Annotated in this window: 46 protein-coding genes and 1 tRNA gene (1 of these 47 running past the window's edge); 28 read left to right on the forward strand and 19 right to left on the reverse strand. The window is 73.0% G+C overall.

Going from position 1 to position 43,993, the window contains the following annotated elements:
- Both Q6348_RS03685 and Q6348_RS03690 read left to right on the forward strand, forming a co-directional pair.
- Positions 1-801: the 3' portion of a DnaJ C-terminal domain-containing protein gene (locus tag Q6348_RS03685; RefSeq protein ID WP_304599970.1), read on the forward strand. The gene continues 201 nt to the left of window position 1, outside the view; the window shows 801 of its 1,002 coding nt (coding positions 202-1,002); the start codon falls outside the window, past its left edge; the stop codon is at positions 799-801.
- 33 nt (positions 802-834) lie between these two features.
- Positions 835-1,239: a heat shock protein transcriptional repressor HspR gene (locus Q6348_RS03690; protein ID WP_304599971.1), complete on the forward strand. Its 405-nt coding sequence runs from the start codon at positions 835-837 to the stop codon at positions 1,237-1,239.
- A gap of 121 nt (positions 1,240-1,360) precedes the next feature.
- On the opposite strand, the gene Q6348_RS03695 is transcribed toward Q6348_RS03690, so the two are convergent.
- Positions 1,361-2,125 (reverse strand): hypothetical protein, encoded by a 765-nt coding sequence (locus Q6348_RS03695; RefSeq protein WP_304599972.1) that lies wholly within the window; start codon positions 2,123-2,125, stop codon positions 1,361-1,363.
- A 284-nt stretch (positions 2,126-2,409) separates the two neighbouring features.
- Between Q6348_RS03695 and Q6348_RS03700 the strand changes: the two genes are divergently transcribed.
- From Q6348_RS03700 to Q6348_RS03735, 8 genes are all read left to right on the forward strand, one after another.
- Positions 2,410-6,594, forward strand: a complete 4,185-nt coding sequence (locus Q6348_RS03700; RefSeq protein ID WP_304599973.1) for a sigma-70 family RNA polymerase sigma factor — start codon at positions 2,410-2,412, stop codon at positions 6,592-6,594.
- A gap of 81 nt (positions 6,595-6,675) precedes the next feature.
- Entirely contained in the window at positions 6,676-7,209 is a 534-nt protein-coding gene (gene idi, locus Q6348_RS03705; RefSeq protein WP_304599974.1) for an isopentenyl-diphosphate Delta-isomerase, read from the forward strand.
- Entirely contained in the window at positions 7,206-8,315 is a 1,110-nt protein-coding gene (locus tag Q6348_RS03710) for a polyprenyl synthetase family protein (protein ID WP_304599975.1), read from the forward strand. The genes idi and Q6348_RS03710 overlap by 4 nt, the downstream gene beginning before the upstream one ends.
- Positions 8,312-9,208, forward strand: coding sequence for a phytoene/squalene synthase family protein (locus Q6348_RS03715; protein ID WP_304599976.1), 897 nt, complete (start codon positions 8,312-8,314; stop codon positions 9,206-9,208). The genes Q6348_RS03710 and Q6348_RS03715 overlap by 4 nt, the downstream gene beginning before the upstream one ends.
- Positions 9,205-10,836 (forward strand): phytoene desaturase family protein, encoded by a 1,632-nt coding sequence (gene crtI / locus Q6348_RS03720; protein WP_304599977.1) that lies wholly within the window; start codon positions 9,205-9,207, stop codon positions 10,834-10,836. The genes Q6348_RS03715 and crtI overlap by 4 nt, the downstream gene beginning before the upstream one ends.
- On the forward strand, positions 10,833-11,168 hold the full coding sequence (locus Q6348_RS03725) for a lycopene cyclase domain-containing protein (RefSeq protein ID WP_304599978.1): 336 nt from the start codon (positions 10,833-10,835) through the stop codon (positions 11,166-11,168). The genes crtI and Q6348_RS03725 overlap by 4 nt, the downstream gene beginning before the upstream one ends.
- Positions 11,165-11,470 (forward strand): lycopene cyclase domain-containing protein, encoded by a 306-nt coding sequence (locus Q6348_RS03730; RefSeq protein ID WP_304599979.1) that lies wholly within the window; start codon positions 11,165-11,167, stop codon positions 11,468-11,470. Before Q6348_RS03725 ends, Q6348_RS03730 begins: the two co-directional genes overlap by 4 nt.
- Positions 11,471-11,508: 38 nt before the next feature.
- Positions 11,509-12,345, forward strand: coding sequence for a prenyltransferase (locus Q6348_RS03735; RefSeq protein ID WP_304601905.1), 837 nt, complete (start codon positions 11,509-11,511; stop codon positions 12,343-12,345).
- Between the two features lie 498 nt (positions 12,346-12,843).
- Here Q6348_RS03735 and upp read toward each other — a convergent pair whose 3' ends face one another.
- Complete coding sequence (upp, locus tag Q6348_RS03740; RefSeq protein WP_304599980.1) at positions 12,844-13,479, reverse strand: uracil phosphoribosyltransferase; 636 nt, start codon at positions 13,477-13,479, stop codon at positions 12,844-12,846.
- Between the two features lie 100 nt (positions 13,480-13,579).
- Here upp and tadA point away from each other — a divergent pair, with 100 nt between their 5' ends.
- Positions 13,580-14,011: a tRNA adenosine(34) deaminase TadA gene (gene tadA / locus Q6348_RS03745; protein ID WP_304601906.1), complete on the forward strand. Its 432-nt coding sequence runs from the start codon at positions 13,580-13,582 to the stop codon at positions 14,009-14,011.
- Positions 14,012-14,080: 69 nt separating this feature from the next.
- Entirely contained in the window at positions 14,081-14,458 is a 378-nt protein-coding gene (locus Q6348_RS03750; RefSeq protein WP_304599981.1) for a carboxymuconolactone decarboxylase family protein, read from the forward strand.
- 3 nt (positions 14,459-14,461) lie between these two features.
- On the opposite strand, the gene Q6348_RS03755 is transcribed toward Q6348_RS03750, so the two are convergent.
- A complete protein-coding gene (locus Q6348_RS03755) occupies positions 14,462-15,334 on the reverse strand; it encodes a Sir2 family NAD-dependent protein deacetylase (RefSeq protein WP_304601907.1) in 873 nt (290 codons plus the stop codon).
- A gap of 137 nt (positions 15,335-15,471) precedes the next feature.
- Here Q6348_RS03755 and Q6348_RS03760 point away from each other — a divergent pair.
- Positions 15,472-15,559, forward strand: a tRNA-Ser gene (locus Q6348_RS03760).
- 123 nt (positions 15,560-15,682) lie between these two features.
- Here Q6348_RS03760 and Q6348_RS03765 read toward each other — a convergent pair.
- From Q6348_RS03765 to Q6348_RS03775, 3 genes are all read right to left on the reverse strand, one after another.
- Positions 15,683-15,799 carry a methionine/alanine import family NSS transporter small subunit gene (locus Q6348_RS03765; protein ID WP_304599982.1) on the reverse strand — a complete coding sequence of 39 codons (117 nt, stop codon included), beginning with the start codon at positions 15,797-15,799 and terminating at the stop codon, positions 15,683-15,685.
- The gene (locus Q6348_RS03770) at positions 15,796-17,379 is read right to left on the reverse strand and encodes a sodium-dependent transporter (RefSeq protein ID WP_304599983.1); all 1,584 of its coding nucleotides are present in this window, start codon (positions 17,377-17,379) and stop codon (positions 15,796-15,798) included. Before Q6348_RS03770 ends, Q6348_RS03765 begins: the two co-directional genes overlap by 4 nt.
- 136 nt (positions 17,380-17,515) lie before the next feature.
- Positions 17,516-18,538, reverse strand: a complete 1,023-nt coding sequence (locus Q6348_RS03775) for an LLM class flavin-dependent oxidoreductase (protein ID WP_304599984.1) — start codon at positions 18,536-18,538, stop codon at positions 17,516-17,518.
- A 225-nt stretch (positions 18,539-18,763) separates the two neighbouring features.
- Between Q6348_RS03775 and Q6348_RS03780 the strand changes: the two genes are divergently transcribed.
- Positions 18,764-19,357: a DUF1684 domain-containing protein gene (locus tag Q6348_RS03780; RefSeq protein ID WP_304599985.1), complete on the forward strand. Its 594-nt coding sequence runs from the start codon at positions 18,764-18,766 to the stop codon at positions 19,355-19,357.
- Positions 19,358-19,421: 64 nt separating this feature from the next.
- Positions 19,422-20,291, forward strand: a complete 870-nt coding sequence (pflA, locus tag Q6348_RS03785) for a pyruvate formate-lyase-activating protein (RefSeq protein WP_304599986.1) — start codon at positions 19,422-19,424, stop codon at positions 20,289-20,291.
- 120 nt (positions 20,292-20,411) lie between these two features.
- Here pflA and Q6348_RS03790 read toward each other — a convergent pair whose 3' ends face one another.
- From Q6348_RS03790 to Q6348_RS03810, 5 genes are all read right to left on the reverse strand, one after another.
- Positions 20,412-21,068, reverse strand: a complete 657-nt coding sequence (locus tag Q6348_RS03790) for a class II aldolase/adducin family protein (protein WP_304599987.1) — start codon at positions 21,066-21,068, stop codon at positions 20,412-20,414.
- Entirely contained in the window at positions 21,068-21,952 is an 885-nt protein-coding gene (lsrF, locus tag Q6348_RS03795) for a 3-hydroxy-5-phosphonooxypentane-2,4-dione thiolase (RefSeq protein ID WP_304599988.1), read from the reverse strand. Before lsrF ends, Q6348_RS03790 begins: the two co-directional genes overlap by 1 nt.
- An 84-nt stretch (positions 21,953-22,036) precedes the next feature.
- Positions 22,037-22,399 (reverse strand): cupin domain-containing protein, encoded by a 363-nt coding sequence (locus Q6348_RS03800; RefSeq protein ID WP_304599989.1) that lies wholly within the window; start codon positions 22,397-22,399, stop codon positions 22,037-22,039.
- A 55-nt stretch (positions 22,400-22,454) separates the two neighbouring features.
- Positions 22,455-24,410: a bifunctional aldolase/short-chain dehydrogenase gene (locus Q6348_RS03805; RefSeq protein ID WP_304599990.1), complete on the reverse strand. Its 1,956-nt coding sequence runs from the start codon at positions 24,408-24,410 to the stop codon at positions 22,455-22,457.
- Positions 24,411-24,503: 93 nt separating this feature from the next.
- Positions 24,504-25,220 carry a GntR family transcriptional regulator gene (locus Q6348_RS03810; RefSeq protein WP_304599991.1) on the reverse strand — a complete coding sequence of 239 codons (717 nt, stop codon included), beginning with the start codon at positions 25,218-25,220 and terminating at the stop codon, positions 24,504-24,506.
- 165 nt (positions 25,221-25,385) lie between these two features.
- On the opposite strand from Q6348_RS03810, the gene mtnA reads away from it, so the two are divergent.
- The 6 genes from mtnA (at position 25,386) to Q6348_RS03840 (ending at position 31,922) form a co-directional block, all read left to right on the forward strand.
- Positions 25,386-26,423, forward strand: coding sequence for an S-methyl-5-thioribose-1-phosphate isomerase (gene mtnA, locus Q6348_RS03815; protein WP_304599992.1), 1,038 nt, complete (start codon positions 25,386-25,388; stop codon positions 26,421-26,423).
- A 46-nt stretch (positions 26,424-26,469) separates the two neighbouring features.
- On the forward strand, positions 26,470-27,582 hold the full coding sequence (locus Q6348_RS03820) for a substrate-binding domain-containing protein (RefSeq protein WP_304599993.1): 1,113 nt from the start codon (positions 26,470-26,472) through the stop codon (positions 27,580-27,582).
- A gap of 78 nt (positions 27,583-27,660) precedes the next feature.
- Positions 27,661-29,214 carry a sugar ABC transporter ATP-binding protein gene (locus Q6348_RS03825; RefSeq protein WP_304599994.1) on the forward strand — a complete coding sequence of 518 codons (1,554 nt, stop codon included), beginning with the start codon at positions 27,661-27,663 and terminating at the stop codon, positions 29,212-29,214.
- Complete coding sequence (locus Q6348_RS03830; protein WP_304599995.1) at positions 29,215-30,243, forward strand: ABC transporter permease; 1,029 nt, start codon at positions 29,215-29,217, stop codon at positions 30,241-30,243.
- A 29-nt stretch (positions 30,244-30,272) separates the two neighbouring features.
- On the forward strand, positions 30,273-31,502 hold the full coding sequence (gene mtnK, locus Q6348_RS03835; RefSeq protein ID WP_304599996.1) for an S-methyl-5-thioribose kinase: 1,230 nt from the start codon (positions 30,273-30,275) through the stop codon (positions 31,500-31,502).
- Positions 31,503-31,505: 3 nt separating this feature from the next.
- Entirely contained in the window at positions 31,506-31,922 is a 417-nt protein-coding gene (locus tag Q6348_RS03840) for an RbsD/FucU family protein (RefSeq protein WP_304599997.1), read from the forward strand.
- 49 nt (positions 31,923-31,971) lie between these two features.
- Here the strand turns inward: Q6348_RS03840 and Q6348_RS03845 are convergent, their stop codons facing one another.
- On the reverse strand, positions 31,972-32,505 hold the full coding sequence (locus Q6348_RS03845) for a DUF4190 domain-containing protein (RefSeq protein ID WP_304599998.1): 534 nt from the start codon (positions 32,503-32,505) through the stop codon (positions 31,972-31,974).
- 213 nt (positions 32,506-32,718) lie between these two features.
- Between Q6348_RS03845 and Q6348_RS03850 the strand changes: the two genes are divergently transcribed.
- Positions 32,719-34,056, forward strand: coding sequence for a uracil-xanthine permease family protein (locus tag Q6348_RS03850; RefSeq protein WP_304599999.1), 1,338 nt, complete (start codon positions 32,719-32,721; stop codon positions 34,054-34,056).
- A gap of 88 nt (positions 34,057-34,144) precedes the next feature.
- Here the strand turns inward: Q6348_RS03850 and Q6348_RS03855 are convergent, their stop codons facing one another.
- The 5 genes from Q6348_RS03855 to Q6348_RS03870 form a co-directional block, all read right to left on the reverse strand.
- Complete coding sequence (locus Q6348_RS03855) at positions 34,145-34,846, reverse strand: LytR C-terminal domain-containing protein (protein WP_304600000.1); 702 nt, start codon at positions 34,844-34,846, stop codon at positions 34,145-34,147.
- The gene (locus Q6348_RS03860; protein ID WP_304600001.1) at positions 34,846-35,145 is read right to left on the reverse strand and encodes a type II toxin-antitoxin system VapB family antitoxin; all 300 of its coding nucleotides are present in this window, start codon (positions 35,143-35,145) and stop codon (positions 34,846-34,848) included. Before Q6348_RS03860 ends, Q6348_RS03855 begins: the two co-directional genes overlap by 1 nt.
- 121 nt (positions 35,146-35,266) lie before the next feature.
- Complete coding sequence (locus Q6348_RS15735; protein ID WP_491535298.1) at positions 35,267-35,383, reverse strand: DUF8730 family Cys-rich protein; 117 nt, start codon at positions 35,381-35,383, stop codon at positions 35,267-35,269.
- 11 nt (positions 35,384-35,394) lie between these two features.
- Positions 35,395-35,769, reverse strand: a complete 375-nt coding sequence (locus Q6348_RS03865; RefSeq protein WP_304600002.1) for a thioredoxin family protein — start codon at positions 35,767-35,769, stop codon at positions 35,395-35,397.
- Between the two features lie 172 nt (positions 35,770-35,941).
- The gene (locus Q6348_RS03870; protein WP_304600003.1) at positions 35,942-37,018 is read right to left on the reverse strand and encodes an ADP-ribosylglycohydrolase family protein; all 1,077 of its coding nucleotides are present in this window, start codon (positions 37,016-37,018) and stop codon (positions 35,942-35,944) included.
- 179 nt (positions 37,019-37,197) lie between these two features.
- Here Q6348_RS03870 and Q6348_RS03875 point away from each other — a divergent pair, with 179 nt between their 5' ends.
- A complete protein-coding gene (locus tag Q6348_RS03875; protein WP_304600004.1) occupies positions 37,198-38,433 on the forward strand; it encodes a methyl-accepting chemotaxis protein in 1,236 nt (411 codons plus the stop codon).
- Between the two features lie 18 nt (positions 38,434-38,451).
- Here the strand turns inward: Q6348_RS03875 and Q6348_RS03880 are convergent, their stop codons facing one another.
- Together Q6348_RS03880 and Q6348_RS03885 are read right to left on the reverse strand one after the other, a co-directional pair.
- Positions 38,452-39,657 (reverse strand): M20 metallopeptidase family protein, encoded by a 1,206-nt coding sequence (locus Q6348_RS03880; protein ID WP_304600005.1) that lies wholly within the window; start codon positions 39,655-39,657, stop codon positions 38,452-38,454.
- Positions 39,658-39,736: 79 nt separating this feature from the next.
- Positions 39,737-40,357, reverse strand: coding sequence for a hypothetical protein (locus Q6348_RS03885; RefSeq protein ID WP_304600006.1), 621 nt, complete (start codon positions 40,355-40,357; stop codon positions 39,737-39,739).
- Positions 40,358-40,490: 133 nt separating this feature from the next.
- Here Q6348_RS03885 and Q6348_RS03890 point away from each other — a divergent pair, with 133 nt between their 5' ends.
- From Q6348_RS03890 to Q6348_RS03910, 5 genes are all read left to right on the forward strand, one after another.
- Positions 40,491-41,171, forward strand: coding sequence for a response regulator transcription factor (locus Q6348_RS03890; protein WP_304600007.1), 681 nt, complete (start codon positions 40,491-40,493; stop codon positions 41,169-41,171).
- Positions 41,168-42,451: a HAMP domain-containing sensor histidine kinase gene (locus Q6348_RS03895; protein ID WP_304600008.1), complete on the forward strand. Its 1,284-nt coding sequence runs from the start codon at positions 41,168-41,170 to the stop codon at positions 42,449-42,451. The genes Q6348_RS03890 and Q6348_RS03895 overlap by 4 nt, the downstream gene beginning before the upstream one ends.
- A gap of 85 nt (positions 42,452-42,536) precedes the next feature.
- Positions 42,537-42,965 (forward strand): hypothetical protein, encoded by a 429-nt coding sequence (locus Q6348_RS03900; RefSeq protein ID WP_304600009.1) that lies wholly within the window; start codon positions 42,537-42,539, stop codon positions 42,963-42,965.
- Positions 42,958-43,410, forward strand: coding sequence for a hypothetical protein (locus tag Q6348_RS03905; RefSeq protein WP_304600010.1), 453 nt, complete (start codon positions 42,958-42,960; stop codon positions 43,408-43,410). The genes Q6348_RS03900 and Q6348_RS03905 overlap by 8 nt, the downstream gene beginning before the upstream one ends.
- Positions 43,411-43,454: 44 nt before the next feature.
- Positions 43,455-43,993 (forward strand): FAD:protein FMN transferase (locus tag Q6348_RS03910; RefSeq protein ID WP_304600011.1); only part of this gene is annotated, 539 nt, incomplete at its 3' end.

A 43,993-nucleotide genomic window follows, 5' to 3' on the forward strand; every position in this document is an offset into this window, starting at 1 on the left:
CGCAAGCAGTACGACGCCGTGCGAGCGATGGCCGGCGGCGGCGCGCGGTTCGCCGCGGGCGGTCCCGGCGGCGCGGGTACCGGCGGGTTCGAGGACCTGTTCGGCGGGCTGTTCGGCGGTGGAAGCCCTGGCGGCGGCAGCGGCCGGGTGCGCTACTCCACGTCGGGCGGCGGTGAGGGCGCGAGCTTCGAGGACATCCTCGGCGGGATGTTCGGCGGCGGCGCGGGTGCCGGCGGCTTCCGGCGCCGCACGCAGCGCGGCCAGGACCTCCAGGCGACCACCACGCTGCCCTTCCGGCAGGCGGTGGCCGGGTCGACCGTCACGCTGACGGTCGACGGGCGCAGCGTCACCGCTCGCATCCCCCCGGGTGTGCGCGACGGCCAGAAGATCCGGCTGCGCGGCAAGGGTCGACCCGGTGAGGGCGGCGGCCCGGCGGGTGACCTGGTCATCGCCGTGAGCGTCGAGGCGCACCCGGTGTTCAGCATCGACGGGCGCGACCTGCGGATGACGCTTCCGGTGACGTTCCCGGAGGCGGCGCTGGGCGCCCAGGTCGAGGTGCCGACGCTGGACGGCGGCACGGTGCGGGTCAAGGTCCCGGCGGGCACACCGTCCGGGCGGACGCTGCGCGTGCGCGGCAAGGGCGTGCCCGCGCCGGCCGGTGACGGCGACCTGCTGGTCACGGTCCAGGTGGTGGTCCCGCAGCGCCTGTCCGACGACGCGCGATCCGCGGTCGAGCAGTTCTCGGCGGCGACGGGTGACGTCGACGTGCGCGCCGAGCTGCGCGAGCGGGCGGTGCGATGATCGCCGGGGTGAGGTAGCCGCGAGGAGGGGTCGATGTCGTACGACGCGCCGGTGCTGGTGATCTCGGTGGCCGCCGAGCTCGCCGGTATGCACCCGCAGACGCTGCGCCAGTACGACCGGCTGGGCCTGGTGTCGCCGACCCGTACCCGCGGGCGCGGGCGGCGGTACTCCCTGCGCGACGTGCAGACCCTGCGCGAGGTGCAGCGGCTGTCCCAGGACGAGGGCATCAACCTCGCAGGCATCAAGCGGATCCTCGCGCTGGAGTCCGAGGTGGAACGGCTGCAGGCTGAGGTCGACGCGCTCCGTCACGCCGCGGACCCCGGTCGCCGGGTGTTCGCGGCCGGACCCGAGGGCGAGGTCATCGCCGTGCCGCGGGGACATCGGCCCGCGCGGCTGACGAGCTCCGGCGCGCTGGTCGTCTGGCGCCCGCACCGCTGAGGCGCTCGCGGCAGAGGCCCGGCCCGCGCGTGCTGCGGGTCGGGCCCCTCTCGCGCGGCGCGGTCAGGGCTCCCCCTCCAGGGCTCCCGACCGGGCGCAGTCCGGGGGATGCGGACGTGTGCTAGCGGCGCAGGTGGTTGAGCAGGTCCACCGCCCGCTCGTGGGTCTCGGGCAACGGCTCGATCCAGATGCGCGCGGGCTGGCGGACCAGCTCGGTGATCTGCAGCGCCTCCGCGTGGGAGTTCACCTGGTCACGCATGCGCCGCACCGTCTCACCCAGGCCCCAGTCGCGCGCGACGAGCACCGCGAAGGCGCCGCCGCCGAGTGCGGCCATCGGGTGCCCGGGAGCCAGCGCGGCGGTCAGCGCGCGGCCCATGGCCGCGGACCGGGCCATCCGCCGCCAGGGCGGCAGGTCACCGGTGGCGACGTCCACGAGCACCAGCGCGTGGGTGGCGAAGGCGTGGTGCGCGTGGCGGCGGGCCTCGCCGTACGTCTCGCCGATCCGCACCGCCAGGTAGTCCAGCGTGGGCAGCCCCGACTCGGGGTCCAGCACCGCGGACTGTGCCGGCAGGGCGTCCATCGCGCTCGCCCAGCCCTCGCACAGGGCGCGGACGGCGGCCAGGTCAGGCTCGCGGTGGAGCAGGCGGTACGCCACGCCGAGGTCGTCGAGTGCCTCGGCGATTCCCACGCCGGTGCTGCCCCGCACGGTGCCGAGCCGGGCTGCGGCCGCCGTGGGGCTGGATCCCGTGGTCAGGGCCTCGGCCAGGGCGTCGACCGCCGGGTGGTACCAGTCGCCGGGACGCAGCCACACCGACTCGGCCGTGGTGGTTCGCCACAGCTCGCGCAGCTCGGGGGCGGTGGGCCCGCTGATGTCGGTGGTCGTCACGGTGCATGAGAGGGCCCTGCCCCGGGCTCATGACGCGGTTCGGGCGTGCCGATAGAGCAATCACCCGATCGGACCAGCAGCAGAAGGGGGTGTGTCAGCCGCCTCGTGCGTCCGGCTTCACCCGGACGGACCCGTTGCCCCGATTCTCACCCTGGTGACCCGCCCCCGTGGTGTCGGTGTGCGTGAGACTCTTGGCGACGGATCGCCTGACTTGGCCGGTTCCGTCCGGCGCGTCGGACTTGGGCGGTGGCAGGAGGTATGGCGGGATCTCGGAGGGGGGTGGCATGAGCGTCGGCAGCGTCTGGGACCTGTCCAGCGACGCGGAGCTGATCACTGCTGTGCGCAGTGGCGAGTCGGCCGCCTTCGGTGTGCTGTACGAGCGCCATGTCTCTGCTGCCCGCGCTGTGGCCCGCCAGTACTCGAACTCGGACGCCGACGCCGACGACGCGGTCCAGGACGCCTTCAGCAGGGTGTTCTCCGCGGTGCGTGGTGGCGGCGGCCCGGACGTCGCGTTCCGGGCCTACCTGTTCACCGTGCTGCGCCGCGTGGCACTCGACCGGATCGAGAGCGTCCGGCGGACCGAACCGACGGACGACGACGCGGCCTTCGAGGGCATCGCCGTGGCGTCCTCGGAGGAGCCGGCCCTCGAGGGGTTCGAGCGCGGCGTGGTGTCCCAGGCGTACTCCTCGCTGCCGGAGCGCTGGCAGGCCGTGCTCTGGTACACGGAGGTCGAGGGCCTGTCCGCCCAGGAGATCGCCCCTGTCCTCGGGCTGACGGCCAACGGGGTGGCTGCACTGGCGTACCGCGCGCGCGAAGGCCTGCGGCAGGCCTACCTGCAGCAGCACCTCGCAGCCCCGCAGTCCGAGGCGTGCACGTTGGTGAACTCCAAGCTGGGTGCCTACGTGCGGGGCGGGCTCGCCAAGCGGGAGACCTTGCTGGTCGAGTCGCACCTCGAGGAGTGCCACACCTGCCGCGCACTCGTGCTCGAGCTCGGCGACGTGAACCACGGCATGCGCGTGGTCATCGGGCCGCTGGTCCTGGGCGCGGTGGCCGTGGGCTCGATCACGGGCGTCGGCTTCGGCGGTGCGGTGGCGGTGGCGAAGGGTGGCGCGGGCGCCGCCGGCGGGTCGGGTTCTGGAGCGAGCACCGGCGCCGGCACCGGGACGGGGGTGAGCTCCGGGGGGGGCTCCGGAGGTGTCACGAGCGGTGCCGCGAGCGGCTCGGGTGTCGGCGTCGGTGCGACGGCCGGCGCGGGCGTCGGTGCGGCGAGCGGCGTGGGTGTCGGAGCGGCGAGTGCGGCGGTCGGCGGCGTGTCTGCCCTCGCCGCGGCCATGGCGGAGGCCGCACCGGCAGCGGCGGCCGGGATCGCGCGTCCCGGTGGTTCCGCGGGCGCCGGGACCGCCGGGCCGGCCGCGGGCTCCGGTGTCGCGGCGGCTTCCGGGGCGGCGGGTGGCGGCGCCACAGGCGGGCTGGCGGCCCTGGTCGGAGCGTTCGTCGCGTCGCCGGTCGCGCTCGCGGTCGTGGCCGGCGTCGTGGTCGTGAGCGTCTCGGTCGGCGTCGCCGGTGCGCTGGGCGTGTTCAGCGGTCCGGGGGCGCCCCCGGTGGTCGCGGGTCCGTCCCAGGAGCCCGCGCCTGCCGGTCAGGTCGGTGCCGGCGGCACGCCGACGCCCACCGACGTGCCGGCCACGCCGGCGCAGGGTCCGACCGCGCCCACGCAGTCACCGGCCACGCAGCCTCCAGCGGCGTTGCCGACCACCGCCCCGACCAGCGCACCGACGCAGCAGCCGACCTCGGCACCGTCGACGCAGGCCCCGACCAGCGCACCGACGCAGGCCCCGACCAGCGCACCGACGCAGCAGCCGACCAGTGCGCCGACGTCGGACCCCGCGCCCACCCCGACCCCCGCGCCCACCTCGACTCCCGCGCCCACCCCGACTCCCGCGCCCACGTCGACTCCGACCCCCACCGCGCCGGCAACCGTCCCGACCCTGGCTCTGGACCCGATCGGCCCCCTCGCGCTGGTGGCCGGTCAGCCCGCGCCCGTGGACGTCGTGGTGCGCAACGACTCCGGCTCCGCGGCCCAGGGGGTCAGCACGACCTTCGTTTTCGATGCGGGCACCGTCTGGTCCGTGCAGGCGACCACGGATGCCCCCAGCGGCGGGGGCGCCGCCGCCCCGACGGACACGACGGGGTGGTCCTGCACGCGGCAGGACGCCACCACGGCGCTGTGCAGCCTGGACCTGCTCGCACCGCACGCCAGCTCGACACTGCACGCCTCGGTCGCGGTCGACGACGACTCCCTCATCGACGCGCAGCGTGATCTGGGGATCCGGGTGAGCACCTGGGTGTCGGGCGGTGCGCACACGACCGCGAGCGTCACCGCGCGGCTCGCCTCGGCCCCGGCGCGGATCGTGCTGGCCGATGCCGCGCCGCAGGCCGTCGTCGGAGCGGCGGACGCCGATGCCAGCGTCGTCCTCGAGGTCCCGGTGAGCAACACCGGCCAGACCACGGCACGGGACGTCACGGTGCACGTCGAGCGCCCGGTGACGCTCCCCGCCGGCGCCGAGCTCTCCGCGGTCGACGGTGCCCCGACCCCGTGGACCTGCGTGCCGGAGGGCGACGGACTGGCCTGCACCACCGGCTCGCTCGCGCCGCGGGCGACGCTGCCCCTCGGGGTGCGCGTCACCGTGCCTGCGCTGATCGGCGCCGACCTGCCCGTCACGGACGTCGATGTGACCACGACGCTGCGCACCTGGGCTGCGGACAGCGAGGCCGGGGCGGCGGTGACGGTGCGCTCGGCGCCGGGTGAGCTCACGGTGTCGGCCCCGGCGCGGCTGGCCTTGCAGCGGCACGAGCAGCGCTACCTGACGGTCGGGCTGGGCAACGCCGGAGGTACCACGATCGCCGACGCGGCCGCCCGGATCGACCTGCCTGCAGGCGTGAGCGTGGCCGCGGTGGAGGCTCCCGAGGGTGCGACCTGCGACGAGCTGGACGGTGCCGTCGAGTGCACCGCGACGCTCGCCCCCCGCGCGACCCGCGACCTCAGGCTCGCGTTGAGCACGGACGCCTCGGCGCCCGGCTCGCTCGGGGCGGCGACCGCGGCGGTGTCCGGGCCGGGCACCCAGGCGTCCGGTCGGACCGATCTCTCGGCAATGGTGTCCCACCTGGAGGTCTCCAGCCCGCTCACGGTGGACCTGGTGCGAGGGGCGTCCGGCGCGGTGTCGCTCAGCCTGACCAACACCGGTGATGCGACCTCGCACGACGCGGCCGTGCGGCTGTGGGTGACAGGGACGTCGCTGGTGACGTTCGAGCCCGGAGACGAGCCACTCGGGGACGCCGGCTGGTCCTGCGCTGCCGCCGGCCCTGCCGACGTGACGTGCACCCTGCCGACCGTCGCCCCGGGTCGGACCGTCTCCCTCCTGCTCCCCACCGTGTCCCGGGCGGACTCGGCCGCCGTGCAGGCCACCGTGCACGTGTCGATCACGGACGACGTGGCGGGGACGGTCCTGCAGCCGGACCCGGTGACCGTCTCGACCGCGTCCGCCGGGCTCACCGCGCGCCACCGCTGGACCGGCGGCTACGCGGTGACCGAGATCGGCGCGCCCGTCCTGACCTGCGACCCCTCGCAGGACGCGACCTGCGTCCGGGCCAGGGCCGACCTGGGCGGGAGCGCGTCGGACAACGACTTCGCCATGGTCCCGGTCGAGGGCGGTTCCGCGGCGACGCTCGCCGTGCCGGAAGGCCGCCAGGTGGCGTTCGCCGGCCTGTACTGGTCGGCCGACCGCTGGGCGCCCGTCTCCGGTGCGGACACCTGGACCGGCCCACTGACCGGCGTCAGCGTGCGGGCTCCCGGTGCCGAGCAGGCCGTCCAGGTTGAGGGTTCCGTGATCGCGCGCGTCACCGACAACGCCGACCGTGAGTACTACCAGTCCTTCGCCGACGTGACCGACCTGGTCGCCGCGGCGGGCTCGGGGGCCTGGTCGGTCGACGGCGTCGCGACGGCCGCCACGCAGAACCAGCGGAACCGGAGCTACTACGGCGGGTGGGCCCTGGTCGTGGTCTACAGCGCGCCGGGCACCGATCAGACCGTCGACCTGTACGACGGCGGAGCCTGGGTCGCGTCGAACACCTCGGCCGCCTTCTCGTTCGAGGCGGACGGCCGGCGCGACGGCCGCGTCGGCGTGGTGGCCTGGGACGGTGACCGGAATGCGAACGGCAACGGGGGCGACACCCTGAGCCTGGGGCCGGACCGGCTGACGCCGCTGCGCTGGGACGGGTTGCTCGGGTCCGCCAACGACGCCTTCACGTCGACCGCGATGGGGTCGCCCTGGGCCAACTCGCTGGGCGTGGACGCCAAGGGCTTCGCCCCCGCGCCGCTGGTCGACGGCATCAACCGGCTCACGGCGGCGACCTCCGGGGACCAGTACCTCATCGGCGCGGTGACGGTGATGACGACACCGACCGAGTGACATCGGCGGCTCACCGCGACAAGGAAGGCGCGCCTCACCTATCCTCAGCATGCTGAGTATCTCCCGAGGATCGAGGATCGGATGTCCGAGCTGGTGGTGCTGCTCGACGAGGACGGCGCGCCCGCGGGCACGGCGGACAAGGCGCACGTGCACACGACGTGCACCCCGCTGCACCTCGCGTTCTCCTGCCATGTGATCGACCCGGACGGTCGCGTGCTCGTCACGCGCCGCGCGCTGACCAAGCGGACCTGGCCGGGGGTGTGGACCAACAGCTTCTGCGGGCACCCGGGACCCGGGGAGGGCCTCGAGGACGCCGTCCGCCGACGCGCCGCCTTCGAGCTCGGGCTCGAGCTCGCCGGGATCAGCGACGTCCTGCCGGACTTCCGCTACCAGGCGACGGACGCCTCCGGGATCGTGGAGAACGAGGTGTGCCCCGTGGTGGTCGCAGCGCCTGCGAGCGGCAGCCGGGTGCAGCCGAACCCGGACGAGGTGATGGACCACCTGTGGGTCCCGGTACCACAGCTGCTCGCCGCCATCGAGGCCGCTCCCTGGGCGCTCAGCCCGTGGCTGGTGCAGTCCGGGCCGGGCCTGGCCGCCGCCTGGGGTGCGCCATGATGCGCGCGCTGGCGCCCACCGGGCAGCCGCACCGGGTCGACCTGCTCCTGGAGTCCGCGATCGCGGACGCGACCCGCCGCGCGGCGGTGCACGGCCCCGGCTACGCGCTGCTCTGGCAGGAGATCGGGCGAAGCGTGCACGGCGGCAAGCGGTTCCGCTCGGGCCTCGTGCTGGGGGTGCACGCCGGGCTCGGCGACCCGAACCCGGACGCCGCCGTGGCGGTGGCGGCCGCCTTCGAGCTGCTGCACACCGCTTTCCTCGTGCACGACGACCTCATCGACGGAGACACCGTCCGTCGCGGCGCGCCCAACCTCGCCGAGACGATGCGTCGCGACGCGCTCCGCGCCGGGGCAGGCGGCGAGGAGGCGGACCGTTACGCCCAGGCGGCCGCCGTGCTTGCCGGGGACCTTGCGCTCGCCCAGGCCCACCGCCTGCTCGCCGGCGTGGACGTCGGGCGCGGGACGCGCCTGGCGCTGCTGGACCTGTTCGACGAGACGCTGCACGTCTCGGCCGGCGGCGAGCTGGAGGACACCGCCGCCGGGCTCGGGTTGATCACGCCGAGCGTGGACCGCGCCGTGCGGATCGCCGAGTCCAAGACCGCGATGTACTCGTTCCGCGCGCCGCTGCGCGCCGGCGCCCTGCTCGCGGGTGCGGACGGGGGCCTCGTGGCCGAGCTGGACCAGCAGGGCCGGCTGCTGGGCCGGGCCTTCCAGCTGGTCGACGACCTGCTCGGGGTGTTCGCTCCGGAGGCGGAGACCGGCAAGTCGAACGTGTCGGACCTGCGCGAGGGCAAGCGCACGCCGCTCATCCTGCACGCGCGGACCACGTCGGCGTGGGGCGACCTCGCCGACGGCCTCGGACGCCCGGACCTGGACGACCTCACCGCGGCGCGGATGCGGCGGGCACTGGCGCGGTGCCCGGCCCCGGTGCTGGTGCAGCGTGCTGTCGAGCGGGACCTCGCGGACGTCCGGGACCGGTGCTCGCGCCTCCCCGACGCGGTGGCGCACGTCGTCGCGGTCGTCGGTCTCCAGATCGCCGAAGCGCTGTGCACCGTGGTCGGGCACATCGACTCGGCCCGGAGGGAGCCGTTGTGGCAGGCCGGATGAGGCCGGTCGTGCCGGACGGCGAGGGTGCCACCCGGCTGTCGCTGTATGACGACACCGCGCAGCGGGCCGCCGACGTGCTGGTGCGCCGGTACTCCACGAGCTTCGGCCTGGCGACCCGGTTGCTGCCCGGTGCTCAGCGGACCCACGTCCGCGACGTGTACGCGTTGGTGCGGCTGGCCGACGAGGTGGTGGACGGCGCATCGGCCGAGGCCGGTGCGGACCGCGAGCGCTCTCGAGTGCTGCTCGACGAGCTCGAGGCCCGCACGGAGGCGGCCATGGCCACCGGCTACTCGACCGACGTGCTCGTGCACGCGTTCGCCAGGACTGCGCGCGAGGTCGGCATCACCACCGACCTGACCAGGCCCTTCTTCGCGTCGATGCGCACGGACCTGGACACGACCGTGCACGACGAGGAGAGCCTGGCCACCTACATCTACGGCTCGGCGGAGGTGGTCGGGCTGATGTGCCTGCGGGTGTTCCTGTCCGACCTGCCCGCCGAGTGGCGCGAGACCATGTACCGGGAGCTCGGGCCGGGGGCCCAGGCGCTGGGGGCCGCGTTCCAGAAGATCAACTTCCTGCGTGACCTGGCTGAGGACGGTGCCGTGCTCGGTCGGCGCTACCTGGTGGGGATCGACCCGCGGGCGGTCACCGAGGAGCAGAAGAAGGCGGCTCTGGCCGACATCGACGAGGACCTGGCCGTGGCCCGCACCGCACTGACCGCGCTGCCTGCGGGACCGCGCAGGGCGGTGGCCGTCGCATTCGGCCTGTTCAGCGAGCTGGCTGCGCGGCTCCGGGCGACGCCGGCAGCCGAGCTCTCGCGGTCCAGGGTCGCCGTCCCCGGGCCGGTGAAGGCCAGGGTGGCGGCCACGGCGGTGCTGCGGGGGTCACGATGAGGGCGGTCGTCGTCGGTGGCGGAGCGTCCGGCCTGGCGAGCGCCGCGCTGCTCGCGCGCGAGGGGTACCAGGTCACCCTGCTCGAGGCGCGCGCGGAGGTCGGCGGGCGTGCGTCCGTGTGGGCGGCCGACGGCTTCCGGTTCGACATCGGGCCGTCCTGGTACCTCATGCCGGAGGTGTTCGAGCACTTCTTCGCGCTCATGGGCACGTCCGCCGCCGACGAGCTGGACCTCGTGTCGCTCGACCCCGCCTACCGGGCGTTCTTCGAGCGGTACGAGCCGCTCGACGTGCACTCGGACGTCGAGGCCTCGGCGGCGCTGTTCGAGTCGATCGAGCCGGGCGCAGGCGATCGGATCCGGGGCTACCTGGACTCGGCGTCCGAGGCGTACCACATGGCGCTCCGCCACTTCCTGTACACCACCTACGCCTCAGTGCTGCCGCTGGCGAACCGCGAGGTGCTGCGCCGTGCGCCGCGGCTGGCACGGTTGCTGACCCGCTCGCTGGAGTCACGGATCCACGCGACGGTTCGCGACACCCGGTTGCGGCAGATCCTCGGGTACCCCGCGGTGTTCCTGGGCGCCTCGCCCCGCCTGACGCCGAGCATGTACCACCTGATGAGCCATCTCGACCTGGCCGACGGGGTGCTCTACCCGCAGGGCGGTTTCGGCCAGGTGATCGAGGCGCTGCGGCGGGTCGCCGAGCGCGCGGGCGTCGACATCCGCACCGGGTGCCGGGTCACCTCGATCACCACCGCGGCGGCCCACGGGTCGGCCCGACCGCTCAGGCTCGCCCGGGGGCAGCGGGCGCGCGTGACCGGGGTCGCCGTCACCGGGCCCGAGGGACCGGATCAGCTGGACGCCGACCTCGTCGTCGCGGCGACCGACCTCGAGGAGACGGAGCAGAGGCTGCTGCCCGCCGCGCTACGGACCTACTCGCCACGGTGGTGGCGGCGCCAGGTCCCTGGGCCCAGCGCGGTGATGGTCTACCTCGGCGTGCGGGGCGCCCTGCCCCAGCTGGCACACCACTCGCTGTTCCTCGCGCACGAGTGGGACGCGACGTTCGACCTGATCTTCGATCGCCGCGCCCGCCGACCGGCCCCGATGCCCGACCCGACCTCGGTGTACGTGTCGCGAACCTCGGCCACCGACTCCGGTGCGGCCCCGGACGGCCACGAGAACCTGGTGATCCTGGTGCCCGTCCCGGCGGACGTCGAGCTGGGGGGCGGGGGCGTGGACCGCGCCGGGGACCCGTGGGTCGAGGCCGTCGCGGACGAGGCGATCGCTCAGGTCGCCGACTGGGCGCACGTCCCGGACCTCGCCGAGCGCATCGTGGTGCGCCGCACCGTGGGGCCCGCCGACTGGGCGCGCGACCTGCGGGCCTGGCGAGGGACCGCGCTCGGGCCGGCCCACACCCTGCGGCAGTCGGCGATGTTCCGCGCGGGGAACGCTTCGCGCCGTGTGGCTGGGCTGCTGTACGCGGGCGGGTCCGTCATCCCCGGGATCGGGGTGCCGATGTGCCTGATCAGCGCCGAGCTCGTGATCAAGCGGCTGCGGGGGGACACCTCGACCGGACCGCTCCCTGAGCCGGCCCCCACCCGCGCGGTCTCCGACCGGACGGCCGGTTCGTGAGGTTCGCCTACGCCGCGGTGCTCCTCGTCTCGATCGCGGGGATGCTCGTGCTCGACCGTCGCCACCGTCTGGTGGTGTTCGCTGCTCCGTTGCGTGCCCTGGCCGTCCTGACGATCGGCGTGGGGTTCTTCCTGGTCTGGGACCTGGCCGGGATCGGGCTGAGGATCTTCTTCGTCGGGGACGGGCCGTACCAGTCCGGGGTTCGCCTGGCGCCCGAGCTGCCGATCGAGGAGGTCGGCTTTCTCCTCCTGCTGTGCCACCTGGCGCTGGTGCTCGCCGCAGTTGCGGAGCGGGTGCGCCGTGCCCGGCGCGGAGCGGGGGCGGGGGAGTGATCGCGTACCTGCTGCTGGCCGTGCCGTTCCTGGCGGTGGCGCTCGGGGTGCTCCTGCTGGTGCGGCGCCGCACGGGGGGCCCGAACTGGGCGGTGGTCGTGGCGTGCCTCCTGGTGCTGGTGGCGCTCACCGCAGTGTTCGACAATGTGATCGTGGCGGCCGGGATCGTGGGCTACGACCCGGCGCGGACCCTCGGGGTGCGGCTGGGGGTCGCGCCGGTGGAGGACTTCGCCTACGCCGTGGCGGCCGCTCTGCTGCTCCCGGCCCTGTGGCGGCTCCTGGACCGGGAGGCCCGTCGGTGAGCGTCGAGACGTCCCCAGGTCTGCTGCGCCAGCTCGTGATGGCGTCCCGTCCGCTGTCCTGGGTCAACACCGCCTATCCCTTCGGCGCGGCGTACCTGATGGCCGGCGGCGGGGTGGACGTCCGGTTCGTCGTCGGCGTGCTGTTCTTCCTGGTGCCGTACAACCTGCTGATGTACGGGATCAACGACGTGTTCGATCACGAGTCGGACCTGCGCAACCCGCGCAAGGGCGGCGTGGAGGGCGCGTTGCTGGACGTGCGCGTGCACCGCGCGACGCTGTGGTCGGCCGCGCTGCTGCCGGTGCCGTTCGTGGTGTGGCTCCTCGCGCAGGGCTCGGGGGCCGCCGCGGTGGTGCTGGGGGTGTCCCTGTTCGCGGTGGTCGCCTACTCGGCACCGGGCCTGCGCTTCAAGGAGCGTCCGGTCCTCGACTCGATGACGTCGAGCACGCACTTCGTGTCCCCTGCGCTGTACGGGCTGGTCCTGGTGGGCGAGCCGATCGGCCGGACCGGGTGGACGGTGCTGGCTGCGTTCTTCGCGTGGGGGATGGCCAGCCAGGCCTTCGGCGCGGTCCAGGACGTCGTCGCGGACCGCGAGGCAGGTATCGGGTCGGTCGCCACGGTGCTGGGTGCGGCGCGGACCGTCCGGCTCGCCGTGGGCCTGTGGGTGCTGGCCGGCGCGCTGCTCCTGACGACGGCGTGGCCCGGACCGCTCGCCGCGGCGCTCGTGCTCCCCTACGTCGGTCTGGCGTGGCCGTTCCGGTCGGTGCCGGACGAGCGCGCCGACGCCGCGCACCGCGGTTGGCAGCAGTTCCTGGTGGCCAACTACGTCGTGGGGTTCGCGGTCACGATGCTGCTGATCTGGGCGGTCTGGCGGTGACCTGGCCGTCGTTCACGAGAATGCGCTGCCGGGTCGCGGAGGAGTACACGCGACCCGGCAGCGCGCGTCCTGAGTCGGCATCCCCCGAGCGGACCAGGACGGTCTCGGCGCCGACCACTGGGGTCGGCACCACGGATGACGAAGAGCTGTGCGCGGCCCCCCAGCCCCTCACGCTCGATCGTCATCCATGACCCGCCGGGGAACACATGGTGGGTGAGGCATGCCCGCTGTCATGTGCTCCCTGACGGAAGTCATGGCATCAGTGTGCGCTGTCCTGGCCGCGGACGCCAAGGCGGTTCCGTGATCAGTCTCGCATGGTGGGACCGTGGAGGCATCTGACCAGGTCAGATGCCACAAATCGGACACGCTTTCACCCGTCCGGCCGGTACCGCAGACGCGTGGCCGCGGAGTCATAGGTGGTTTGACAGGCGGGCTATACCGGGTGGGGTACGCCGCACCGGCGGGCACGCGTGCCGGGGGAGCCGCCGCCCCGTGTGGTCACACCACGCCGTAGAGCCGGTCCCCGGCGTCTCCGAGCCCGGGCACGATGTAGCCCTTCTCGTTCAGGCGCTCATCCACCGCGGCGACCACCACGCGCACGTCGGCCCGCTCGCCGACGTGCTGCTCCACCGTCGCGATGCCCTCCGGCGCAGCCAGGAGACAGATGCAGGTCACGTCGGTCGCGCCGCGCTCGAAGAGGTAGTCGATGCTGGCGACCAGCGTGCCTCCGGTGGCGAGCATCGGATCCAGCACGTAGCACTGCCGACCGGACAGGTCGTCGGGCAGACGGTTGGCGTAGGTGATCGCCTGGAGCGTCTCCTCGTCACGCTGCAGGCCGAGGAAGCCGACCTCCGCCGTGGGAAGCAGGCGGGACATGCCCTCGAGCATCCCGAGCCCCGCACGCAGGATCGGTACCACCATCGGCTTGGGCGCAGCCAGGTGCGTCCCGGTGGTGGGGGCGACCGGCGTGACGATGTCGCGCGGCTCGGTGCGCACGTCTCGCGTCGCCTCGTAGGCCAGGAGCGTGACCAGCTCCTCGACCAGCTGCCGGAACGTCGCGGACGGTGTCTCGACATCCCGCAGCAGCGTGAGCTTGTGGGCGATGAGCGGGTGGTCGGCGACGTGCAAGCGCATGGGGGAAACCTACCGGCTGACGGAGCGGCCGCGGTGCGGCGCGGCGGTGCTCTGCCAGAGTTGACGCGTGCGGACCCAGCATGATCGCGATGCCGCGGCGATGACCCTCGCGCTGGCCGAGGCGCGCCGGTCGCCGGCCACGGGCGACGTGCCGGTCGGGGCTGTCGTGCTGGATGGCGACGACCGGGTGGTGGGTCGCGGGCACAACGCCCGGGAGGCGACCGGCGATCCTACGGCGCACGCCGAGGTGCTCGCCCTGCGCGCTGCGTCGGCCGCCCTGGGGACGTGGCGGCTGGAGGGCTGCACCCTGGTGGTCACGCTCGAACCGTGCGCCATGTGCGCAGGGGCGATCGTGCTGGCACGCGTCCCTCGGCTGGTGCTCGGCGCGTGGGATCCCAAGGCGGGCGCGTGCGGGTCGGTGCACGACCTCGTGCGCGACCCGCGTCTGAACCACCGGACCGAGGTCGTCGGCGGCGTGCTCGCCGACGAGTGCGGGACCCTGCTCCGGGAGTTCTTCGACGCGCAGCGCTGACGCCCAGCGGCCGGGTCGGGACGACGCGCGCCCTCCCGCTCGGCCGCCGGCCGGAGTATGAAGGGGGTCATGACCGAGCACAGGCATGGCAAGACGGTCCTCGACGACCTCAACCCGCTGACCCGGAACCTCCGCCACGCGATCCCCGACGTCTACACCGGCTTCCGCGAGCTGCACCACGCGGCGTTCGCGGCCGGCGAGGGGCTGGACACCGCGACCAAGGAGCTCATCGCCGTCGCGATCGCGGTGATCGAGCAGTGCGACGGCTGCATCGCGTCGCACAGCCGCGGTGCGGTGCGCGCGGGTGCGACCAAGGAGCAGTGCGCCGACGCGCTCGCGGTCACGTTCCTCATGGGTGGTGGCCCGGCGAGCATCTACGCCCCACGCGCGTACGACGCCTTCTGCGAGTTCTACGACACCGAGCACGGGGTGAGCGTCACGGCGTGATCGTCACCGCGTGGCCGGGTGCGGGGCCGGCAGCGTCTCCGCCAGCGCCGGCAGCACCTGCGAGGTCCCGGCATGCACGCGCACGGTCGCGACGTCGTCGCCCCGGGTCCGGCCCCGGTTGACCACCACCACGGGCTTGCCCGCCCTCGCGGCGTGGCGGACGAACCGTAGCCCGCTGAGCACGGCCAGCGAGCTGCCGGCCACGAGGAGTGCCTCCGCGTCGTCGACGATCGCGTAGGCGCGGGCGACGCGGTCCGGCGGCACGTTCTCGCCGAAGTACGTGATGTCCGGTTTGAGCGTGCCGCCGCAGCGCTCGCAGTCGGCCACGACGAACCCCTCCGTGGAGGCGATGACGGCGTCGGCGTCGGGCGCGATCTCGACGTCCTCGACGGTGGCACGCTCCGCGAAGCCGGGGTTGAGCGCCTCGAGGCGACGGGCCAGCGCGTCCCGCGTGGTGCGCGCGCCGCAGGCGAGGCACACGACGTCGGCGTACGTGCCGTGCAGGTCCACCACACGCCGGCTGCCGGCCTGGCGGTGCAGCCGGTCGACGTTCTGGGTGATCAGCCCCACCAGCACGCCCCGCCCCTCGAGGTCCGCCAGCGCGACGTGCCCCGGGTTGGGGTGGGTGCGGTGCACGTGCCGCCAACCGACGTGGTTGCGGGCCCAGTAGGTGCGGCGGAACGCTGGGTCGGAGACGAACTGCTGGAAGGTCATCGGGGTGCGCGGGGGCGAGTCCGGGCCGCGGTAGTCGGGGATGCCGGAGTCGGTCGAGATGCCCGCGCCGGTCAGCGCTGCGATCCGTAGCCCGGTGAGCACGCGCGTCGCCGCCGCGATGCCGTCGACCAGGCCGAGGGTCGGGACGGCGGGCTCGGGCAGGCGCACGGTGCCAGGGTAGGTGCGCGGCCGCGAGGCGCCACACCGGGCGGGGTGCCGGGGGCACCCGACCTGCCGCTCGAGCCCGCCGGCCCCGGGATTGTCGCCGGCCCCGTCCGCTCGGGTATCCTCGCCCGCGAGGTAGCGTGTCCGAGCGGCCAAAGGAGCACGCCTCGAAAGCGTGTGTGGGTGATGAGCCCACCGTGGGTTCGAATCCCACCGCTACCGCGCTGTGATCTCTCAGGAGATCGGAAACGGGCCGGACCTATGGGTTCGGCCCGTTTCGTCGTCGGCCTGACCGGGTGTCTCCGCCTCAGGTCGCCGTGGAGCGCGGTGGCCGGCCCGCGGGGTTCAGTCCCGCTCGTCGTCGGCGCGGGTGTCACGGCGCAGCAGCACGATGCTGGCGGCCAGGCCGCCCCAGATGATCGTGACGCTCAGCACCAGGAACGTGATCGCGGTCGGTGTCATCGTGCTCTCCCTCGCAGCGTCGTGTCTCGGCCTCCCGCGAGCTCGGGGAGCGGGTCCGGCGTGAAGTCGTCCACGTCCCGCCGCCACCGGACGAGGGTCATGATCACGGCGACCCCTCCGGCAACCGACAGCGTCCCCCAGCCGAACCAGCCGAGGAACCACCCCGGGTAGTCGCCGTAGTGCGTCACCAGCAGGGTGTGCACGCCGGTGATGAGGATGTATCCGAGCACCAGCGGGACCACGATCCCGACGAGCGCACGCCACCACGCACCGAGCGAGAGCCCGGGACGGCCGTTGAGGTGTGCCTGCATCTCGCGCAGCCGGCGCAGCCCGAGGCCGAGCAGCAGCGTCGTCACCACGGCGGACCCCACCACGCCGACGTCGTTGACGTACTTGTCCACCACGTCGAGCGTGAGCAGGCCGGACCGGGTGGAGAACAGCGCGACGGAGAGAACGGCGGCGAGGCTGCCCAGCCGGAGCGCCGCCTGCCGCGAGGTCCAGCCGAGCTTCTCCTGGAACGCGGCGGAGACCACCTGCAGGATCGACAGCAGCGAGGTCATCCCTGCCAGCATCAGGGCGCCGAAGAACAGCACCCCGAACACCGGCCCGCCCGGCATCATGGACAGGATCTGCGGGAACGCCACGAACGCCAGGCCGACCCCCGCGACGGTGTCCAGGTCGGCCACGCCGACGCCCTGCTGGGCGGCCATGAACCCCAGGGCGCTGAACACCCCGATCCCGGCGAGCAGTTCGAACGAGGAGTTCGCGAACCCGACCACCAGGCCCGTCGAGGTGAGGTTCGCACGTCGGCGCAGGTAGGAGGAGTAGGTGATCATGATGCCGAACGCGATCGACAGCGAGAAGAAGATCTGCCCGTAGGCGGCGATCCACACCTGCGGGTCCCGCAGCGCGGGCCAGTCCGGCGTGAAGAACGCCGTGAGCCCGTCCAGCGCGCCGGGCAGTGTCACGGCGCGCACCACGATCGCCGCGAACATCGCCACGAGCAGCGGGATGAAGACCACGTTGGCGCGCTCCAGCCCGCGCTGCACCCCCAGCGACAGCACCGCAATCGCGACCACCCAGACCAGCACCAGGGGGATGAGCACCCCGGGCACCACCTGGGTGGACACCGTCGTGGCCTCCGGCAGGTGCAGGAAGTCGGAGAAGAAGCCTCCCGGGTCGTCCCCCCACGCGAGGTTCGCGGCGAACACCATGTAGCTGGCCGCCCACGCGATGATCACCGTGTAGTAGAGGATGATCACCCAGCTCACGCCCACCTGGAACCAGCCGAGCCCCTCGGCGCGCCGGGTCAGCCGACGGAACGACGTCGGGGCGGCCCCGCGGAACCGGTGCCCGATCGAGTAGTCGAGCAGCAGGATCGGGATGCCGGCGGTCAGCAGCGCCACCAGGTACGGGATGAGGAACGCGCCACCGCCGTTCTCGTAGGCGACCCCAGGGAACCGCCAGATGTTGCCCAGGCCCACGGCGGATCCGATCGCCGACAGGATGAAGCCGAGCTGCCCCGACCACTGCTCCCGGGCTGGTGCCGTGCCCGCCTGTTCCGCGCCAGTGTCCGCCACGTGGATCCCTTCTCTCGTGGAGCGGAACCCTACCGAGGCACGCCGGCGACGCCGAGGGCCCTTCGACCATGTGGACGGTGGGGGAGCGCCCGGGCTCTCGGAACAGGGTTCGGCCGAGAAGAGGCGATCGAGGGGGTCAGCGCCAACCGAGCGCGGGTGCGACGTGCTCCAGGATCGACTCGAGGACGTGCGCGTTGTAGTCGACGCCCAGCTGGTTGGGGACGGTGAGCAGCAGGGTGTCGGCCGCGGCGACGGCCTCGTCGGCTCGCAGCTGTTCGACCAGCACGTCGGGTTCGGCCGCGTACGACCGCCCGAAGATCGCGCGGGTCTGCTCGTCGATCATGCCGATCTGGTCGCGGTCCTCGTCGCTGCGGCCGAAGTACAGCCGGTCGCGGTCGTCGGTCAGGGCGAAGATGCTGCGGCTGACCGACACGCGCGGCTCGCGCTCGTGCCCGGCCTCGGCCCAGGCGTCGCGGAATGCCTGGATCTGCTCGGCCTGCTGGACGTGGAACGGCTTGCCGGACTCGTCGAACTTGAGTGTGGAGCTCTGCAGGTTCATGCCCAGGCGGGCGGCCCACTGCGCCGTCGCGTTGGTTGCCGACCCCCACCAGATCCGGTCCCGCAGTCCCTCGGAGTGCGGCTCGAGGCGCAGCAGGCCGGGCGGGTTGGGGAACATCGGGCGCGGGCTGGGCTCGGCGAAGCCCTCGCCGCGCAGCAGCTCGAGGAGGCGCTCGGCCCTCTCCCGCGCCATGTCCGCGTCCGACTCCCCCGTGGGAGGGAGGTGACCGAAGTAGCGGTAGCCGTCGACCACCTGCTCCGGTGAGCCACGGCTGATGCCGAGCTGGAGCCGGCCGCCCGCGATCAGGTCAGCGGCCCCGGCGTCCTCCGCCATGTACAGCGGGTTCTCGTAGCGCATGTCGATCACCGCGGTGCCGATCTCGATGCGGCTCGTGCGTGCACCGACGGCGGCCAGGAGCGGGAACGGTGAGGCCAGCTGCCGGGCGAAGTGGTGCACCCGGAAGTACGCGCCGTCGGCCCCCAGCTCTTCGGCGGCCACCGCCAGCTCGATGGACTGCGTCAGCGCGTCCGACGCGGTGCGGGTGCGCGACGCCGCGGACGGCGTCCAGTGCCCGAAGGACAGGAATCCGATGCGCTTCACGTCCCGTACAACACCCGCATCGGCGGGGGATTCCCGTGCGGGGCGCGGGGTGCCTCGCACCGCCGCTGCCGAGAGGCGCACCTGCAGTCGACCGGTGTGCCTGCGGGTGCACCGTTCGACTGCAGGTACACCCGCCGGCCGTGGGTCGGTGGGGCGGGGGTCGGCGGTGCGGTGTGCCGAGCGGCTCCGGTTGCCGGCCCGGCGCCTGTGACGGAGTGTTGGCTGATGGACGCGCTGTCCCTGCTGGACTGGCGGCGGAGCGTCGCGTCGTTGTACGCCGAGGTGCGCGCGACGGCGGAGCCCGCCGATGGGCACGCGCTCTGGTGCGCGGGGCGTGAGACGCTCCTGCGTGATCACCCGCAGTCGCCGGTCCCGACCGCCGCGAGGGCCGAATTCCGGCTCCGCACCTGGCCCTACGACCCCGCCTACCGCTTCGTCGTGCCCGTGTTGGCGACCGCGGACGAGGTGCGGTCGGTCAGCACACCGACGGACGGGCTGGTCAGCCAGGACCGCGTCGGGCGCGTGCAGCTGGGGGACCTCGGCGGCCTCGACGTGTGGTGGTTGGCGGTGTACGGCGGCGGGGTCTTCGTGCCGCTGCGCGACGCGACGTCGGGCGACACCACCTACGGGGGTGGGCGCTACGTGCTGGACACCGCCAAGGGCGCGGACCTCGGCGGTGGCCGGCGGGACCTGGTGATCGACCTGAACTTCGCCTACCCGCCGTCCTGCGCGTACGACCCGGCGTGGGTGTGCCCGCTGCCGGGTGCCGGGAACCGGCTCGATGCCGCCGTTCCGGTGGGTGAGCAGGTCCAGTCCTGACCGTCCGGGACGTTCGGTCCAAACGTCCCATGATTTCGCGGTGCGGCTCCTGCACAGTGGAGACATGGCCGATCTCCAGGGCGCACCGATCGTCACCCTCGACGTGCCCGTCGTGGGCGGGTCGAGCGTGCGGGCGACCTCGGGTACCGCGGGGTTGGCGTCCGCCGAGCTGGACCGGTCCGAGCGGTTCGCGCAGATGCGCGCCGGTGAGCTCGGCTCCGTGCACTCGTGGGAGCTGGTCACCGCGGTTGACGGCCCGGGGACCCGCCTCACCGCGTTCCTGTCCGGCTGCCCGCTGCGCTGCTTGTACTGCCACAACCCCGACACGATGGAGATGCGTCGGGGCGAGCCGGTCACGGCGACCGAGGTGCTCGCGCGGCTGAAGCGGTACGCGGGGGTGCTCCGGGCCACCAAGGGCGGCCTGACGGTGTCCGGCGGTGAGCCGCTCATGCAGCCGGCGTTCACGGCGAGGCTGCTCCGCGGCGCCAAGGAGCTGGGGCTGCACACGGCGGTCGACACGTCCGGGTTCCTGGGTGCGCACGTCAGCGACGAGATGCTGGCCGACATCGACCTGGTGCTCCTGGACGTGAAGTCCGGCATCCCGGAGACGTACCGCCGGGTGACCGGGCGCGAGCTGGCGCCGACGCTCGAGTTCGGCCGCCGTCTCGCGGAGTCGGGCACCGAGATCTGGATCCGGTTCGTCCTGGTCCCCGGGCTCACCGACGACGAGGCGAACGTCGAGGCGGTCGCCGAGTATGCCGCGAGCCTGTCCAGCGTGACGCGCGTCGAGGTGCTCCCGTTCCACCAGATGGGCCGCGACAAGTGGGCGTCGCTGGGGCTGACCTATGAGCTGGAGGGTGTCCAGCCCCCAACCCCGGAGCTCGTCGAGCGCGTCCGTGCCCAGTTCCGCTGCCACGCCCTCCAGGTCTACTGACTCCTCCCCTGAGCCTGATCAAGGAACTCAAGCCCACCACACACGGTGATCAAGGAAGTCGTGTTCACCAGCCTGCGGGAAGTGGGCACGAATTCCTTGATCACGCGGGGTGGGGATGGGTCAGGGGGTGGGGATGTTGAACCGGTGGCGCACGGCAGCGACGCGCTCCGGGCTGAGCTGGCGCTCACCGTCGATCTGGCGGGTCAGCACGGTGATCTGCGCGCTGTACTCGAGACGCTCCATCGCCAGGTACGCCGTCATGAGGTCCGGCCCCCAGGTCAGCGCACCGTGGTGCTCCAGGAGGCAACCGGTGTGGGTGCGCACGAACGGCGCGATCGAGTCCGGCACCTCCTGGGTCGACGGCGTGGCGTAGGGCGCGAGCGGCACCTCGGGCATCGCCACGACGCTCTCCGGCATCATCAGGCCGGTCAGCGCCTCGCCCTTGATCGCAAAGGCGGTCGCGTACAGGGGGTGGGCGTGCACCACGGCGCCCACCCCCGGGTCCTCCAGGTAGGCCCGCAGGTGCATGAGCACCTCGGACGACGGGCGCAGGCTGCCGCGCAGGGTCGTCCCGTCGAGTGCGACGACCGGGAGCATGTCCGCGGTCATGAAGCCCTTGGAGACGCCGGTCGGGGTGCACAGCACCGACCCGTCGGTCAGCCGGACGGACACGTTGCCGTCGTTGGCCGACACCAGCCCGCGCTCCCACATCGCCCGGCCGACCCGGACGACCTGCTCGCGCAGCTCCTCCTCCGTGCTCCCGGTCGTCGCAGCCATCAGTCCTGCTTCCCGCCGGACAGGTCCGCGTACATCTCGGTCGCCTCAGCGGGCGAGGCGCCGTCGTGCACGACGGCACGGACGGCCTGGATCATCGCCGTCGGGTCCTGGCGCTGGAAGATGTTGCGGCCCATGTCGACGCCGGAGGCGCCCTGGTCCACGGCACGCCACGCCATCGTCAGGGCGTCGGCCACCGGGAGCTTCTTGCCGCCGGCCATGATCACCGGGACAGGGCAGCCGGCCGTGACGTCGGAGAAGTCCTCCTCGCAGTAGTACGTCTTGACGATCTGCGCACCGAGCTCGGCGATGATCCGGGTGGCCAGGCCCAGGTACCGGGCGTCGCGCGTGAGCTCGCGGCCGACCGCGGTCACGCCGACCACCGGGATGCCGGTGGCCAGGCCCTGGTCGACCAGTCGGGTCATGTTGTGCACCGACTGCGTCTCGTTCTCGCCGCCGATGAACACCTGGACCGCGACCGCCGCCGCGTCGATCCGCACGGCGTCTGCCATGTCCATGGCGATCCGCTCGTTCGAGAGCTCCTTGAGGATCGACGGGCCGCCGGACGCGCGCAGCACGAGGGCGTTCGGGCTGGCCGCGGGCACCACGGTGCGGATGATGCCGCGCGTGGCCATCAGCGCATCGGCCCAGGGCGCGAGCGGCACGACGTTGAGGTCGACGCGCTCCAGGCCCCGCGTCGGGCCCTGGAAGTAGCCGTGGTCGAAGGCGAGCATCACGGTGCGGCCGGCGGGGGAGAAGATCCGCCCGAGGCGGTGCCGCATGCCGAAGTCGAGCTGGTCGCTCCCCTTGACGGGCGAGGCGGGGACGGTCTGAGGGGTGCCGAGGCCGAAGTCCTTGGCGGCGACGGTGCTGTCGAGATCAGCCATCTCGAGTCCTTTCTGCGGCGACGTGCCGCCGGCTGGTCGCCGGCTGCGCCGGCAGGGGGGTGGGCCGTTCCCGGCCCCGGGGTGTCAGGCGGGTGGGACAGGTGCAGGCTCGCCGGGGGTCCACGGCACGGTGACGGTGTCGCCCGGGCTCGCCGGCGACTTGATGAAGAGGCAGCGGAAGGGCGCGTCGGAGTCGTTGACCAGGTAGTGCATCTCGCCGGGCACGCAGCGGAACACGGTCTCCGTGGTCATGTCGTGGCGGGTGGCCGCGTCCACCCACAGGCTCGCGCGCCCTTCCAGGACCACGAACGACTCGTCGCAGTGCCGGTGCAGGTGGTTGGGCATCGCATCACCCGGGCCCAGGCGCAGGACACCCAGGTCGCTGCTCGGGGTCTGGATGAGGTACGCCGGCCCCCAGTCTCCGTTGCGGTAGTCGGGGGCGGCCATCGAGGCTTCGTGCACGGTTTCCTCCGTCGGGTGGGTGGGCGCGGGCGGACGGGGGTCAGATCACCCGCTCGTTGCCGCCGTCGATGGGCACCTGGGCGCCGGTGGTGCAGCGGAACGTGTCGTCGGCCATCGCGACCACGAGCCGGCCGACGTCCGCGCTGGTCACCTCGGCGTGCAGCATGTTGCGGCGCTTGTACTCCTCGACCGACATGCCGTAGTGCTCGGCGCGCGCGGCCAGCAGCTCCGGCGTCCACAGACCGGTGTCGAACACGGCGTCCGGGTGGAGCATGTTGACGCGGATGCCGTCGCCCGCCCACTCGAGAGCCGCGACGCGCGAGAGCTGGGTCAAGGCGGCCTTCGAGGAGGAGTACGCGGCGGCCCCGGGCCCGGGGGCCGGCACGTTCTTGGATGCGATCACCACCACGCGGCCGCCCCGCGGCGCCAGGGCGAGCAGCGGGTGCGCGGCACCGTACAGGTACGCCACCGAGTCCACGTTGACGGCCATGGTGCGGCGCCAGGCACTCGGCTCGAGCTCGTCGAGGTGCGCGGCCCCGGGGAAGATCCCTGCTGCGACCACCAGGATGTCGAGGCCGCCGAACGCATCCACCCCGGCTGCCAGCGCCCCCCGGACGGCGTCCGGGTCGGTGACGTCCACCTGCAGGCCGAGCCACGCGGGGCCGTCGAACGTCGTCGCGACATCGGGCGAGAGGTCCCAGCCGACCACGCTCGTGCCGGCGTCCAGCAGGGCCGCTGCTGCCGCCCGGCCGATGCCCGAGGCCGCACCGGTGACCACGGCCACCGTTCCGGCCAGCGGCCCCGCCGGGCGGGAGCGGTGGAGCTTGGCCTGCTGGAGCGACCAGTACTCGAGGTCGAAGACGTGCTCGGCGGACAGCTCGCGGTACCCGCCGAGCCGGGTGGCCGCCGCGATGGTGTCCATGGTGTGGCGGTATATCGCCTGGGTCGCGCGCGCCTCGGCCGCGGTTCGACCCGCGGTGATCATGCCGAGCGCAGGGTCGAGCACGACGCGCGGAGCGGGGTCCAGGGGTGTGACCGTGATCCCGCTCCGGGCGGCGTGCTCGTCGACGTACTCGCGGTAGGCCGCGGCGTATCCCGCCAGGTCGTCACCGACCAGCGGGAGGCGCTTGGTCCACAGCACGTGGTCGGGCGTGAGGAGCCCGTGCCGGGTCGCGTCCACCAGCTCGGGGGTGGCGAGGAACCGGCGGACGTGCTCGTCCGCGCTGCGCGTGAGCACCATCGGTCGCCCGGCCACGGCGCAGAGCTCGGACCGGAGGCGTGCCACCGCCACCGGATCCACGGCGGGGGCGGGCGGGGTGGGGACCTCGGGCAGCGCCGGGGCAGCGGCGAGGTGCGCGTCGGCGAGTGCGAGCAGGGCGGTGTGCCGCTCGAGGGCCTGTGCCGGGTCGTCCCCGAACGCGAAGATGCCGTGGTCGAGCACGACGATCCCCTCGGTGCCGTCGTGCGCCTGCTCCTGCCATGCCTCTTGGCAGGCGGCGGCCAGCGCCTGGCCCGGCTGGGCGTACGGCACCACGACGACGCGGTCGCCGTAGAGCCGCTCGACGAGGGCCCGGCCGTCGGGGCTGTGCGTGAGCGCGAGGATCGCGTCCGCGTGCGAGTGCAGGACGCAGGTGTGCGGCACCAGGGCGTGCACGAGGGTCTCGACGGACGGGTCGGGTGCCCCGGCGTCCACGCTCGCGCAGCGCAGCTCGTTGGCCAGCTCGAGGTCGGTGATCTCGGTCGGCGGCAGGAGCGCACGCAGCCGCGCCAGGCGCAGTGGTGCGAAGCCCTCGGGGCCGATTCCCGCCAGGTCGTGCCCGGAGCCCTTGATCCACAGCAGCTCCTGCGGCGCACCCGTGAGGTCCGCGGTGGTGGTCTTCACCGAGGTGTTGCCACCCCCGTGCAGCACGAGCCTCGGATCGGAGCCGAGCGTCCGCGAGACGTGGACCAGCGCGTCCAGGAGTTGTGAGGTGGCATCATCACCACGGCCGCGCATGCTGCACCTTCCTGACAACATCCGATGAGTTGTCAGACAACGTAGCAGCAGATCGCCTGACGTCAAGGGCCCAGCAGGGCCGCGCGGCTGAGATCAGCCTCGTCGGACGATGGTGAACGAGTAGCGGCCCTCGATGAAGTACGTCCGTGAGTACAGCAGGAGGGCGTCCGCCTTGTCGTAGTGCTTCTGCACGAGCAGCACGAAGAGGTTGTGCGTCGCGGCCTCCGCACCCCAGCCGACGTGGTTCGACGTCACCGCGTGGATCTCGGCGACGCCATGGTCGGGCGAGATCCCGAGCCTGCCGCGGAAGAAGCCGAAGATCGAGCCGTCCAAGGTCTGCGGATCGAATCCCTCGGGCAGCACCGCCATCGGCATGAGGTCGTAGGAGTAGGCGACGACCTCGCCGTCGGCCAGGATCGTGCGACGGATCTCCAGGGCCTGCGTGTCGACCGGAACACCCATCTGAGCAGCCTCTTCAGGCAGCACGGGGCGCACGACGCGGCTCGCGTAGACCATGCCGGGCTCACGACCGGTCGCGCGGATGGACTCGGTGATCGAGTCCATCCGCTCCAGGCCCGCACGGATCGCCGGGGGAGCGGCGACGAAGGTGCCCACGCCGTGCTGCGTGCGCACCATCCCGAGGGCCTCGAGCTCGCGCAGCGCGGCGCGCACCGTGGGTCGCGAGACCCGGAACTCGGCGCTGAGCTCGGTCTCGGTGGGCAGGCGGGAGCCGGGCGGCAGGTCGCCGGCGGCGAGTCGGCTGCGCAGGTCCTCTGCGACCCGCGTCACCAGGGTGCCGGTGCGCGCCATGGAGTCCTCCTCGGAGCGGTCCGGGCGGGCCCTCGTCCGCTTGCGCACAGGCTACAGGCGGAGGCCCCCGAGAGGTGACAGTTCGGTCACGGTTGATTGACAACCTATCCGGTACGGCCCTAGCGTGCCACCAGTTGTCGGACAACGTAGTTCGAAGGAGTCCTCGTGGTCCTCGCAGTGGAATGGCTCGACTCGCCGCGGCCGATGATCCGTCTGATCGACCAGACCCGGCTGCCCGAGGCCGAGGTCATGCTCGAGGTGACGACCGTGGACGCGCTCGTCGACGCGATCAGCACCCTCGCGGTCCGCGGCGCGCCGGCACTCGGAGCGGTCGGCGCCCTGGGCGTCGTCGTCGCGATGCTCCAGGCCGAGACCGAAGGATGGGACGAGGCGACGCTCGCCGCACAGGTCGACCGCGTGCGGGACGCGCGCCCCACCGCGGTCAACCTCGCCTGGGGGGTCGACCGGGTCCGGCCCGCGATCCCGATGGGCGTGGCCGCGGTGCTCGCGGAGGCACGCGCCCTCATCGCCGAGGACGGCGCCGCCAACCGCGAGCTCTCGCGCCTGGGCGCGGACTGGATCCTCGCCCGCACCGGCAAGGAGCGCGTGCGTGTGGTCACGCACTGCAACACGGGCGCGCTGGCGACCACCGCCTGGGGCACGGCGTACGGCATCATCCACGAGCTGCACGACCGCGGCGCCCTGGAGATGGTCTATGCCGACGAGACGCGGCCGCTGCTCCAGGGTGCCCGGTTGACCAGCTGGGAGCTGACCCAGGACGGGATCGACCACGTCGTCCAGGTCGACGGCGCGGCCTCCAGCACGATCCTGCGGGGCCTGGTCGACGTCGCGATCATCGGCGCCGACCGGATCACCGCCAACGGCGACACCGCCAACAAGGTCGGTTCGGTCGCCCTCGCGCTGGCGTGCCGGCGGGCGGGCATCCCGTTCGTCGTCGCCGCACCCTTCTCCACGGTCGACCTGGGCACCCCGACCGGTGCCGAGATCGTGATCGAGGAGCGTGACCCCACCGAGGTCACGGCCTTTGGTGGGCGCCGCACGGCCCCGCCCGAGGCGATCGGGTTCAACCCCGCCTTCGACGTCACGCCGCACGACCTCATCAGCGCGGTCGTCACCGAGCGCGGCGTCGTCGAGCCGGCCACCACCCCCCATCCGGAGCTGCTCGCGCGGATCGCGGGCTGACCGACCAACACGTGCGGCACCGTCGCCGCGCGAGGAGAGGAGCACCATGAGGAACAGCAAGGTCCTGATGGCGGCGATCACCGGGGCGTCGTTGCTCGCACTGGCCGCCTGCAGCCAGGGCACCGCCAGCGACCCGACCTCCGCGTCGTCGAGCACGACAGACCAGGGCACCACCACCCAGGTCAGCGCGGACGCACCCCCGCCCTTCGACGGTCCCGTGCGCATCGCGATCGTCCAGCAGAGCGGACAGGGCGACTACTTCCAGCAGTACCTCAACGGCACGCGCCAGCAGGCCAAGGCTCTGGACGTCAAGCTCGACGTGTACGACGCCCAGGGTGACAACGCGACCCAGGCGAGCCAGCTCGACCAGGCGATCGCGTCGGGCGTGGACGGCATCATCGTGCGCCACGGGTACCCGGACACCCTGTGCCCGGGCGTGAACGCCGCGATCCAGAAGGGCATCCCCGTCGTGATCTACGACGTGGAGATCCAGTCCTGCGCACCCGACGCCGTGCAGACGCAGCAGTCGGACAAGGACATGGCCGGCCTCGTGCTCGACCAGATGCTCAAGGACATCGGCAAGGACCAGAAGGTCGGATACGTCAACGTCGCGGGGATCGCGCCGCTCGACCGACGTGACAAGGTGTGGCGCGCCGCGCTCGAGGCGAACAACTGGCAGCAGATGTTCTACACCGGTTCGTTCACCAACTCCACGGCGACCGACACCGCTCCGATGGTCTCCAGCGCCCTGAAGTCGCACCCCGACGTCGTGGCGATCTACGCGCCCTACGACGAGTTCACGAAGGGCACGCTCTCGGCCCTCGAGCAGAACCCGGACATCGCGAGCGGCATCAAGGTGTACGGCGCGGACATCTCCACCGCGGACATCGAGCTGATGACGGCCGACGGGAGCCAGTGGGTGGCCACCGGTGCCACCGACCCGAACGCCATCGGCGCGGCCGTGACTCGGACGCTCTTCCTTCACATGGCGGGCGAGCTGCCGAAGGGTGCGACGGTGGACTTCCCGCCGATCCTGGTCACCCAGGACTTCCTGCGGAAGAACAACATCAAGAACATGGACGACCTCCGAGCGGCTGAGCCGGCCCTGAACATCTCCGATGTCTCCGGCGCCGACTGGATCCCGTCGGTCACGTTCTGACCAGACTGCCGTGGCGGGTGGCGCACACGCCCCCTGCACGTCACCCGCCACGGCACCCCAACGAGGAAGGGAGCACCGGTGGACCCCGACCCCGGTGACCGCCACGCGTCGACCGTGCAGCTGACCGCCGGACCCCTGGCGTGCGAGCTCGACGGCATCACCATGTCGTTCGGCACGAACGAGGTCCTCAAGGGCGTGACCCTCGGGCTCGCGCAGGGCCACGTCACCGCTCTGCTCGGTGCGAACGGCGCCGGCAAGTCGACGTTGATCAAAGTGCTCTCGGGGGTCTACCCGGAGCACGGTGGCGAGGTCCGGGTCGCGGGCCACCCCGTCCGCATGGAGTCCCCGCTCGCGGCGGCACGGCACGGCATCCAGACCGTGCACCAGCGGATCGACGAGAACATCGTGCCCGGGCTGACGGTCGCGGAGAACCTCGTCTTCGAGGAGATCGTGCGCGGCGAGGTCCCCAGGGTCCGGTCGCTGCGCAGGCTGCTGCCCCGGGCGCGCGAGATCGCGCAGACCCTCGGGCTGGACTGGCCGGACTCCGTCCTGACCCGCGACGTGTTCGAGCTCGGCATCGCCGACTCGCAGATGCTGCTGCTGGCCCGCGCGCTGGTCCAACGGCCCAAGGTCCTCGTGCTCGACGAGCCGACCTCGACGTTGTCAGCGGGCGAGGTGGACCGGCTCTTCGCCCTGGTCCGACGCCTGCGCGACGACGGTGTCGCCGTCCTCTACGTCACCCACCGGCTGAGCGAGGTCGCCGCGCTGGCCGACGACATCGTGGTCCTGCGGGACGGAGCGATCTCGGCAGCCCAGCAGCGGCCGTTCGACATGGAGCAGGCGATCCGTTCGATGCTCGGTGAGAGTCTCGCCACACATCACGACCTCGTCGAGCAGCGCGGCGATGTGACCGCCGTGGAGCTGCGGGGCGTCCAGCTGCTCAAGCGGTCGGAGCCCATCGACCTGGACCTGCGCTACGGGGAGGTCACGGGCATCGTCGGGCTCATCGGCTCGGGCAAGTCCGAGATGGCGCGAGGCGTCTTCGGCGCCGACCCGTTGCGCGCCGGGACGATGACGCTCGACGGCAAGCCGTACGCGCCGCGGCACACCTCGCACGCGGTGGGCGCCGGCGTCTACCTCGTGCCCGAGGACCGCGCGGCCGAGTCGATGCTTCCGGGCTGGTCGCTGACCTGGACCTCGACCCTGCCCTTCCTGCGGTCGGTCTCGACCTGGGGCCTGCTGCGGCGGGGTCGCGAACGCTCGACCGGCAGCGCGGTGCTCGAGGACTTCGGCGTCGTCGCCACCGGTCCGAGCCAGCCGGTCGACGCACTGTCAGGTGGGAACCAGCAGAAGGTCGTCGTCGGCCGGTGGATGCACGCCGGTCCCCGCGTCCTGCTGCTGGACGAACCGTTCCGCGGGGTCGACATCGGCGCTCGAGGCGACATCTCGCGCCGCGCCCGCGCTCAAGCATCCGAGGGGGCGTGCGTCGTGGTCTTCTCCAGCGACGTCGAGGAGATCAGAGAGATCGCCGACCGGATCCTCGTGCTCGTCGAGGGACACATCAAGCTCGACGCGTACACCAGCGAGGTCGGCAACGACGCAATCGTGACCAGCATGTCGGAGGTGGCGTAGGTGACCGGACAGCTCAGAGAGACCACGACGTTGATGCGGATCCAGGACTGGGTCGTCAAGTACGGCTTCATCGGGGTCACGATCATCCTGTTCGTGTACTTCGCGGTCACCGAGCCCGCGTTCGCGACGTCGTCGTCGCTGTTCTCGATGCTGAAGTTCGCGTCGGTGACGGCGATCCTGGGCCTCGGGGTCACGTTCACGATGGTGGTCGGCGGCCTCGACCTCTCGATCGGCGCGACGGCCGGCCTCGCGGTCCAGCTGGCCGCCATGACGATGGTCTTCTACAACCTCACCGGCCCGACCGCCGTCGTGGCCGTCCTGCTCGGGGGCCTCGTGGTGGGGCTGCTGAACGCGTTGCTCATCGTGGTCTTCCGGATCCCCGACCTGCTCGCGACCCTCGGGATGATGTTCGTCATCCAAGGTGCCAAGCTCATCCCGGTGGATGGCCAGTCGGTCTCCTCGGGCATGGTGCTGCGGGACGGCTCGGTGGCACCGGGGAGCTTCACGCAGGACTTCCTGAAGATCGACCGGGGCTTCATCGGTCCTGTGCCGCTGCCGGTCGTCATCATGATCGCGCTGGTGGCGCTGTCCTGGTTCGTCCTGTCGCGCACCACGTGGGGCCGGCTCATGTACGCGGTCGGGGCCAACCCCGAGGCTGCACGTCTCGCCGGTGTCCGCGTGGGCTTCTACCACGGCCTGGCCTACGTGATCTCGGCCCTGCTCGCCTCGGTAGGTGGCCTGATCCTGGTGTCCCGGATCGGCCAGGGCGACGTCAACGCCGGCTCCTCGAGCCTGCTCGAGGCAGTCGCGGTCGCCCTGGTCGGCACCTCGGTGCTCGGGATGGGCAAGCCGAACGCGTGGGGGACCCTGCTCGGTGCGTTGCTCGTCGGAATCGTGCTGACCGGCCTCACCATGAAGGGCCTGCAGTACTACCACCAGGACACCGCCAAGGGCCTGGTCGTGATCGTGGCCCTGCTGTTCTCGTTCACCCTCTCGCGCAAGAAGCTGCGCTACACGCCAGCGACCTGACCCGCGACAGTCTCGAGGAGGAGTTGTTGATGGAGGCCGACTACCGGTTCCTCACCGTCGATGAGGTGCCCGGGTACCTCGCCTCGGTCCCTGCGCTCGCTGAGCGGATCGACGCAGGCCGGCTCGTGTCGGTCGGTGAGATCGGCGACGGCAACCTCAACCTGGTGTTCCTGGCCAAGGACGCCGACGGCCGGGGCGTCGTGGTCAAGCAGGCGCTGCCGTACGTCCGGATGGTCGGCGAGGGCTGGCCGATGACACCGGAGAGGGAGAAGCACGAGATCCAGTCGCTGCTCGCGCACCACGCCCTGGTACCCGAGCTCGTGGTAGAGGTGCTGCACCACGACGAGGGTCGGCACATCATCGGCATGGAGGACCTGTCCGACCACCAGGTGTGGCGCCACGCGCTCAACGACGGCGCGACGCACGACGGTGCGGCCGCAGCGGTAGGGCGCTACATCGGGGCGGTCGCCTTCGGAACCTCGGTGTTCGGGCTCGGGCGCCAGGAGCTGGCCGACGCGCAGGCGGCGGCGATCAACCCCGAGCTGTGCGAGATCACCGAGGACCTGGTGTTCACCGAGCCGTCGGTGGACGCCGGACGCAACGAGGTGCTCCCGGAGAACGAGCCCGACGCCGCAGCGCTGGCCGCGGACGACACCTTCGTGGACGCCATGGGGCGCGCGAAGTACGCGTTCATGACGCACGGCGAGGCGCTCATCCACGGCGACCTGCACACGGGCTCGGTCATGGTCCGTGCGCCGCAGGGCTCCACGGTGGCGGACAGCGTGAAGGTCTTCGACTCGGAGTTCGCGTTCTACGGTCCGGTCGCGTTCGACATCGGGGCCTCCTGGGCGAACTACGTCCTCGCCGCCTCCAGGGCGTTCGCGATGGGCGACGACGCCCGCGGGCAGTGGGCGCTGGGTCTGGTCGACCAGACCTGGCAGGCCTTCGAGGCCGAGTTCCGGACGCGGTGGCCCGAACGCGTCGACCCCCGCGTCTGGCGGGACTCGTTCCTGGAGGAGCGGATCGCCGCGTGGCGCGCCGAGGCGTGGGTGTTCGCCGCGGCCAAGATGTCGCGCCGGATCGTGGGAGCGGCGAAGGTCACGGACGTGCAGACCTTGCCCCCGGACCTGCGCGTCGGTGCGGCACGCGGCGTTCTCGCTGCGGCGCGCGCCGCGGTGCGGGTCTCGGGAGACAGGTCGGCCACCGCCTTCTCCGAGCTGTGCGGTGCCGAGCTGGTCCGCCACCGGACCGGGGGCTGAGCGGTGCTCAAGGGCATCGACCCCGTCATCGGCCCGGACCTGCTCGCGCTGCTCGCGCGGATGGGTCACGGCGATGTGCTCGCCGTGGTGGACCGCAACTATCCCGCTCATGCGGCGGGGGTGCCGGTCGTCGAGCTCGCCGTGGGCCTGCCGCGTGCGCTCGAGGCGGTGCTCTCCCTCATGCCCGTCGACGCGTTCCAGGAGCACCCGGTGCGGCACATGCTCACCGACGACGGTGAGGACGGTCCTGCGCTGGCCGACGTGCGCGCCGTGGTCGACCGGGCCGAGGGTCGCCCCGTGGGCGCGCGCGGCATCGACCGGCACGACTTCTACCCGGCCGCACGCGGCTGCGCGGGTGTGATCCGGACCGTCGAGGACAGGGCCTACGCCTGTGTGATGGTCGCCAAGGGCGTCCTGTGAGGCGAACGGCGATCCCGCACGGTGCGGGCAGTGTCCGGGCCGTCCGGGCTCACATCGTGCTCAGGGACGTGCTCCACACGCCGGCGGTGCCGATCAGCACGATCACGGCGATGATGCCGAGCAGCGCGAGCCCGATCCCGATGTAGCCCGTGACCAGGCCACCGGTGGCCATCCCCGACCCGCCCTCACCGGTCTGCTGGATCTGCTTCCTCGCCATGTGACCCATGATCACGGCGGCGATCGAGGCGAGCACCGGGAGGATGGTCAGACCGCAGACGCCCGCGACCAGGGAGGCGATCGCGAGCGAGTTGGTGCGCTGCTGCGAGGCGTAGTAGCCGGACTGCCCGTAAGCCTGCTGGTAGCCCTGCTGGCCGTACGGCTGCTGGCCGTACGGCTGCTGGGCGTACGGCTGCTGGGCGTACGGCTGCTGGGCGTAGGGCTGCTGGTAGGCCTGCTGCGGGTAGGGCTGCTGGTACCCCTGCTGCCCGTACGGCTGCTGGGGCTGCTGCTCGGGCTGCCCGTACGGCTGCTGGGGCTGCTGCTGGGGGTCCTGCCCTTCGTGGGGCGGGGTGGGCTGGCTCACGGGGTCCTCCGGTGCGGCGCTGGGATGAAGGATCCCCGCCAGCATCCCACAACGCCCCAGGTCGACCCGTGCCGTTCGGCCCCCCGATGACCTGTGCCGCCTCGCCGTATCACGGATGGTGACGTGACGCCGCGGGGTGCCCCGTCGTCGCTACCCTCGGACCGACTTCGCGCGCGCCGGCGCGAGGCTGGGTCCCACGCGAGGAGCGGGCGGATGGGCGTGATGAGCTGGACGCTGCACGGAACGGGTCGGTCGGTGTCGCCGGGGGCTGCTGTGGCCCCCGAGGAACGGCTGACGTGGCCGAGGACGATCGGCATCGGCATGCAGCACGTGGTGGCGATGTTCGGCGCCACCTTCATCGTCCCGGTGCTGACCGGCTTCCCGCCGGCGACGACGCTGTTCTTCTCGGCAGTCGGCACCGTGACCTTCCTGCTGATCACCCGCAACCGGCTCCCGAGCTACCTGGGATCGAGCTTCGCCTTCCTTGCGCCGATCGCCGCGGCGAAGGCCTCCGGAGGCCCCGCGGTGGCGCTGGGTGGTGTGCTGCTGACCGGTGTGCTGCTCGCGTTGATCGGCCTGGTCGTGACGCGGGTCGGGGTGCACTGGATCGAGGTCGTGATGCCTCCGGTCGTCACCGGCGCGATCGTGGCCCTCATCGGCCTGAACCTTGCGCCGGTGGCCTGGGGGAGCTGCGGCGACAGCGGTTGCACGGGCTTCCAGGCCTCTCCCGTGACCGCCCTGGTGACGCTCGCGTCGATCATTCTGGCCACCGTCCTGTTCCGGGGGATCCTCGGCCGTCTCGCGATCCTCCTGGGCGTCGTGGTCGGCTACGCGGTGGCCGCCGTGCGGGGTGAGGTGGACTTCTCGGCGATGCACGACGCGGCGTGGATCGGCTTCCCGAGCTTCATGGCCCCGCACTTCGACCTGGCTGTGCTCGGGCTCTTCGTCCCGGTGGTGTTCGTGCTCATCGCGGAGAACGTCGGCCACGTGAAGTCGGTCGCCGCGATGACCAACCGCGACCTCGACCCGATGATCGGCCGGGCGCTGCTCGCCGACGGCGTCGCGACCACGCTCGCCGGGGTCGGAGGTGGGTCGGGGACCACGACGTACGCCGAGAACATCGGTGTGATGGCCGCGACGCGGGTCTACTCGACCGCCGCGTACTGGGTGGCGGCGGCGACGGCCTTCGTGCTGAGCATGTCGCCCAAGTTCGGTGCGCTCGTCGCCTCGATCCCGGGCGGGGTCCTCGGCGGTGCGACGACCGTCCTCTACGGGATGATCGGGATCCTCGGCGCGCGGATCTGGGTGCAGAACAAGGTCGACTTCTCCGACCCGGTCAACCTGACGACGGCGGCCGTCGCGCTCATCGTCGGGATCGCGAACTACACCTGGGTCGCAGGGGACGTCCGGTTCGAGGGCATCGCGCTCGGCACGGCCGCCGCGATCGGCATCTACCACCTCATGCGCGTGCTGGCGCGCTGGCGTGGCACGCACGACGAGCCGGCCAGCCCGGCGTCGGTCCCCTCCGGTGCGGAGCTCGACAAGGTCTGAGCCGGGTAGCGCGGGGGTCGTGCGCGGGAGGCCCGGCGTTCGCGACGGACCTCCCGCAGGCGGCCGGTCAGCAGCGCGAGGTGCGCGATCAGCCTTGGTTCGACCCGTCGGTGGCCGTGTCCGACGGTGTGGCGCCGTCCGACGGGCTGCTGCCGGTGGGGCTCTGGGTCGGGCCCGGGACCGCGTCCGGGAGCGCGTCGTCCAGCGTGACGCACCCGGCGACGCCGACCAGTGGCGTGGTGGGGTCCAGGGCCACCTGGTCGGTGGGCACCATGCCCGCGAAGTCGACGCCGAGGACGAGGTCGACAGAGGCGTCCTGACGGGTGTCCAGCACGAGGCGGGGCTTGATGAGCTGCGCGGCGACCGTGTACGCGTTCGCGATGCCGGTCTCGCCGAACAGCACCTCCACCGGGACTGCGGGTGCGCTGCCCGGGTAGTCCGCGACGGTACCGATCGCGAACCCGCGTCCTGCGAGCACGTCGGCGGTCGTTCCCGCGAGGCCGTTGCGGGAGGACGCGTTGTAGACCGACACGGTGACCGAACCGTAGGCGGCCGGCAGAGCCCCCTGCGGCGGGCACGGCGGCGGCGGGAGCACGGGGCCGTTCGGGGCGGCGCTGGGGGTGACGAAGCTGCGGTCGAGGAAGCCGGGCTGGATCGAGTCGGTGTACACGGCCACGGCCCCGAGTGCCGCGACGGCAAGCCCTGCGATCAGGCTGCCGAACACCACGGCCTGGCGCTCGTGCTGGTGGCGGCGGCGCAACGCACGTGCGCGGTCCGGGTTCGTGGCCATCAGTCGTCCAGCACCAGGACGCGGGCATGCAGCACCGGGCGCTGCTGGAGCGCCGCGCGCACGGCGCGGTGCAGACCGTCCTCGAGGTACATGGTGCCCTTCCACTGGACGACGTGGGCGAACAGGTCCCCGTAGAACGTGGAGTCCTCGGACAGCAGCATGTCCAGGTCGAGGGTGCGCTTGGTGGTCACCAGGTCCTCCAGGCGGACCTGGCGAGGGGGGACCTCGGCCCACTGCTTGGGAGTGGTCAGACCGTGGTCCGGGTAGGGACGCCCGTCACCCACGGCCTGGAAGATCACACGGGGCAGTCTAGCCGCGAGCGCGGGGGACCCCCGCGGAGGCGACGAGCCCCGCGGTCGACCGGGAAGGGTCGGCGACCGCGGGGCTCGCGCTCGTGCGGCCCGAGGGCCGCAACGGGACTCAGCGGCAGGTGCACTGCTGGTGGCTGGGCACGCTCGCCATCACGGCGTCGACGTGCCGACCGCAGCCGGACCAGGTCACCTTGCCGCAGGACGAGCAACGCGCAGGGCTGCACATGGGGTGTCTCCTCACATGTCGAGGTCAGGGATGTCGTCGATCGGGTCTCGGCCGAAGGTGGCCATGTCGATCGAACGGACGTCGGCAATGAACTTCTCCAGGGCCCTGGGTGGCAACGCGTCCGCCGCGGTCTTCACCCGCTTCCCGTCACGGAAGGCCATCAGCGTGGGGATCGAGACGATCCCCAGCCCGATGGCCAGCTCCCGCTGGGAGTCGGTGTCCACCTTGCCGAACACGATGCCGTCGTGGCGCGCGGATGCCGTCGCGTAGACCGGGTCGAACATGTGGCACGGTGCGCACCACGGTGCCCAGAAGTCCACCAGAACGATCGGGTTGTCCCGGATCGTGCTGTCGAACGTCTCGGCGGTCAGGTCCACGGTGGGCATCCGACGCTCCTCGAGGGCTCGTGGTGAGCAATATACCCCGGGGGGTATGCGTCGTGCCAATTGGGACATCTCGTCGGCGCGCACCCCTGCGGTCACTGCCATCGTGCTCGACGGGTCGGCGCCCCACCAGGGTCCTAGGCCCGGGGTGCCCAGGTGCGCGCGCCGGCCCCGGTCACCAGGCGGGGTAGCGGTGCCGCCACGCGGGTGCCCGACGCTCGTCGAGCGCGGGGTGCTCCTGCACCTGGGAGAGCAGGTCCGTGGCCAGCTGGTCGGCGACGTGCGCCAGGTCCAGGCGGGAGATGGCGTCGACAGGCAGGAGCTCGGCGCCGTGCGCGGCACCCACCAGCGCACCGGTGACGGCCGCAGCTCCGGGCTGGCCCGTCTCGAGGGCCTCGCGCAGCGCCTTGCTCGCCTCGTGCCGGCCCGGGTGGGTCAGCACGCAGCGCAGCCCCTCGGCCACCGCGCGCAGTGCGGTGCGGGGGCCGGACGCGAGGCCCGCACGCGCCAGGTCGGTGGCCGGCAGCTGGGGCGCGAGCTGGTCGGCGAGCCCGCGCAGAGCGACCCGGGCTGAGATCACCTCGTCGCCGCGCGGCACCCCGGCGTACGTGGCGCTGAGCTCGGGCAGGTCCACCAGTGGCAGCGTCTGGCCCTCGGCGAGGGTACGGGCAGCGGTCCGGGTCAGTGCGACCGCCAGGACCTGGGCAGGCAGGCCGTGGCTGTACGCCGCGACGTCGCGGGCCGTGGCCGAGATCTGGGCTCCCAGGTCCGCGTCCCACGGACGGGACGCGGCAAGGAGCGCGACGGGGAGGGTCCGGGACAGCACCATGTCACCGGCGGAGTCGCCCGGTGAGCAGCCGGGACGCGGGTCGAGCCGGTCCAGGGCCAGCGCCTCCTCGACCCCCGGCGCGGAGCCGCGGCCGATGGCCAACGGCGCGACCTCGTTGAGCCAACCGTCCGGCCAGGGCTGTGGCATGGCGGCCTCGTGCCAGCGGCGCACGCCCGGGAGGTCGCGCATGCGGGTGCGCCACGCCCAGCGGGCGGTGGCGTGCCAGGTGCACTCGGGGATCTCGGACCGTCCGGTCAGGTCCTCGCGCACCAGGCCGCGCACGAGGCCCTCCACGCCGGCCAGGAACACCAGGCTCGGCGTCCCGGCCAGCAACGGGCCCGAGTCCGGCTCCGGTGCGCGGGCGAGGGCGTCGCCCAGGCAGTAGCCGAGCACGAGCCCGCGGGTTCGGCTCCGAATACTCACGGCCTAGATCGTGGCATGGTTCGTCGCCTAGGCCAATGGTCCTACGTACTGTGTCGAACGGGTGGGGCCCACGGCGGCGCCCGAGCACCCACCGGAACCGGTTTCTCATGCGGGAGCGGGAGCGGTCGATCGGCACTGCGGCGGCGGGGACGGTCCGCCCGGCCCAACGGGAGGCGTGCGTGCGTCGGCAACCAGGTCGAGAGATCCCGAGCGACGGCGTGGTCCTCACCCACCGACGCCTGCGCACCCTGGCGGGGACGAACGACGACCTCGAACTCGCCGCCGCAGACCTCACCGATGCGGTGGACCGCGTCGGCAGGTCCACCGGCGAGACCGCGTCGGCCGCGGAGCGTGCAGCGGGTGCGACCGCGCGGGTCGAGGGCGAGACCGCTGCGGTGGCGGGCGCCGCGGCCCAGATCTCCGCGGCGATGCGGGAGGTCGCGGACTCGGCGGCGCGAGCGACCGGAGTGACGGCGGAGGCGGCCGAGGTCACCGGGGACGTCCGAGCCTCGGTCGAGCGCCTCACTGCATCGACCTCCGAGATCGACAGTGTCGTGCGCACGGTCAGCGGCATCTCCGACCAGACCCGGATGCTCGCGTTGAACGCGACCATCGAGGCCGCCCGCGCTGGTGCGGCAGGTCGAGGCTTCGCCGTGGTCGCCGAGGAGGTCAAGAACCTCGCGGCGCTCACGAGCGAGGCCACCACCCGGATCGCCGACCAGCTGGCAGCCCTGGCGACGGACTCGGCGGGCGTGCGGGCGGCGGCGGAGCGGATCGACGGCGTGCTCAGCAGGGTCGACGCCCTGCAGCAGACCATCGCCGCGGCGGTGGAGGAGCAGACCGCAGCGATCGCGGAGATCACCAGAGCCGCGTCCGAGGCGGCCGATGCGGCGGGTGAGCTGGACGGGGCCGTGACCACCACGGCGCGCGCCGCGGCGGCGGCCGCGTCCGCGGTCGAACGGTCCCGTGCCTGGCTGGAGCGGGTAGGGCGAGTTCTGGACCAGCAGCGCGAGATCGTCGCAGGGCTCGACACGGAGCTCGAGGTGCATCCCCTTCGGGCCGCGATCTCTGCCCACGGCGGGTGGAAGCGTGCGTTGCGCGCTGCGATCGAGACCGGGCGGCCCCCGGCGGGGATCGACCGGGCCCGCGCCGCGCGCTCCGACGCCTGCGCGTTCGGTCAGTGGTTGGGTCGTGGCGACGGAGCAGCTCTGGATCCCGCACGGTCCGCGCGGGCCACGGCGCTGCACGCCGACTTCCACCGGCAGGCGGCACAGGTGCTCGAAGCGGCACTGTCCGGCGCGACGGAGCACGCACGCGACCTCTTCTGCGACGACGAGGGCTACTCCGGGACCGCGATAGCGCTCACGGATCTGCTCGTCGGCTGGCTGGGCGAGGTCGAGGCGGCCGAGGGCTGAACCCGGTGCGAGGCAGGCTCAGCCCTGCGAGAGCCGGTCCAGCGCGAGACCGGCGAGCAGCGCGGCCGCGCGGGGCAGCACGGCCTCGTCGAAGGTTGCCAGCGCCGAGTGGTTGTAGGCCGCGGTGAGCGGGTCCTGGCCGGGCGGCGTCGCCCCCAGGATCAGGTAGCTGCCGGGCACCTCGTGCAGGACGTAGGAGAAGTCCTCGGCACCGGCGACCGGGTCCGCCATCGCCTCCCACCCGTCCGGTCCGAACATCTCGACCGCGACCCGCTCCGCACGCTCCGTCTCAGCGGGGTCGTTGTCCGTGGTCGGGTACCCGGACTCCCATTCCACCTCCGCGGTGAGCCCGTGGGCCGCGGCGACGTGCTCCACCACGCGCCGCAGCCGCGCCTCGATCTCGCCGTGCGTGGCGGGCGAGAAGGTGCGCACCGTGGCGTCCAGGTGGGCGGTCGCCGGGATGATGTTGTCCTTCGTGCCGGCCCAGATCTTGCCCACGGTCACCACCACCGGGTCGAAGATCGAGAACTGCCGGGTCACGGCACTCTGCAGCGCCAGCACGATCTCCGCGGCGACCGGCACCGGGTCGAGGGCCGCGTGCGGCGCCGAGCCGTGGCCACCCCGTCCGTGCACCGTGACGTGCAGCGTGTCCACGGCGGCGAACTCGGTCCCGGCCCGGCCCGTGACGATCCCCGAGGACACCTGCCCGGAGAACACGTGCAGCCCGTAGGCCGCGACGACGCGTTCGCCCGCGGCGTCGAGCACGCCTTCCTCGATCATGAGGCGCGCCCCGTGACGGCCCTCCTCGCCGGGCTGGAACATGAGGACCACGGACCCCGGGATCTCCTCCCGCCGCGCCGCCAGGAGCCGCGCGGCACCCACCAGGCCCGCCATGTGCAGGTCGTGGCCGCACGCGTGCATCACGCCCTCGTGCTCCGATCGCACCGGCTCGGCCGACTGCTCGGTCACCGGCAGGGCGTCCATGTCCGCACGCAGCAGCACGGCCGGCCCCGGCCGGCCGCCACGCAGCACCGCCGTCACCGAGCTCAGCGCCTCCCCGGTGCTGACCTCCAGCCCCAGACCCTCGAGCGCCTCGAGCAGCACCTCCCGGGTGCGAGGCAGCTCGAGGCCGATCTCCGGGATCCGGTGCCAGCGTCGGCGGAGCTCGACCAGCTCGTCCCACATCGCGCGGGCGTCGTCGAAGAGGTCGGACGGGACGGCCATGGTGCGGCTCCTGGGAAGGTGGGACGGCTCGTCCGCAGGCTACCGGGCGCCGGCGCCACCACCGGCCACCGCGCGGTCGTCAGTCGTCCTGCTCGCCGTCGGAGTCGCCGGACACCTGAGGGCTCGGCACGCCGTCGACGCAGCGCGCCACCACGACCGTGTCGTGACCCTCCCGGTGCAGCTCGACGTCCACGGTCTGCGGGCCGGCGGACCGCGCCTCCACCGTCCAGCCGTCCCAGGGAGTCGCGCCGACCAGGCGGATGCTCACCCCCTGGCACGCGGCGACGACGGTACCGCCGGTCACGTTCCAGGTCCGGGTGACCTCCGCCGGTGGGGGTGGCTGCGTCGAGGGCCGCGTGGCCGGCGGGGCGCTGGCCGGCGGCACCGAGGGCGAGGCGGACGGGGGAGCGCTCGACGGCGTGCCGGAGGCCGCGGGGGGCGTGCTCGCCGTCGGCGTGCCGGGCTTCGTCGGCTCGCCGACGCCTGGTGTGGGCGACGGGGCGGCGACGCCGGCCGTGGTGCGCGCGGACACCAGGGCTGCGTGCACCTCGGCCTCGCTGAGGACCCCGGTGCGCTGGGTGCCGGAGTCCAGGACCGCGACCGCGCGCCAGGCCACGGTCCCCGTCAGCACCGCAGCGCCGAGCCAGGACAGCGCCACGATCATGCCCACCCGGCGGCGGGACGTGCGCGGAGCCTCCATGCCTCCATGGTGGCGCACCGGCGCGGTGCGGACCTCAAGGGACGGTTAAGGCCCGCACAAGTTCGGGCGGGCGACGGAACCGGTTCGGGCGGGGCGTCCGCGTGGGGCCGAGCCGGTGGCCTACGGTCGACGCGTGGCCGACGTGCTCATCATCGAGGACGACGCGACGATCCGGACCGCTCTGGTGCGTGCCCTGACGGCGCGCGAGCACTCGACCATGACCTCACCCTCCGCGCTGGACGGCCTGCAGAGCCTCGTCGACCACCGTCCCGACGTGGTGCTCCTCGACCTCGGCCTGCCGGACCTGGACGGTGGCGCGCTGCTGGCGATGATCCGCGCCGTGTCGGACGTACCCGTGATCGTGATCTCGGCGCGGGACGACGGCGGGCAGATCATCGGCCTGCTGGACGCCGGGGCCGACGACTACCTGGTCAAGCCGTTCGCCGCGGACCAGCTCGAGGCCCGCATCCGCGCGGTGCTCCGCCGCGTAGCGCCCGAACGTGCGTCCGGCCCGCTCCTGGTGGGCGGGCTCGAGGTCGACGTGCGCGCCCGGGTCGCCCGGCTGGACGGCGCGGACCTGGAGCTCAGCCCGAAGGAGTTCGACCTGCTCGCCTACCTGGCCGAGCGTCCGGGGGAGGTCGTCGCCAAGCGAGAGCTGCTCGCCAAGGTCTGGAACCAGCCGTACGGCGGCGCGGACAAGACCGTCGACGTGCACCTGCACTGGCTGCGGCGCAAGCTCGGCGAGACCGCCGAGGACCCGGTCTACCTGCACCGGGTCCGTGGCGTCGGGGTCAAGCTGGTGCCCCCCGCATGAGGCGGCTCCTGGTCCGCTACGGCCTGGCCATGACATCGGTGGTCCTGGTCGCCTTCCTGGTGCCGCTCGGTCTGCTCGCCCGGTCGCTCGCCGAGCAGCGTGCCCTCGCCGAGGCACGCCAGGACGCCCAGTCCCTGGCCATGTTCATCGGGTCGACGACGGACGAGTCGCGGTTGCGGGCCGAGCTGCTCGCGGTGAACCGTGACGAGCGCACCACGACGGTGTTCCTTCCGGACGGCCGAGTGCTGGGAGCCCCGGCCCCGCGCACCGAGTCCGTGGCGCTCGCCGAGCTCGGCCGGGCCTTGACGGCCCGGACGAGCGCCGGGGCGGAGGTGCTCGTGCCGGTCTCCGGGCCCGACGGGGTCGCCGTCGTGCGGACCGCGGTCCCGCAGGCACAGCTCACCCACGGGGTGGCGCAGGCCTGGCTCGTCCTGGCGGTGGTGGGCCTGGTGCTGCTGGCCGGCACCGCGTTCGCGGGTGACCGCATCGCGGCGCGGCTGTCCCGCTCCGTCCGGGACCTGGCCGGCGTCGCCGAGAAGCTCGGCGCCGGGGACCTCAGCGCACGGGTGACGCCGTCCGGGCCCCCGGAGGTCGCCTCGGTGGGAGCCGTGCTCAACGATCTGGGCGACCGGGTGGCCGGGCTGCTCGCCGACGAGCGCGCTCTGGTCGCGGACCTCTCGCACCGGTTGCGGACCCCGATCACGGCGCTCGAGCTGGACGTGGACTCGTTGGCGGACCCGGCCGAGCGCGAGCGCATGGCCGGTCACGTGACGGACCTGGTTGCTGCCGTCGACACGGTGATCCGTACCGCGCGCCAGCACGAGCGCCGCACGCCGCCGGACTGCGACGCCGCCGCCGTGGTGCGCGACCGTGCACGGTTCTGGGGGGTCCTGGCGATCGACCAGAGCCGTGAGATGCGGGTCGACGTGCCCCCGGATGCGGTCCCGGTCGGAGTCGACGCCGGGAGTCTGGGGGCGGCACTGGACGTGCTGGTCGACAACGTCTTCCAGCACACCCCGCCCGGCACCGGCTTCCGGCTCGAGGTCCACCGCCACGGCGCCGAGGCGGTCGTGGCGGTGAGCGACGAGGGGCCGGGCCTCGCCGATGCGACCCTCACCGAGCGCGGGTCGTCCGGCGTCGGCTCCACGGGCCTGGGACTGGATGTGGCTCGCCGCACCGCGGAGCGCGTCGGAGGGCACCTCGAGGTCGGCGTCCCGGCAGGTGGCCGAGGTGCCCGATTCGTCCTGATCCTGCCCGAGGCGGGTCCCGCGCAGGCTTAACCGAGGCTTAGCCGAGGCTTGCCGCCGGCCTCACGCGGCCTGCGGGAACGTCCCTACCGACGCACGAGCGAGAGGTAGGAGCACCATGAGCTGGAAGACCCGAACGGCGCTGGCCACCGGAGCAGGGATCACGCTGACCACCGCCGGTGTGCTGGCCGTCGCGTATGCCGCCACCCCGCCGCCTGCCGCTGCTCCCACGTCCACCCCGACGGAGGATCCCCGGGTGGACCAGCTGCAGCAGGCCGTGGACGGGCTGATGAGCCAGGTCGACGGTCTGCAGGCCGCGGTCGACGCGGGAGACGTGCCCGTGCCGACCCCCACGCCGACCCCGACCGACCTGGCCGTGCCGGACCCGGCTCCCACCGAGCCGATGCCGCCCGCGCCGAGCTCCGCGCCCTCGACGGCTCCCAGCACGCACGAGCGCGAGTCCGAGCACGAGGACTCCTACCAGTACGAGGACTCCTCCGAGCACGAGGGCTCGGGTGAGCACGAGGACGCCTACGGCGATGACTGATCCCGTCCGCCGGGGGCGGCGGCTCGCAGCCCTGGCCATGGTGCCGATCAGCGCCGGGGTGTTCGGCACGGGCGTGGCCTGGGCCGGCTCGCACGACCCGCTCGTCGCGACCACCCCGAGCCCGACGCCGTCGCCCACCGCGACCCCCGACCCGCGCGTCGACGCCCTCCTGGCGCAGGTGCAGGCAGCCCAGCAGCGCATCGCGACCCTCCAGGCGACGCTCGAGTCCAGGGCCGCTGCCGCCAAGGCGGCAGCCCAGGCGCAGGCCGACGCGCAGGCCGCCGCCGCGGCGGCCGCGGCCAAGGCTGCTGCGGCCGCGAAGGCCGCGACGGCGCGGAAGGCCGCCGCGCCCCAGCCCGCCGCGCCCAAGGCCGCGGCTCCGAAGCCGGCTCCGGCGCCCGCTCCAGCGCCCAAGACCCAGACCACGACCCGGGCCTCGGGTTGAGCACCGCCACCGCCCCGCGCACCCTGACCTCGACCTTCACGTCGATGGCCAGCCAGATCGAGTTGCGTGTCGTGGCGCCGCAGCCCGGTGCGGCTCGGGCGGTGGAACTGGCGGCGGACCGGATCCGGGCCGTCGCCCGGCACCTGACCAGGTTCGAGGAGACGTCCGCGCTGTCCCGCGCCAACGCGGCGCCGTCGGCCTGGCACGAGGTGCCGCGCGAGCTCGCGGCCGCCGTCGAGGAGGCGCGCCGTGCGTACCTGGAGACCGGCGGCCTGTTCGACCCGCGGGTGCTCGACGCACTCCTCGGGTGGGGGTACGACCGGACCTTCAGCCAGGTGCCGGGCGTCGACCCGGCCGCGTTGCCCTGCGACGTGGCCGGGTCCGACGCCCTCGCGTACCCGGTGCCGGACGACCCGTGGGAGCCCACGGTGCTACCCGGTCGCGACGGCTGGGGCCTGCTCCACCTGGGCGGAACGCCCATCGACCTCGGTGGGATCGGCAAGGGCCTGGCCGTGCGCTGGGCCACGGACGAGCTGCGGGGTGCGGGTTCGAGCGTGCTGGTGGACGCCGGCGGTGACGAGTG

The organism is Actinotalea lenta (assembly GCF_030586465.1).
Lineage (GTDB): Bacteria > Actinomycetota > Actinomycetes > Actinomycetales > Cellulomonadaceae > Actinotalea > Actinotalea lenta.

Bases quoted from the DNA above. Each gene is read 5' to 3' on its own strand.
- Q6348_RS03810 (WP_304599991.1), bottom strand. From the start codon at position 25,220: ATGGCGCGCACCGGCACCCTGGTGACGCGGGTCGCAGAGGACCTGCGC.
- Q6348_RS03905 (WP_304600010.1), top strand. From the start codon at position 42,958: ATGACTGATCCCGTCCGCCGGGGGCGGCGGCTCGCAGCCCTGGCCATG.
- idi (WP_304599974.1), top strand. From the start codon at position 6,676: ATGTCCGAGCTGGTGGTGCTGCTCGACGAGGACGGCGCGCCCGCGGGC.
- crtI (WP_304599977.1), top strand. From the start codon at position 9,205: ATGAGGGCGGTCGTCGTCGGTGGCGGAGCGTCCGGCCTGGCGAGCGCC.
- Q6348_RS03865 (WP_304600002.1), bottom strand. From the start codon at position 35,769: ATGCCCACCGTGGACCTGACCGCCGAGACGTTCGACAGCACGATCCGG.
- Q6348_RS03900 (WP_304600009.1), top strand. From the start codon at position 42,537: ATGAGCTGGAAGACCCGAACGGCGCTGGCCACCGGAGCAGGGATCACG.
- Q6348_RS03850 (WP_304599999.1), top strand. From the start codon at position 32,719: ATGGGCGTGATGAGCTGGACGCTGCACGGAACGGGTCGGTCGGTGTCG.
- upp (WP_304599980.1), bottom strand. From the start codon at position 13,479: ATGCGCTTGCACGTCGCCGACCACCCGCTCATCGCCCACAAGCTCACG.
- Q6348_RS03700 (WP_304599973.1), top strand. From the start codon at position 2,410: ATGAGCGTCGGCAGCGTCTGGGACCTGTCCAGCGACGCGGAGCTGATC.
- Q6348_RS03800 (WP_304599989.1), bottom strand. From the start codon at position 22,399: ATGGCCGCCCCCGACTACCGCAACGGAGACTGGGGGCCGGCGTACCTC.
- Q6348_RS03735 (WP_304601905.1), top strand. From the start codon at position 11,509: ATGGCGTCCCGTCCGCTGTCCTGGGTCAACACCGCCTATCCCTTCGGC.
- tadA (WP_304601906.1), top strand. From the start codon at position 13,580: ATGACCCTCGCGCTGGCCGAGGCGCGCCGGTCGCCGGCCACGGGCGAC.
- Q6348_RS03895 (WP_304600008.1), top strand. From the start codon at position 41,168: ATGAGGCGGCTCCTGGTCCGCTACGGCCTGGCCATGACATCGGTGGTC.
- Q6348_RS03750 (WP_304599981.1), top strand. From the start codon at position 14,081: ATGACCGAGCACAGGCATGGCAAGACGGTCCTCGACGACCTCAACCCG.
- Q6348_RS03690 (WP_304599971.1), top strand. From the start codon at position 835: ATGTCGTACGACGCGCCGGTGCTGGTGATCTCGGTGGCCGCCGAGCTC.
- Q6348_RS03885 (WP_304600006.1), bottom strand. From the start codon at position 40,357: ATGGAGGCTCCGCGCACGTCCCGCCGCCGGGTGGGCATGATCGTGGCG.
- lsrF (WP_304599988.1), bottom strand. From the start codon at position 21,952: ATGGCTGATCTCGACAGCACCGTCGCCGCCAAGGACTTCGGCCTCGGC.
- Q6348_RS03790 (WP_304599987.1), bottom strand. From the start codon at position 21,068: ATGGCTGCGACGACCGGGAGCACGGAGGAGGAGCTGCGCGAGCAGGTC.
- Q6348_RS15735 (WP_491535298.1), bottom strand. From the start codon at position 35,383: ATGTGCAGCCCTGCGCGTTGCTCGTCCTGCGGCAAGGTGACCTGGTCC.
- Q6348_RS03805 (WP_304599990.1), bottom strand. From the start codon at position 24,410: ATGCGCGGCCGTGGTGATGATGCCACCTCACAACTCCTGGACGCGCTG.
- Q6348_RS03780 (WP_304599985.1), top strand. From the start codon at position 18,764: ATGGACGCGCTGTCCCTGCTGGACTGGCGGCGGAGCGTCGCGTCGTTG.
- Q6348_RS03715 (WP_304599976.1), top strand. From the start codon at position 8,312: ATGAGGCCGGTCGTGCCGGACGGCGAGGGTGCCACCCGGCTGTCGCTG.
- Q6348_RS03855 (WP_304600000.1), bottom strand. From the start codon at position 34,846: ATGGCCACGAACCCGGACCGCGCACGTGCGTTGCGCCGCCGCCACCAG.
- Q6348_RS03820 (WP_304599993.1), top strand. From the start codon at position 26,470: ATGAGGAACAGCAAGGTCCTGATGGCGGCGATCACCGGGGCGTCGTTG.
- mtnK (WP_304599996.1), top strand. From the start codon at position 30,273: ATGGAGGCCGACTACCGGTTCCTCACCGTCGATGAGGTGCCCGGGTAC.
- Q6348_RS03880 (WP_304600005.1), bottom strand. From the start codon at position 39,657: ATGGCCGTCCCGTCCGACCTCTTCGACGACGCCCGCGCGATGTGGGAC.
- pflA (WP_304599986.1), top strand. From the start codon at position 19,422: ATGGCCGATCTCCAGGGCGCACCGATCGTCACCCTCGACGTGCCCGTC.
- Q6348_RS03765 (WP_304599982.1), bottom strand. From the start codon at position 15,799: ATGACACCGACCGCGATCACGTTCCTGGTGCTGAGCGTCACGATCATC.
- Q6348_RS03710 (WP_304599975.1), top strand. From the start codon at position 7,206: ATGATGCGCGCGCTGGCGCCCACCGGGCAGCCGCACCGGGTCGACCTG.